A 57671-nucleotide genomic window follows, 5' to 3' on the forward strand; every position below is an offset into this window, starting at 1 on the left:
CCAAACCAATACTCAGCCCAGCAATGTTGATAAACGAAAACACCTTGTTGTGCAAGAGGTTTCGGATGGCGATTTTGACGTAGTTTTGAAACATGACTTTATGATTTATTCGTTACGAAGGCTTTTGATTGGGTTTGCTACTGCCGATTTAATAGCTTGATAACTCACCGTAACAAAAGCTAAAACAATACTTGTAATACTTGCCAATAAGAATACTTCCCAAGTAAGCGAGATTCTGAAAACGAAATCTTGCAACCACTTTTGCATAGCCCACCAAGCCAATGGAATAGCAATGAAATTGGCTAAAAACACCAAGCCTAAAAAGTCTTTTGAAAGTAAAAAAACGATGTTATTTACACTTGCTCCTAATACCTTGCGGATACCGATTTCTTTGTCTTTTTGTTCTGCCAAGAAAGTAATTAAGCCAAATAAACCCAAACAAGCGATGAGAATGGCGATGCTTGTAAAGCTGAAAAACATTTTAGACATTCTGATTTCGTCGCTGAAAGTTTTCTGAAAAGCTTCGTCTAAAAAGTAAAATTCAAAAGGCTTTTCGGTTGGATATTTTTCATACAGTTGTTGTACTTGTGCTACTTTGGCTTGTACATCTACTTTTGAGTCTAAACGTAAATAAATACTTCCATACAAAGTTTCAGTAGCCTTTGGTACAGAGACGGAAATCATCAAAGGTTCAATTTTCGACTTTACGCCTGTAAAATGAAAATCTTTCATAATACCACCCACAATACTGGGTTTGCTGCCTAAGAACACCGATTTCCCTACGGGATTTTTGCCCAATTCCAGTTGTTCGGCGGCTATTTCGTTAAGATATATTTTTGAATCAAGATTTTTGTTGTCAATAGGTGGTTTTTTCCATTTTAAATCAACTGTTTTAAAGAAATTTTCGTCGGCTGAGATAGCAAAAAGGGAAACCTCCTTTTTAGATATAATTGAATTCGTGAACCACATGTTCATGCCTTTGTATAAAGGAGTTGAAATGCTCGAAACACCTTTGATGCCTGCTATTTGATTAAATTCATTTTTAAGTGCGGTGATTTTTGAAGCAGGACTTTCTTCAATGGGAATTACCAAAACTTGGTCTTTGGTTAAGCCCAAATCCATATTTCGCATAAAATCCAATTGTTTCTGTACAACGATTGTACAGATTATCAACACCACAGAAACAGAAAACTGGAAAATCAAAAAGCCTTTGCGGATAACTGCACCATTTTGTTGGCTTGAAAACTTGCCTTTCAATACTTGTATCGGGCTGAATTTTGAGAGAAACAGAGAAGTATAACTACCTGATAATAAAATACTCAGGATGAAAATCATAGCAATAATGCCCATAAAAAGCGGACTTTTCATAAAAGCAGTATCGACTTGTAAGCCCAAAATATCATAGAAAGGCTGACGGAATAGCTCTAATAGCAAGAAAGCCAACACAAAAGAAAAAAAGCAATACACAAAGGCTTCGATGTAAAATTGCTTTACCAAACCAAGTCTTTCAGCACCAACTACTTTTCTTACACCTACTTCTTTGGCCCTAATTGTAGCTCGTGCCGTTGTCAGACTCATATAATTGAAAAGTGCCAAAAGGAGTATCAAGATGGCTACACCCGAAAAAATATAAGCAAACTTTGTATTCTGGTGGTCTGAAAAACTACTGCCATTATGAATTTTATCAAATTGTTCTAACGAATAGGTTGAAGTTTCATCAAAAAACCCCGTGAGTTTTCCAACTTTAGCAATCGACTTTTCTACTTTTGCCACAGAAGCTTGTTGATTGAGCAACACAAAGGTTTCAAATGACCCCGCTTTTTCCCAAATATGCTGGCGTTCTTCATCCAATTTTGGATAAGTAGCTATTGAAGTTATGATTTCAAACTGGAAAGTTGAATTGGAAGGCATTTGTGCAAACACACCTGTAACAATAAAAGGCTTTTTGCCTTCTAAAAGTAAGGTTTTACCAATCGGATTTTCGTTGCTAAAGTATTTTTTTGCTACCTTCTCAGAAATAACCAAGCTAAAAGGGTTTTTTAAGGCAGTCTTAAAATTTCCTTCTAAGGTTTTGAATGAAAAAATGTTAAAAAAAGCAGGGTCAGCAAAAGCGAGTTTTTCTTCTTTAAATTTAATGTCTGGATGACTACTGCTCTTGAAAGTAGGATTATCCATCTTATTAATGCGTACAAAATCTTCAATCTCAGGATTGCTCTGTTTCAGCATTTCGCCCAATTTGGCATTCATGGCGGTTGTCTGAACGGTTTGTTCGCCATACTTTGTTACGGATAAAATTCTATAAATTCTATCTGCTTTTTGATGGAATTGGTCGTAGCTAAATTCGTGAGAAACAAACAAAAAAATAAGCAACGCAGCTGCAAGTCCAGTAGCCAATCCGCCAATATTTAAAGTAGAATAGAGTTTGTTTCTCCACAAATTTCTGAGGGCAATTTTTAGATAGTTTTGCAGCATGATTATAAGGATTTAAAGATTTTAAGACTATAGGATTAATGGCTAAAAGACTAAAGATTTTTAGATTATCGTAAAAATTTCTCCTCACTCCGAATCCAAAACCCCTCACTCAAATCATTCCGTTCGTAAGCTCGTCACAGGATTGGCTAATGCCGCTTTGATGGCTTGGTAACTTATCGTCAGCAAAGCGATAAAAAGGGCTAAAATGCCAGCCAATACAAAAATCCAAGCACTGATTTCGATGCGATAGGCAAAGTCTTGTAGCCATTTATTCATCAGCCAATAGCCAATCGGAAAAGCAAAACCGCAGGCAATCATTACTAATTTTAGAAATTCCTTAGAAAGTAAAGTAACGATTTGGCTCACCGAAGCTCCCAATACTTTACGCACGCCAATTTCTTTCGTGCGTTGTTCGGCAGTAAAAGTTGCCAAACCAAACAAACCCAAGCAAGCGACGAAAATGGTAAGTCCAGAAAAAATGCTTAGAATCACACTAATTTTCTGTTCGCTTTGGTACGTTTTTTCAAATAATTCATCCATAAAAGCATAAGAAAAAGGCTCTTCTACATTAAACTTTTGCCATTGATTTTTCAAGGAAGCCAACAAACCTTCTACATCTTTTCCTTTTACTTTGATGGTTAAACCATAAGTTTTTTCAGAAACCATCAACAAAGGCGTGATACTTTCATGAAGTGATTTGAAATGAAAATCCTTCACAACACCAATGATTCTGTAAGTAACCTTCAAGCCATCGTTATTTTTTAAGCGAGTAATGGTATGTCCAACGGCATTTTTACCCCATCCGAAAGCTTTTGCTGCCGTTTCGTTGATAATCATGGCGGTAGAATCCGTGGCAAAATCTTTAGCGAAATTTCGTCCAGCAATGATTTTCATGCCCATCGTTGGAATATACTGCTCGTCGATTTTGTACTCCAGCGTTCGCATTATTTGCGAATCGTCGCCGTCGGGATAGCCCAAAGAATTATTTGAATCGCTCGGACCAGCAGGCAAATAGCCAGCACTACTTACGCTTAATACTCTTGGGTCTTGTAAAATTTGCTGACGAAATACTTCTTCATTTTTTCCCAGCGACCAAGTATTTCGCATGATGAGTAATTGGTCTTTGGCATAGCCCAAATCTTTACTTTGAATAAACTTGATTTGCTGATACACCACCGTTGTACCGATGATTAAAGCAATAGAAATAAAGAATTGAAAAACCACCAAACCACTTCTCAAACTGATACTTTTGCCTGCCAATTTGAATTTGCCTTTTAGTACTTCCACAGGATTGAAAGAAGAAAGGAAAAAGGCTGGATAACTGCCTGCCAAAACGCCAACCAACAAACCAAAAACTAAGAAAGCAATCAGTAGAAGCGGATTTTTGAGAAAATCTAATTGTAAATCTTTCTCGGCTAAATCGTTGAAAACGGGCAAAGACAATTGTACCAACATCAATGAAAGTATCAGTGCAACGACACTTAGAAGGATGGATTCAAACAAAAATTGGTTAATTAAATCTTGTTTTACAGAACCCAATACTTTACGAACGCCCACTTCTTTGGCACGTTTGGAAGCTCCAGCCGTTGAAAGATTCATAAAATTGATACAAGCAATAAGCAACATAAACACGGCAATTGCCCCGAAAATATACACATACTGAATGTTGCCACTTGACTCAAGCGTGCCAGTATAACCTTCGTCGAAGTGAATACTGGTAAGTGGTTGCAAGAAAAGTCCAAGCTTATTGCCTTTCTGTAAAAACTGCGGAAGGCTCATGCCCATTGCCGTTTGTATTTGCGGCCCCATGTACTTTTTAATGACTTGTGGCAATTTGGCTTCTAATACTTTGTAGTCGAAACCTTCGGGCAGAACCAAATAAGTAAAATAGCCCGACGACATCCAGGAGGCTGCTTGGGCATCTTTTACGCCAGCCAATGAGCCAAAAATATCAAAATGAAAATGGGAATTATGCGGTACTTTGTCGATAAGTCCTGTTACTTTATAGCTTTCATTCCAACTTTTGATGAATAATACTTTCCCGATTGGGTCTTCGTCGCCAAAGTATTTTTTGGCAAAATCTTGTGTAATAACGGCGGTGTTGGGTTCACGCAGAGCCGTTTTAGCATCGCCTTTCAACAATGGCAACGTAAAAACATCAAAGAAATTGGCATCGACAGAAGCGAACGAATATTCTTTGAATTTCTTGTTTTGGTAAACAATTTCAGGCGAACCACTGGTACGCAAACGAGTAGCGGCTAACACTTCTGGATAATCATTTTTCAAAACCTGAGCCGTTGGTGGCATCACGTTGGCTTCGTTGATTTTTCCATCGTTGATAGAAGCTTTAAATACTACCCTAAAAATTCTATCTGCTTTTTCGTTGAATCTATCATAGCTTAATTCATCATATACAAAAAGCATAATGACAAGGCAAGTGGCAATTCCCAAAGCCAAACCAACGATATTAATTGCCGAGAAGACCTTGTTTCTGAGCAAATTACGAATAGCGATTTTTAAATAATTTTGTATCATGATTTTACTTTTTGATTATATTTGAAATAAACAAAAGTGATTATGGAACTATTAGCCGAAAACATAGCCGAAACCCTACTTTCAGATTACGAAATAGAAAGGAATAAACCTATGCCAACACTTTTACATGGTGCAATTCAAGCTAATTTGATTTTTGAAATCAAATTCAATTACAGAGATAAATTTAGAGTAGCCAGCGAAGTTTCCTTAGCTACTCCCAACTCATTTACTCCCGATGTGGTATTATATCCTTTTGAAAATTTAGACTTTCAAAACGACCCTTCTCGTCGCCAAGATGCCCCTTTGTTGTCTATTGAAATACAGTCAGCATCACAAAGTAGTAAAGACATGACTTCAAAGCTTGAGCCTTATTTCAATTTTGGTATCAAATCTTGCTGGATTGTTGTTCCAGATTTTCAAGGAGTTTTTGTTTACGATAGTCCAAACCATTACGAATTTTTCCATGAAGACCAAATCGTACAAGATAGAGTAATGAATATTGAGATACCTATTTCAAAAATCTTTGCTTGATTTTTATCTTCATTTTTGGATTTCGGTAAAAAATACTCATCACTCCCCACTCAAAATTCCTAACTCAACTCATTCCGTTCTTAAACTCTTCACTGGATTTGCGGAGGCGGCTTTGATGGCTTGATAACTTACGGTTAATAGAGTAATCAATAAAGCTCCCAAACCTGACGCTACAAAAATCCACCAAGAAATATCCGAACGGTATTCGTATTTTTTCAACCAACTGTTCATAAAAAAGTAAGCAATTGGTGCAGCGAGTAAAAAGGAAAGCATCACTAAAAAGACAAAATCTTTAGAAAGTAATTGCCATAAATTCAAGACCGTTGCTCCTAATACTTTTCTTACTCCAATCTCTTTGGTGCGTTGTTCTGCTACAAATGAGGCTAAACCAAATAAACCCAAACATGAAATAAATATGGCAAGAACGGCGAAGATGCTGGCTAATTTACTTATTTGGACTTCATCCCCGAATTTTTTGGCATACTCCTCATCTACAAAATTGTAGTCAAATGGTTGAGAGGGATTATATTTATCAAAGACAGTTTTTATTTTACTCAAAGCCATACTTGCACTCATTTCTGGATTGATTTTAGCAAGAATATAAGCGACATCCTCTTTGTTGAAACTATATATTGTAGGTTTTACTTGTTCATAAGGAGATTGCATAATTACATTTTTTACCACACCAATCACTGTAATGGGTTGTTTGTACCATGTAATTGTTTTGCCAATAGGGTTTTTCAAACCCATTAATTTTACAGCTGATTCATTTAAAATGACTGATGATGAATCTGTTGCAAAAGCTTTCGAGAAGTCTCGTCCTTCTTTCATTTGCCAGCCTATCGTTTTTCCATAATCGTAAGAAGTGCCAACAATTGGAATTTCTGCCAATAAATTGGGGTCTTTTCCAGGCCATTCAAATTCGTTACTACTTAACCAACTTTCGGTAGTCGGTCCAGACGTTTCGCAAATACTAACAATTGCCCCTGTTTTATATAACTCATCTTTTACTACATCGAAGTGCTTATGAATTTCATTAATGGCTTGTGGCAAGGACACTAATCCGTTGGTTTCATAACCAATAGGGCGATTTTTAGCGTATTGTATTTGACGAAAAATAACAATTGTGCCAATTATTAAAGTAATAGAAACCGTAAATTGCATTACTACTAAAGCTTTGCGTGGAATAGAAGCAAAACGACCAATGCTAAAAGTACCTTTCAATACTTTCACGGGTTGAAAAGACGAAAGATAAAGTGCTGGGTAAGTTCCTGCCATTAGTCCAGTAAATACGCTAAAACTTATTCCTGCCAGCCAAAACAGTGGATTTGACCATAAAATGACTATGTCTTTGCTTGCCAGCTCGTTGAAAAATGGTAAACATAACTGAACCAGACACAACGAAAATATAAAAGCAATAGTAACCACTAAAAAAGACTCACTATAAAATTGTGAAATCAACTGGCTACGAGCGGAACCAATTGCTTTGCGAACGCCAACTTCTTTTGCTCTTTTTGCACTTCGAGCTGTACTTAAATTCATGAAATTGATGCATGCCAAAAGCAAAATGAATGCTCCAATGATGCCGAATAGCCAAATATATTGAATTCGACCGCCAACGTTAAAGCCATCTTTAAAGTCTGAATACAGATGCCAATTTGCCATCGGTTGTAGAAATAGGGTAGGCTTCATTTTGGCTAATTCTTTATTAACCTTTTTTAATTTTACATCTTTTATTTTTAATGAAACCTTATCAAAATCAGCGTTATCAGCTACTTGAACATAAACTTGAAAAGCATTTACTTTCCAGGGGTCGTCTATTGATTTTACCCAACCGTATCTATTGTAAAATAATTGAAAAGGAGCAATGAATGTTACGGTATTGAAAGTAGATTTTTTTGGAAAATCTTCATAAACACCTGTAACTTTTACATTATATTGGTTATCCATTTTAATAATTTTATCTAATGGATTGGCTTTTCCAAAAAGGGCAATTGCTACTGATTCTGAAAGAATAATGGAGGATGGGTCATTTAAACAATTTCGAGTTCCTTTCAACATTTTTACCCCGAATACGTCTATTCCTTGTGGTTCAAAATAAGAACCTACTTTTAAAAACTTATTATTGCCATAACTTAACACATTCCAGACATCGTTCATTGACAGTGCTACTTGCTTAAAATCACTTCCGTAGTTTTTGCGGAGTTCTTCTGCTAAAGGATAAGGAACACTTTCTAGGGTTTGAACGTCTCCATTATTGGTTATGTGTTGCATAACCTTAGCAATTCGGGTATAGTCTTGGTGATATTTATTAAAACTCAATTCATCCCAAATCCAAAGTCCAATCAACATCGTTACTGCCATCCCAACAGCAAGACCGCCGATGTTGATGAAAGAATAAACCTTGTTTTTGAACAAAGTTCTTAGTGCGATTTTTAAATAATTTTGTATCATTTTTTGTGGACTTTAGGATTGATGAAAAAGACTTTGGGATTTTAGATTTCAGATTTCGGTAAAAAATACTCCGCACTCAAAATTTCCAACTCAACTCATTCTGTTCTCAAACTCTTTACAGGATTCATCAAGGCTGATTTTGTGGCTTGAAAACCAACGGTAAGTAATGCAATTGCCAAAGCCAAAACGCCCGCAACCACAAAGTACCACCATTCAATATTGATTCTACTGGCAAAATCTTGCAACCATTGGTGCATAAAATAATAGGCAAGCGGGCAAGCGATAAGAATGGCAATACTTACCAAAATCAAAAAGTCTTTTGATAGCAATTGTACAATGCTGAATACCGATGCACCCAAAATTTTACGAATACCAATTTCTTTGGTGCGAGATTCTACCGTGAAAGTAGCCAAACCGAAAAGTCCCATACAGGCAATAAAAATTGCCCAAACCGAAGCAGTTGTAAACAAAGTACTGTACTGACTTTCGGTTTCGTATTGTTTATTGAAATTTTCGCTCATAAAGAAAAACTCAAATGGATTGCCTGAAAAATGCTTTTTGAATACATTTTCCAAAGTTGCCACTTTGCTATTCATATTTTCGCCAGCGAGCTTTACTGTTAAGTATGAAGAACTATTGAAAGGATAAAAAATCATCGGGTCGATGGCGGTTTGTAAACCTTTGTGATGATAATCTTTCACTACGCCAATTACATCCAAATAACGTTCGTCCCATTTGATTTTAGTGTTTACGGCTTCGTTGGCTGACTTAAAACCGAGTTGCTCAAGAGCTTTTTCGTTCAAGAGTACTTTGCTGTTGTCGTTCCATTCCACGTCACATTCTTGTTCGGTAAAACTTCTTCCTGCCTTCAAAGGAATATCGTAGGTTTTTAGAAATTTATGTCCAATTGTTACGAAAGAGTAAGGTTTTTGTTCGTCGCCAGTTTTTGATTTGGCAGAAGTAAAACCAACCGTCGTAAAATTATACCAATTGCTAGGCACACTTCCGCTGGTACAGTAATCATTCACGAAATTGAGGTTGGCAATATCGTTTTCAAAAGCATTTACTCGGTTTTTGAAAGTACTGTCTTTCCCAATTTCTGGGCCTTTAATTACCAACAATTGTTTGATATTCATGCCCAAATCTTGGTTTTGCATGTGTTTCAATTGACTGAAAATAATCAACGTAACTATAATCAATACAATTGAAATACTGAATTGGGTAATCACCAGCGATTTACGCAAGAAAATCCCTTTGGCAGATTTGTGTAATTTTCCTTTTAAGGTTTCTATTAATTTAAAATTCGCCAAGCCCCAAGCGGTATAAATACCCGAAGCGACAGACCCAACAATTAACAAACCCAAACCAATCACCCACAAAGTGGAAGAAAGTAAAGTACTTAGTGAAAGGTTTTTATGAATGATTTCATTGAAAAATGGTTGTAATAAAGTCACAAGAAGGATTGCTCCGACAAAGGCAAAAAAGTTTACCAAAATAGATTCTCCTAAAAACTGCATCACCAAATTGTTGCGTGTTGCACCAATTACTTTTCTTACGCCTACTTCATTGGCTCGTTTTAGGGCGTTGGCGGTACTTAGGTTGATATAATTGAACCATGCAATCAGCAAAATCAAGAAGGCGATTCCACTTAGAATAAATACATATTTGATATTACCATTGTGTAAATACGTATCTGAAAAACTACTTGCTAAATGGATTTCTGAAAAGTGCTGTAATCGGAAAGTAATATCGTCATTTTCTTTGCTGAGTTCCCTTCGAAGCATGTTGAGCTTCCCTTCAAGTGACAGATAATCAACACTTTGTCTTAACTGAAAATAGGTATCAATATACTGAGAATCCAGATTAGTAAGATTTGCCCAAGCGTTATCATTGAGGTTGGCTGGGTTTTTTAGGGTTTCTAATGAAAAAACAAAGTCGAGTTGAATGTCGGAAAGGTCGCCCATATTGGCAAAAACGCCTTCTACTAAATAATCTTTTTTCCCAAATTGGTTGTATAAAGTAAGCGTTTTACCGATAGGGTTTTCTGCGTCAAAATACTTTTTTGCAACCGATTCTGCTACAAAAACTACATCAGGTTTTTGTAGTGCCGAAGCCGAACCTTTGATGATTGGAAAGCTAAAAAATGAAAAGAAATTACCTTCTGAATAGGCTACTTTTTTTTCACGGAAAGAGATATTTTTTGCTTCATATTTCACTACGCCTTGCCCAATGCTCTCGGCCACACGACAGTAACTTTTGATTTCTGGAAAGCGTTCTTGTGCTTTCGTAGCCCAGCCCGGTTCTACTTGAGCCCACGATTCTCCTTTAGGGTTTTGGTTCAAAAGTCGGAACATCGTAGGTAAATTGGCGTGAAATTGATTCACGCTTTTTTCCAAACTTACATATTCCAAAATCAACAAAAAGGCAGCAATCCCCAAAGCTAAGCCTGCAATGTTGATAAATGAGTAAACCTTGTTTCTGAACAAGATTCTCAAGGCGATTTTTAAATGATTTTTGAACATTTTCTTGACTTTAGGATTTTGGAATTCAGATTTCGGATTGCAAGTTAGTTTTGTCCGAAGGATTTTATTGTGTTCAAAATAGTTCTTATTTTCAGTATTTTTTGTGTAGAGGCAACCCTCGCGGTTGCCTGTGAATACGGTAACCGCAAGAGGTAACTGCAAGAGTTACTGCTACTTTAATCTTATTTGAAAGACTATGATAAGCCTTCGCTTGCCCTTTTGAATGCAGTAACTGCAAGAGGTAACTGCAAGAGTTACTACTACATTAATCTTATTTGAAAGACTATGATAAGCCTTCGCTTGCCCTTTTGAATGCAGTAACTGCAAGAGTTACTGCTACTTTAATCTTATTTGAAAGGCTATGATAAGCCTTCGCTTGCCCTTTTGAATGCAGTAACTGCAAGAGTTACTGCTACTTTAATCTTATTTGAAAGGCTATGATAAGCCTTCGCTTGCCCTTTTGAATACAGTAACTGCAAGAGTTACTGCTACTTTAATCTTATTTGAAAGACTATGATAAGCCTTCGCTTGCCCTTTTGAATACAGTAACTGCAAGAGTTACTGCTACTTTAATATTAATTTGAAAGACTATGATAAGCCTTCGTACATTACTAATTTCAAGTTTAGGATTGATGACTAAAAGGCTTTGGAGTTTTGGTGAAAAAATACGCCTTACTCAGCACTCAAAATTCACAACTCAACTCATTCTGTTCGTAAACTCTTCACTGGATTCATCAAAGCGGCTTTTACTGATTGATAACTCACCGAAATCAAAGCAATGATGATAGAGGCAATGCCTCCCAAAGCGAAAATCCACCAACTAATAGTAATCCGATAAGCGAAATCTTGTAACCATTGATTCATCGCCCAATACGCAATGGGCGTAGCAATGAAGATTCCTAAAATGACTAATTTCAAAAAGTCTTTCGACAGCAATTGCATGATTTGCATCACCGAAGCTCCTAATACTTTGCGGATGCCAATTTCTTTGGTGCGTTGTTGGGTTGTAAAAGCCACCAAGCCAAATAAACCCATGCAAGAAATCAAGATAGCAACGCCCGTAGCAGTATTAAGAATTTTGGCAAAGCGTTCTTCTTTTTCATAGAATTTGGCAATACTTTCATCAAAAAATTGCGGACTAAATTCTTCATAACTATTAGGATAAATTTCCTTACAGGCTTTTTCGATTTTGGCTAAAACACCTTTGAAATCAGCAGAAGATTGTCCTTTGCTATGAATTTTTACATTGATGGCTGTTTCATATTTAGTTTCCGACATCATATACAAAGGTTGAATGGCTTTGTGTAATGACTGTAAATGAAAGTCCGCCACAACGCCTACGATGGGCAATTTGTAATCTCCTTTTCCGCCAGAATACACTAAAAAATGTCCAACAGCTTGTTCAGGTTTTTTGAAGCCCAATGCTTTTGCGTAAGTTTCGTTAATGATAAATTCTTTGGCGGTATCGCTATTGGTGATATTTCTGCCTGCCAAAATCTTGATACCAAACATCGGTAGATAATTTTCATCAATCGTTCTTCTATGAACGTCCGTTTTAATTTCTTTTCCGCCTTCCTTATAAGTTACCCTGTTGGTAGAATAGCCACTTCTTGCAGGAGTTTCTCCAAGACTAACGATTTCTATTTCAGGCATTTGCTTGAGTTTTTGAATCAATACAAATTTTTTGTTATTGTCTGGGTCGTTCCAATCTGTGTAAAAATGCACGATAGCATCTTTTTTAAAACCAAGGTCTTTACTAAGCATATACTTCGACTGCGTAGCCACAATGATTGTTCCCAAAATAAATACTTGTGAAGCCGTAAATTGAAAAGTAATCAAAGCTTTACGAAGTAGAGCAGTACGAGTTTGTCCGCCAGATGATATTTGATTTTTCAAAGACGAAACGGGCTGATAAGCCGAAATTATCCAAGCAGGGTACAAGCCAGACAATACACAAGTGCCAAGTGTAATGATGCCTAAAAAGCCTAAAATATTTGGATTTAAAATATTAAAAGATAATTCTTTCGGAATAAATTCTTTGAAAACCCAAAGAATGGGTTCTACTAAAAGAACAGAAAAAAAGACGGCTAAAGTGGTGATAATAAATGTTTCACATAAAAACTGGATTATTAATGTTTTTCTATTACTTCCCAAAACTTTACGAACACCGATTTCTTTCACACGAGTAATAGACTGAGCGGTTGATAAATTAACATAATTGATGGCGGCAATTAATAGCAAAAATCCAGCGATTCCTAAAAGAGTGTAAAGCGTTGGTAAATGTACTTGTCTTGAAAAATTGTCTTGTAATATATCACTAAAATGAATGTCTGATAAAGGCTGTAATGAAAGTGTTCTGCCAATATTCCACTCATCTTTTAGGTCGAGATGTTTTTTTAGAAAAGCAGGAAATTGTGCATTTACAGTACTTTCTTTGGTGTTTTGAGTAAGCTTTACAAAAGCCATTGAACTCGAATTGGTATTTGTCCATTGGTCTAATTGAAATTCTTTACGCCAATTTTGGGTTTCAATACTTTTGAAAGAAATAAAGTTTTTAAACTTAAAATCAGAATTAACAGGGAAGTCTTTCACAACGCCCGTTACGGTGGTAGCCAAAGAATCATTGAAGTATAATTGTTTGCCCAATACTTGTGCTAAAGGAATTTTGCCAAAATATTTTTCTGCTTCGCTTTGGCTTAAAACTACTTCGTTTGGTGTAGTAAGGGCTGTTTTTGGGCTACCTGCCAACCATTCGTAATTGAAAATTTTAAAATATGCTGGCTGACAAACCAATACTTCTGAATTGTCGTTTTTCCAGATTTTAGGTGGATTTTTACCGTCTTTTTTGTCGTTTGGTAAAGATGTTCTTGCACTCCAAACATGACAAGCTGCCAAATACTCTATACCCGAAATTTCTTGTGCAAGAGAAGCAGGCATTGGTGACGATAGACCCGAGTTATAAAAATGTTCTCCTTCTTGGTTTTTGAAACCAGAAGTTACTCGATAAATCCGTTCACGGTCGGGTTGAAAATCCTCAAAACTTAGTTCAAAGCTGACCAGTAAATAAATTACTAAGCAGGCACTTACGCCAATTGCCAAACCAAGTATATTAACGAAAGAATAAACCTTGTTTCTCAACAAGATTCTCAAAGCGATTTTTAAATGATTTTTGAACATTTTCTTGACTTTAGGATTTTGGAATTCAGATTTCGGATTTCAAGTTAGTTCTGTCTGAAGGATTTTATTGTGTTCAAAATAGTTCTTATTTTCAGTATTTTTTGTCTAGTGGCAACCCTCGCGGTTGCCTGTGAATACAGTAACCGCAAGAGGTAACTGCAAGAGTTACTGCTACATTAACATTAATTTTATTTGAAAGACTATGATAAGCTTTCGTACATTACTAATTTCAAGTTTAGGATTGATGACTAAAGGGCTTTGGAGTTTTGGTGAAAATGTACTCCTCACTCAAAACTCCTAATTCAAAAATTATTCTGTTCTTAAACTCTTCACTGGATTAGCCGAAGCTGCTTTTACGGCTTGATAGCTTACGGTTAGTAAAGTAATAATCAACGCACCTAAACCCGATATTCCGAAAATCCACCACGAAATTTCTGAGCGGTATTCATAGTTTTTCAACCAGCCATTCATAAAGTAATAAGCAATTGGCGTGGCTATTAAGAATGAAATCATCACTAAAACCACAAAATCTTTAGAAAGTAATTGCCATAAATTGAATACCGATGCACCCAGTACTTTTCGTACACCAATTTCTTTCGTGCGTTGTTCAGCCGTGAAAGATGCCAAACCAAAGATGCCCAAACAAGAAATAAAAATTGCCAAGCAAGCAAAGAATGTAGCCAATTTACCGATACGTTCTTCGCTATTGAATTTTAGAGCGTATTGTTCGTCGGCAAATTTATAGTCGAACGGACTGCCTGGGTTGTATCTTCTAAATACTTCGCCTACTTTTTCCAAAGAAGCGGAGGCACTCATGGCAGGGTTCAACTTAACATTGATAATATTTGCCCAACCATAATTGATAAAAAATATTGTTGGTTTAATGGGTTCATAAGGCGATTCCATCACCATATTTTTAATGACGCCGACAATTCGGTAATTTTTATCGTTCCAATTGATATTCTTCCCAACAGGGTTTTTCATACCGATAAACTTGGCAGCGGCTTCGTTTAATACCATTCCAGAAGTATCGGTTGAAAAGTTTCTTGAGAAATCTCTTCCTTCTACAAAATTCCAACCTACCGATTTGCCATAATCATGCGAAACAGCAATTACTCCAAAAAGTGCTTGTAGATTTGGGTCTTTGCCTTCCCAATTAAAACCGATTTGATTTGAATACACACCAGTAGTTGGGCTTGACGATTGCGACATTTCATAGACCGCTCCTGTTTTTAATAAATCACTTCTGAGGGCATCGTAATGACCCACCAATTCGGGAGTATTGATGGTGATAGCAATCAAGCCATCACGACTATAACCGATGGGTCTGTCTTTAGCGTGTTGAATTTGGCGGTAAACGATAATCGTTCCGATGATTAAAGTAACCGAAACTGTGAATTGAATCACTACCAGTACTTTACGTGGAACGGCGGCAAATCTTCCCACACGAAAAGTACCTTTGAGTACTCTGATTGGGTCGAAAGAAGACAAATAAAATGCTGGATAACTTCCAGAAATTAAACCTGTAATCAATGAAAACGAAATACTGAGTATCCAGAAATAGGGATTTGTCCAAAGAATGGACATTTTTTTATCTGATAATTCATTGAACCAAGGCAAAGTAAGCGTTACCAATACAAGCGTAAGCACAAAAGCAAACACTACAATGAGTAAAGATTCGCTTAAAAACTGAGTAATTAATTGTGAACGAACCGAGCCGATGGCTTTACGAACACCTACTTCCTTCGCACGCTTTTCTGAACGAGCAGTACTTAAATTCATGAAATTGATGCAAGCCAACAAAAGTACAAACACGCCAATAATGCCAAATAACCATACAAACTGAATACGTCCGCCAGAGATTTTACCGTCTTTAAATTCAGAATACAAATGCCATTTGCTCATCGGATGCAAGAAAACCATCGGTTTGGCAGCATCTTGTTTGTCGTGATTGAATTTTACTAATCTGATTTTTGCGGATACTTTATCAAAATCTGCATTTGGATTTAGCTCTGCAAAAGTTTGGAATGAGTTATTATTCCACTGATCTTGCGAGTTTTTCACCCAATTTTCGGTAGCCAAATACAGTTCCCAAGGCAATACGAATGATACTTCGTTGAGGGTAGTATTATGTGGTAAATCTTCATAAACGCCCGTTACTTTTACGTTGGTTTTGTTATCTACTTTTACGATTTTATTAATCGGGTCGGTATCTCCAAATAAAGCGGTTGCAACCGATTCTGAGATAAGAATAGAGTAAGGATCTTTCAATCCTTTTTGCGAACCCTTCAACATTTTGAAGGTAAACATTTCTGGAAATTTGGGCTCTACAAAGTTTCCTGTTTTGGTGAATTTTTTGTCGCCCACAGCCAAAATGTGTTCAAAAGTCCAAGAAGACAACACTACATTTTTGAAATCTCCTGAGTATTTCGCTCGTAGCTCGGGGGCTAAAGGCAAAGGCATTGCCGTTTGCGAACCTATAACGCCATTCCAAGTTTGGTTTTGCATTACTTGTGCCAGACGGTCGTATTTTTGATGATACTTATCGAAAGACATTTCATCGAAAATCCAAAGCCCAATGAGTATCGCAACGGCCATTCCTACCGAAAGACCAATAATATTAATTGCCGAGAAAGCTTTGTTTCTCAACAAGGTTCTAAGAGCAATTTTAAAATAATTTTTTAACATGTTTTTTTAGGTTTTTGGGTTGGAGGCTTCGGATTCTAGGTTTCAGTAAATTATTCTGTTCTCAAACTTTTCACTGGATTAGCCAAGGCCGCTTTGATGGCCTGATAACTCACTGTAAATAAGGTAATCGACAATGCCCCTAACCCTGCTACTACAAAAATCCACCACGAAATATCTGAACGGTATTCGTATTTTTTCAACCAATTATTCATAAAAAAATAAGCGATTGGCGTAGCAAGAAACAGGGAAGTCATCACCAAAAAGACAAAATCTTTAGAAAGTAATTGCCACAGATTCAAAACCGTTGCTCCCAATACTTTCCTGATGCCTATTTCTTTGGTGCGTTGTTCTGCTACAAATGATGCCAAACCAAATATGCCGAGACAACTAATGAAAATAGCAAGTGCAGCAAAGAAGGTAGCCAATTTACCCACTCGTTCTTCATTTCCGAATTTTTTAGCATATTCATCATCTACAAAAGTGTATTCAAAAGGTGCTGCTGGATTATATTTTCTGAAAACCGTTTCTATTTTACTCAATGCCACCCTTGAACTTATTTTAGGGTTCATTTTAATGATAAGAACATTTTCTTGGTCTTTAGAAATATGAAAAAGTGATGGCCTAACTGGCTTATAAGGCGATTGTACCACCATGTCTTTGATTACGCCAATTACTTTAAAAGGTCTGTTTTCCCATGTAATAGTAGCTCCGATTGGGTTTTTCAAGCCGATAAACTTTACCGCCGATTCGTTGAGTACAAACGCAAGTGAATCTGTGGCAAATTCTCTTGAGAAATCTCTTCCATTAGCAAATTGCCAACCTACGGTTTTGCCATATTCATAAGTAACACCATTGTTCGGAAAATCAACGGCCAAATTGGGGTCTTTCCCTTCCCATTGAAAGCCACCGTTGGTATTCCAAACTTCAGTAGTTGGGCTTCCAGACTCAGTCATTTCAACAATTGATCCTGAGCTTTTTAACTCTGTACGGATAGCCTCAAAATGATTATGAACATCAGGAGTTGCCATATACATGGTAATTAATCCATCACGATTATAGCCAATTGGGCGGTTTTTAGCATGCTCAATTTGGCGGAAAACAACAATCGTTCCGATGATTAAAGTAACAGAAACGGTAAATTGAAGAACTACCAAAACCTTGCGTGGAATAGCAGCAAAACGCCCTACCCTAAAAGTACCTTTTAATACTTTAACAGGTTGAAAAGATGATAAATACAAGGCTGGATAACTTCCAGCAATTAAACCCGTGAGCAAACTAAAACTAAGACCCAACAGCCAGAAGAATGGGTTTGTCCACAGAATCGTCATTTTTTTGTCAGCTACTTCATTGAAAAACGGCAATATAAGCTGAACCAATAGGATTGATAAAACGAAAGCAAACACTACAACGACTAATGATTCACTTAAAAATTGGATAATTAATTGACTACGAGCTGAACCAATGGCTTTACGAACACCTACTTCTTTTGCTCGTTTTTCAGAACGAGCCGTACTCAAATTCATGAAATTAATACAAGCCAATAACAAAACGAAAATTCCGATAATACCGAAAAGCCATACAAATTCAATTCTTCCTCCTACATTGATGCCATCTTTAAATTCGCCATACAAATGCCATTTACTCATTGGTTGTAAGAAAACTTCGGGTTTATATCTTTTTGCTTCACTGCCGACTTTATTTAATTTAACATTGATAATTTTTTGAGAAACCTTGTCCATATCAGCGTTGTCGGCTAATTGAGCAAAAGTTTGGGTAAAATTACTTCCCCAAGGATTCTCCATTTTTTTAATCCAAGGATTGGTAATCAAGTATAACTCCCAAGGCAAAATATACTCCATTTCTTTAAAACTAGAATTGTAAGGTAAATCTTCGTAAACTCCAGTAATTTTTACTACCTCTTTGTTATCAACTTTTATGAGCTTATTCATGGGGTCAGTATCCCCAAAATATGCTTTTGCTACTGATTCAGATAATAAAATCGAATTGGGTTCTTTCAATCCTTCTCTTGTACCTTTTAGCATCTTTAAGCTTAACATATCGGTGACTTGTGGCTCAAAGTAATTTCCAGATTTAGTAAATTTCTTTTCACCATAAGTCAAAATATGGGTTGATGTCCATGAAGACTGTAACACATATTTAAAATCGCTGGCATAATGACTCTTAATTTCTTCTGCCATTACCGCAGGATTAGATACCTGTGTCGATTTTTGGCCATTGAAAATATTATGCTGTGATACTTGAGCAATACGATCATAATTTTGATGATACTTGTTGTAAGAGGTTTCATCATAAATCCAAAGCCCTATTAGCATAGCCACAGCCATACCCGTAGCCAATCCTGCAATATTAATGAAGGAATAAACCTTATTTCGGAGTAAAGCCCTTAGTGCGATTTTTAAATAATTTTGTATCATAGTCTTTGCATTTTGTGGGATGTATGTAAAGCCGTTTCAATTCAGCGTTTCTACCTATTATTATTCTGTTCTCAAACTTTTCACTGGATTGGCCAAGGCCGCTTTGATGGCCTGATAACTTACTGTAAATAAGGTAATCGACAATGCCCCTAACCCTGCCACTACAAAAATCCACCACGAAATATCTGAACGGTATTCGTACGTAAGCAACCAATTGTTCATATAATAATAAGCAATTGGACTAGCAATCATAAACGAAATAAGTACCAATACCACAAAGTCTTTCGACAATAATTGCCATAGATTAAATACCGAAGCACCCAATACTTTTCTTACACCTATTTCTTTGGTGCGTTGCTCGGCCGTAAACGAAGCCAAACCAAAAATGCCTAAACAACTAATAAAAATAGCGAGTACAGCAAAAAATGTTGCTAATTTACCAACGCGTTCCTCGCTGTTGAATTTACGAGCATATTGCTCATCGGCAAAATGATAAATAAATGGACTTCCTGGATCGTGCTGTTTGAATACCGTTTCGATTTTGGGAAGAGCATCGCTTGCACTCATTTGTGGATTAATTTTGATAGTAATAGTACTTGCCCAACCATAATCTATAAAAAACACCGTAGGCTTTATAGGATTAAATGGCGACTCCATCACTATATCTTTGATAACTCCAATGATTTTATAGTTCTTATTATTCCAATTTAGATTTTTACCAACAGGGTCTTTAAAACCAATAAACTTGGCACAAGTTTCATTCAAAATCATACTTGCTGTATCGGTAGAATAGTTTCGAGAAAAATCTCTACCACTGACAAACTGCCAGCCCGCTGTGTGGCCAAAGTCATGTGTAACAGCTACTATACCAAACAAGGCTTGTAAATTAGGGTCTTTCTTCTCCCAATCAAATCCTATTTGTGTTGAATACAAATCGGTAGTTGGACTCAGCGATTCTGCCATGTCATACACAGCTCCTGTTTTTAGTAAATCGGCACGAAGTGCATCATAATGCCCTCTTAATTCAGGTGTTTTTATATCAATACTTATCAAACCATCTCTTGAATACCCAATAGGTCGATTTTTGGCATGCAAAATCTGACGATACACAATAATTGTACCGATGATCAATGTCACCGAAACCGTAAATTGAATTATTACCAGTACTTTTCGAGGTACAGAAGCATAACGTCCTACTCTAAACGTTCCCTTTAGTACCTTGATAGGCTCAAAAGAAGACAGGTAAAAAGCTGGATAACTTCCCGAAACTACCCCTGTTATCAACGAAAATGACAGACTCAATAACCAGAAATAAGGATTTGCCCATAACATAACCATCTTCTTGTCGGAAAGGCTATTGAATAAAGGTAATGCAAGCTGTACCAATACAATCGACAATACAAACGCTAATAAAACAATCAGTAAAGATTCGCTCAAAAATTGTCCTATTAATTGGCTTCTCACAGAACCGATGGCTTTTCTCACTCCAACTTCCATAGCTCTTTTTTCAGAACGGGCAGTACTCAAGTTCATGAAGTTGATACAAGCCAACAAGAGTACAAATAAACCGATAATGCCAAATAGCCACACAAACTGAATACGTCCACCCGAAATTTTGCCACCTTTAAATTCTGAATACAAATGCCATTTTTTCATAGGATGTACAAACATTTCGGCTTTTGCAGGGTCATCTTTCATGTGTACAAACTTTGAGAACCTGATTTTAGCAGACACTTTCTCAAAATCGGCCTGAGGTATTAATTGTACAAACAATTGGAATGAGTTGTTATTCCATTCGCTCTCAGCCACTTTTACCCATTTTTGTTCAGAAGCATATAAATCCCAAGGCAACATCAACCTTACCTCGTTGAAGGTTGTATTATGAGGTAAATCTTCATAAATACCCGTTACTTTTACATTAGTTTGGTTATTGAGTTTTAGCATTTGATTGATAGGGTCTTTGTCGCCAAACAAAGCCCTAGCAAGCGATTCTGAAAGTAGTATCGAATGCGGGTCTGTCAATCCTTTGATTGTACCCTTGAGCATTTTCAAACTTAACATTTCAGGAAAACTTGGCTCTACGTAATTACCTTTATCGCTGATTTTCTTGTCGCCTAGCGATAATATATGATCGAACGTCCACGATGACAGACTCATTGCTTGAAAATCGCTACCAAATTTATTTTTTAACTCTGCCCTTAAAGGCAATGGAATAGCATCTTGTGTACCAATACGACCATTCCAAATTTGGTTTTGTTTGATTCGCCCTAAACGTTCATAATTTTGATGGTATTGGTCATACGAAAGTTCGTCCCATATCCATAGACCAATAAGCATTGCTACCGCCATGCCAACAGCTAGCCCAATAATATTAATGCCCGAAAAAACGAGGTTTCTTTGCAAATTACGAATAGCTATTTTTAGATAATTCTTCAGCATGACAGAATTGAACGTTTAGTTAATAGTTTAATCAAGAGATACTTAATTATTTTATACACAAGATTGTGCCAATCACATAAACACCTAACAATCAAATAATTATACATGTATCATTTATTTAAAAGTGTTCGATATTGATACACTTTTCGTTCGGAAGTGAACGTAGAGCTAGCTTATTCAAACAGAAAAGTGTAATATATCACTGGTCAAAAGAGTAAAAAAAGGTCATTATTTTCTTTCTCCAAAAACTCCCTCTTACTTATTTTACTTGTCATGTATACAAAAAAAAACTTAGGATTTGTCTTTGTATTTTTGTTCTGCTCATATTTATTGCAAGGACAAAATAGTATCAACAGGAAAGCCGTAGTAGAAAGGCATATTGTAAAAGTGCAACAAATGGACACATTGGCATCCTTGTCGGTTGGCAATGGCAAATTTGCATTTACCGTTGATGCCACTGGCTTACAAACTTTTCCAGAACACTATGCCCAAGGAATTCCGCTGGGTACGCAGTCGGAATGGGGCTGGCATACTTTTCCCAATACCAACAACTACCGTTTTGAAGAAAGCCTAAAAGAATATACCCTAAATGGCAAAAAAGTCTCTTATGGTGTACAAATCAACTCGCCAGAACATGCCAAACAGGCTGTTAATTATTTTAGGCAAAATCCGCATCGTTTACAATTGGGCAATTTGGGATTTATCCTCCTCAAATCAGATGGCACCGAAGCAAAAGTATCTGATATTTTGGCCATTGACCAAAGCCTTAATCCTTGGACGGGCGAAATTCAAAGTCAATTTGTTTTTGACAATCAACCCGTAAAAGTCCAAACACTCTGCTCATCGTCACAAGATTTAATTGCCTTGAAAGTAGAATCTCCCCTTTTACAAACTGGCCAGCTAAAAATCCAATTACGTTTTCCTTTTCCAAGCAACGAATTCCTAGACAGCGGAGTAAACCGAAAACATCCCGACCAACATCAATCGGCCCTTGTTCAGCAAGTAGGTAATAGTGCTACTATTTTGCATCAACTCGACAATGACTCCTATTTTGTTCAATTGCAGTGGCAACAAAAAGCAACAATTAGCCAAGGCGAAGCTCACCAGTTTGTCATTAGTCCCGAAAAAGGACAAAGTACCCTTGAGTTAAGCACCTTATTTTCAGCCAAAAAGCCCACATTTAAGCTAGCAAACTTTATGGCTATCAAAGTGCAAAGCATGATTCATTGGCAAAATTTTTGGAAACGTGGAGGAGCTATTGATTTTGCAGGAAGTACCGACCCTAGGGCAAATGAGCTAGAAAGAAGAATTGTTTTGTCGCAATATTTAACCAAAATACAATGCACCAGTGCCGAACCTCCTCAAGAAACAGGACTAACCTACAATAGTTGGTATGGAAAGCCACACCTCGAAATGCACTGGTGGCATGGTATTCATTTTGCCCTTTGGGGACGTATAGATTTATTAGAAAAAAGCCTTGGCTGGTATGCCAAGGTATATCCAGAAGCAAAAAAAATTGCTCAACGACAAGGATATGATGGGGTTCGGTGGCAAAAAATGACCGACCCCGCAGGCCAAGAATCCCCGTCGTCGGTAGGAGCTTTTTTGATTTGGCAACAGCCCCATTTTATTTACTTTGCCGAGCTAGTCCGCCGACAAAAACCTCAAAAGGCTACTTTACTCAAATACAAAGACTTAGTATTTGCTACAGCCGATTTTATGGCATCGTATCCACATTGGGATACCCAAACACAACGGTATATTTTAGGAAAAGGCTTAATTCCAGCACAAGAACGGTTTAATCCAGAAGAAACCTTTAATCCTACTTATGAGCTAGTATATTGGCATTGGGCTTTAACCACTGCCCAAGCATGGCGAAAGGCCCTAGGGCTTGCTCCTAACCCCAAATACAGCGATGTCCTGAACAAACTTTCGCCCCTTCCTATACAAGACGGCGTATATTTGGCTACTGAAAGTGCCAAGGATTCTTATACCAACCCAAAGTTTTTGACCGACCACCCTGCTGTATTAGGGGCATTGGGTATGTTGCCTCAAAGCAGCCAATTGGACATTACTACTATGCAACGAACATTTGATAAAGTATGGGAAATTTGGCAATGGCACGACACTTGGGGCTGGGACTTCCCAATGGTAGGCATGACAGCCGCGCGGCTCGGCAATCCAGAAAAGGCTATTGATGGCCTAATGATGAATATAAAAACCAATACTTATTTAGTAAATGGCCATAACTTTCAGGACGAACGCCTAAGGCTGTATCTGCCTGGCAATGGAGGGCTTTTGGCTACAATAGCGATGATGTGTACCCGTGATGATCTACAAAAAGGAGAAACGTCATTTCCCAAAAATGGAAAATGGCAAGTAAAATGGGAAGGCTTACAGCCAATGCCTTAAAGCCCAAATATAAGTCGTCCCGAATTTTAGATAACATTAAAAGAAACCTCCAATTTGTGTTTGTTGGGATTCAGTCAAATGAACATTGAAAAGGCTTATCGATTAAATTTAGGGATTAATATACAAAAGGCGTTCGAAATTAGTTTTTCGAACGCCTTTTGTATATTAAATTTCAAAGCATTGCATCTCAACTGCTGAAAATCATATTCAAAAATAACCACTAAATTTAGGGTGACTCATTTTTCCTCAGCATCTGCTTCAACGTATGTACTTAATCCAACCCAAAAATCTTATCCATCAAAAGCCATTTTTCACCTTCTTTGGCCATAGGCAGGGCTTGTTGGTATTTCCACATCAGCAATTCCCATTCTTGTACCTTTGGGTTTTCTGCATCACTTTTGGCTTTGGCCTCAAAAGAAAACGTTTCGTTTACCTCCATTATCATAAAAAGGCGATTGCCTAAACGGTATATCTCCATATTGCTGATACCAGCCCCTTTAATACTATCAATAATTTCAGGCCAAACGGCTTTATGATAGCTTTCATACTCTGCAATCAACTGCGGGTCGTCTTTCAAATCAAGACATAATGCGTACTTTTTCATATATTTTTGGTTATGATACTTTCCAAATTATTAATGCCCCCCCGAAATAGTAGCTCCTTTCTCTGATTTTGATTTTATAGCAAAAAACAATACAACAAAGAAACATACCAATGGCACAATATAGGCCGTTTGGATACTACTAACATCCGAAATACGCCCCATTACTACAGGAAAAATTGCCCCTCCAACTATCGACATAATTACCAATGAAGACCCCAACTTGGTTTGCGAACCCAAACCTTGGATACTCAAAGAGAAAATGGTTGGAAACATAATCGACATAAAAAACTCAACACCAATCAATGCGTAAATAGAAGGCATACCTCCTACCGTAATAGCCACCGCCAACAACACAATATTAAAGACACTATACACGGCCAACAAACGATTGGGAGCAATATATTTCATTAAAAATGTACCTAAAAATCGCCCTAACATAAAGCACAACAAAGCAAATGATAAATAACCTGCGGCTTCTTTTTCTGAAATACTAGCTGTTTTTCCTAAAAAGCGAATAAAGAAACTCGATACACATACCTGAGCCCCAACATAAAAAAACTGTGCAATAACACCCAATATCAAATTCTTTTGTTGGAAAATACTACCAGTATTGCCACTTTCTGTCGAAGCGTCGCTATCTTCTTTTATATCTGGCAAATGCGTTTTCCACAAAACTAATGCTACCGAAAGCACCACCAAACCAATCACGATATAAGGGATTTGTACACTTTCTGCTTCGTGTGTTAATAGGGTATTAACCTCTTCGGGCGACAAACTTTTGATTTGCTCTTCTGAAATAGTGGTATCGGTTAAAATAAAAAACTTGCCTGCCAATGGTGCCAACGATGCCGCTAGGCCATTAAACGACTGTGAAAGATTAAGGCGTTGGGTAGAAGTGGCACTATCGCCCAGTACCGTTACATAAGGATTAGCGGCTGTTTCGAGAAACGTTAAACCACTGGCAATAATAAAAAGAGCCATCAAAAATAATCCATAAGTACGGGTAGCGGCCGCAGGATAAAACAAAAATGCCCCGCCCGCAAAAATCAATAATCCTACAATAATACCTGATTTATAACCATATCGGTTCATGACCAACCCTGCAGGTATAGCCATAACAAAATACCCAACAAAAAAGGCCGAATCAATAAAAGCAGACTGTAAATCAGTAAGTTGACAAGCTTTTTTGAGATGTGGAATCAATATTGGATTGAGGTTGTGAGCAAAACCCCACAGAAAAAACAAAACCGTTATCAAAACAAAGGGTATCAAATAGGGATTACGAGTATTAGACTGATTGGACAATGCCATAAGGTTAAATTTTAGTATTATTGGGATAAAATGAATAAATTACTTTTCAAAATAAAGGTAATTCACCCATATTATACTCAATAATTTATCAATATTGTCCAAAATCCTTTAAATTATGATTTTACCCAGTTATCCCATTCGCTATCCGCTTAAACAATTTAGGTTACTGATTTTATTTTTAGAACGCTTTATAATTAACTTTGGGAAACTTTAAACAGACAACATGGATTTTTTAAGAGAAATATTAGGAAACGATTTAGGAAAAGCATTTTTAATTATTGGTAATTTAGTTCTAATAGAAAGCCTTCTTTCAGTAGATAATGCCGCAGTACTTGCTACAATGGTAATGGACTTGCCCAAAGAAAAACGAGAAAAAGCCTTAAAATATGGTATTATTGGTGCTTATATTTTCCGCGGTATTTGTCTTTTGTTTGCAGCCATGTTAGTAAAAGTTTGGTGGCTCAAACCTCTCGGCGGGCTTTATTTGCTTTATTTATGCTACGATTATTTCAAAACAGAAAGTACTCCTAGCCACGAAGATGATATTCTGAACAAAAAAGAAAATTGGATTTATAAACATACAATTGGGCGTTTTGGCATTTTTTGGTCTACTGTTATTATGGTAGAAATCATGGATTTGGCCTTCTCTATCGACAATGTTTTTGCGGCTGTTGCTTTTACCGACAATATTTACTTGATTTGGATTGGTGTATTTATTGGTATTTTGGCCATGCGTTTTGTAGCTCAGGCTTTTGTAAGGCTTATGGAAAAATACCCTTTTCTCGAAACTTCGGCTTTTGTGGTTATTGGGGTATTGGGCTTAAAACTAACGTTTTCGGCCGCATGCCATTTGTTCCCACAAATTAGTATCTGCGAATTTTTGGAAGGCGAAACAGCCGATTCTTATATCTCAATTTTGACAGTAGCTATTTTTGTCGTTCCAATTCTAACATCAACATTCCTGAATTTCCCCAAACACGAAAAATAGTATTTGGGTGATTCACAAAAAACATAAATCATCCCAATTTTTTTAATCAAACAAGGCGGTCGAAAAACTAATTTCGGCCGCCTTGTTTGATTAATAGTCAATAAATATCTAACATTTGTGTGCTTTTTTTCCAATAAACACCAACAAGGGGGTCTCTATTTTAAATTATCACACAATTCGGGATGACTCATGCTTTTTTTCTAGGAAATATTGATAACATCTTGTTCTTTTTTACAGATTTATCAATATTTTTATGTACTCGATAAACCTTTCAATAGCAATACGACAAAGTAGTTTTAAACTTTTATCACTTCAATCTATTTTTCAAGAAATTATCCTATTTTCAACTTTAATCTATAAAATTATGGAAATTTTTACCACTATTATTTTGGGCTTATTGGCTCTTATTGCTTTACTACTTCTTATTGCCCTATTTCTCAAAACAGAATATGCAGTTGAACGAAGTATTATTATTCACCAACCCAAACAGGTTGTTTTTGACTTCATCAAACTTCTCAAAAACCAAGATACTTTTAGTAAATGGGCTACCCTAGACCCCAATATGAAAAAGGAATATCGAGGAATAGATGGCACTGTGGGCTTTATTGCAGCTTGGGATAGCTCAAACCAAAAGGTAGGAAAAGGGGAACAAGAAATCACAGCGGTATTGGACGGTGAATACCTAACTACCGACTTGCGTTTTTTTAAGCCTTTTGATGGAATAGCCAAAGCCAAAATGGAAACAATTAGTATATCGACCACACAAACCAAAGTTCAATGGCATTTTGATAGCCAAATCAAATATCCATTCAACTTGCTGTTGCCTTTGATGAAAATGGATAAAATGATTGGCCACGAACTTTCGATAGGGCTAAAAAACCTTAAACATATTCTTGAACATAATTAGGCATTTATACAAAATCAGTTTGTGTGAGCTGTTTAATGTCAGAACATATTGAAAAAACTATTTCAATATGTTTGGAATAATTTTGGAATTAGACGAAAGAATCTAATTTTAAGCACTTTGTTTGGCTTTCTCTTAGTCATCAGAATCACAAACTTAGTACATTTTTACTTCGTCGTTTATCTGCCAACGTGCCTGTGCAGAGAATGCTTAAAATACCATTCATAACTGAACTAAAAGAGCATTTACGCCTTCTTCGATAGTTCAAAATGTTTGATACCCCCTCCCCCACTAGTATCCGATACATTTTCAAAGCAAATTTGATTTTTTATGTAAGTCTGAGCATGCAAAAGGAAAAGCATAGATGCCTCTTGTAAAGTGTAAAGATGCTCAAGACATTAGAATTTGAAAGAAAAATCAAAACCATACAATTAGGATACAAACACGTGACACTCATGGCTTTTTGATGTCTTATTAGCATGATAATTATATATCTAGCTATTAAAGAACCTAAATCAAAACAAAATATGAAACACCTTTTTCTACTCATCTCCTTCTGGGGAGGATTAATTTGTTCTAGCTATGCACAATCCCCGTCAGAAAAAGTACCAAAGGACTCGTCTGCATTAAAGGATGCCAACATCAATCTTACTGAAGATCAGATAAAACAATACTTACCTCAAGTATCCCCTAAATCTCCTAATGTATCAGGATTAGAACGCTTTGGAGAAATACCAGTTTCGATGTACACAGGTTTAGCATCTATTGATATTCCTCTGTATGAAATTAAGGTTGGTAATATCGTCGTACCAATCAAATTGTCTTATCATTCAGCAGGAAATCGTGTAAATGACATTGCAAGTTGGGTTGGATTAGGCTGGAGTCTTGTAGGTAATTATACCATAAATCGCAATGTTCGTGGCAAAGTCGATGAAATTAATGGAGGGTTACTCAATAATAACTTACCCACCCTTGCTACCCCTATTACTTGCTTAACGACACAGCTGAAATCAGACCTTGACAATTATATTGGAGCAAATACTGACCTTGAGCGAGACGTCTTTACCTATAATACCCCTAAAAGAAGTAACTCTTTTGTATTATTACCCAATCAAGGATATGTGTTTCAAGAATCGGATAAAAGTATCATTACACATCCGACGAGTTCCTTAACAAACCTTCAAATAGTAGATGAAGAAGGGCTCACCTACCTTTACGCTCAACCAGAAAGTACTACTTCATCTAGCATAAGTGGCGGTTATACAAGTGCTTGGCATTTAACTCAGATTCAAGGCGTAAGTAAAAGAGATGTCATCAATTTTTCTTACCTTGATAATACCTCATTTAGCCACTCAGCAGATGTTATTGACACAGAAGTTTACACAACGGATGCTTCTGGACTGAATAATAGTACAATAACAGTAGGATGGCAGTCAGGTAGTACAACAACAGAATCCGCTACTATTTTTGGAAAACTGCTTCATGAAATAACGTTTCCAATGGGCAAGGTGGTATTTGTTACAAGTCCAACGACAAGGCAAGACGGCTATGGCAAATCATTAGATGCAATTGATATTTATGGTTATAATATAAATTCCAATACTTATTTTTTAATTAAAAAATATACGTTTAAATATGTTTATAAACAACGCTTAAACTCGTATAGTGGAGATATTGCGATGCTTTTAGAAAAAGTACAACTTCTTGATAATCAAGGTTACACCATAGGAGACTATAGTTTAACCTATAATAATCAAGCCTTGCCTGCTACTACTTCTAAAGCAAGGGATTATTGGGGTTATTATAACGGTCAGCTCAATAATACGACATTACTACCTGCACAAACTTATACTTATAATGGGAATGCTGCGGCAAAGATAACCTATACGATTGGAGGAGGTAATAGAACAGCTCATGAATCTTCGATGCAAGCATGGATGCTTACTTCAATTAGTTATCCAACGGGGGGATATAGCAATTTTACCTACGAAGCCAATAGATACTATGATGCGATTACTTCTACTCAAAAAATCATTGGTGGCTTACGAATTAAACAAATTGTTAGCAATGATGGGGAGGGCAATACCACAACAAAAACTTATAAGTATGGCCGTTTAGAGGATGGCAATGGCACACTCAGAAATACAGCCTCGAAAATCTATGAAGTAGCTCAAAAATACAAACACCCACAAGTTTTCCCAGGAGACCCTGATTACAACTATATTTCTAGGATTTATTCATCTAGCTTTACCTATTCTCTTAACCCAAATGAAGGTAGTACTGTTACTTATCCTGTCGTTACGGAATATCAAGAAGACTATAATGGTTTGAGTACGAGCAATGGGAAAACGGTTTATACTTTTAAAGATGATGCCTCGGACGATTTATACACAATTCCTTCTTCTGGCAAGCAAACGGTAATTAGTCGCCATTGGAATCGGGGGCAACTACTCAGTAAAGTAGTTTACGGTACAGATGGAAAGAAAAAATATGAACAAATCAATACGTACACCACCTTAGAAGCTGCAAGCACTGTAATACTTGGTTATCTGTTAGGAAAATCAGAAATACGCCTCAATGGTACTCCTCCAGAATCAAGTGGATGTTTAACCAATGATAATCGTTATGAACCTATTCGTAGTTTTGCTTGGAATTATGGTCTAGTAAAACAGACAGGCACGATTGAAAATGTCTATGACAATCAGGACGAAAGTCTTTTCACGACCAAAAAAGTAGAAACAAATTATAGTACTAGCCATTTTCAGCCGACACTCATTAAAGAGTATGTAGCCAATAGTATTTTACTTAACAAACTACGTTGGTATCCGCAAGATTTTACCAGCATTCCTTCCAATGCTCCTGTGTCTGCAGAAGTATATGCCCTCAAACGAATGCAAGAGCGAAATATGCTTACAACGGTTATTGAAGAGGTCGATTATCGACAAGATTTACTAGCTCCGACTTCTCCTCTTATCATTACTGGTGGACATTTTAACACCTTTGCCGTAACGAGTACCGCCAGTGGAACAGCCAACGAAACAGCGATTGTCCCCAAATCAACGGATTTATTAGAATGTGTCTGGAATACGTTTCTAGGGCCTAATAATTCCATTACTTATATGGCTTCAAGGGACTTATTTAATCCATCTGTGAATACCACAAGCATTCCTAGAAATGCCAATTATAAAACGAGAGTATTCTTTGACCAATACGATAATCAGGGCTATTTACTGCGTTTTCATCAAAGCGATGGTGCAAATACTTCGTATAGTTATCAGTATGCGGCAAACGACAATATCCCCTTTGCTTATCCCACAAGCCAAACCCAAAATAGTGCAGGCTCTAAACAGCTCACTAGCTATTTTGGCTTCAATATACCACTTTTAGGACTGTCTTATAGCATTGATCCGGCAGGAATAAAAACAAGCTTTGAATACGATACTTTTGGTCGGTTACTACACCTGAAAGACCATTATGGAAATATTTTGAAAAAATACCAATATAAATACTAAGCTAAACCCACATGAAACATTCTACTTTCTATTCTCGCTTGTGGTCGCTAGTCTTATTACTAGTGTTCTCACAATTACCACTTTGGGCTCAAGTAACTCCAAGTAGTACTAAAAGTTATGTATTAGAACAAGTGCCACGAGTTCCCTTAACAAGCCTAAGCAATGCAACTCCCTATTCACAGGTGCAAACGAGTATCAGCTATGTGGATGGCTTGGGAAGACCCTTGCAGACGGTCATTGTTAGGGGGTCAGCCGATGGGCAACAGGATATTGTGACTAATACGGCTGTTTACGATAATTTTGGCAGACAGGTGAAAACTTTTTTACCTACACCCAATTCAAGTACTGGAGGAGCATACCTACCCAATCCTCAAGCATTGGCGAGTGCCTTCTATAACGACAATGCTCCATTTTCTAGCGTAAATTCCTTTGACAATAGCCCTCTGAATCGTCCTGTAGAACAGTATGGTGTAGGGCAAGCATGGCGAACGGCTACTAAATCGGTTAGCGTACAATACAAAGTTGCTCCTGCCAATTCGGTGATTTATTTCCAAGCAGGGTTGTATGGTGTAGGGGCGAGTAGTAGCAATTTTGCTGCGAACAATTTAGCTACTTCTAAAAGTTATGAGTTTGCAGGAATTACGGCTGCAAATGGCTTGAGTATTAATCCGTCTTTACGCTATTATGAGTCGCATGACCTAAGTATGACCATTACCACGAACGAACGAGGTAAAAAACTAACTGAATACAAAGACCCTCAAAATAGATTGATTCGCAAAGATGTAGAGGTAAGTGCGGATACCATCCTCACGACGCATTATGTCTATGATATTTTTGAGCGTTTGGCTTACGTCATTCCTCCTGAAACCTACTTGCTCTTTAGTAATAGTAAATTAAGTTTATCAGAAAGTGAGACGGCTTTTACAGAGGGGATGTACGCTTATCGGTACGACGAACGGGGACGCCTAATTCGTAAGCATATTCCTGGCATGGGTTGGACTTCTATCGTTTATGATAAACTCGATAGGCCTGTTATGACACAAGACCCACAGGAAGCAGCACAAAGCCCTAAGCAATGGCAATTTACCAAGTATGATGCACTGGGAAGAACCATTATGGCAGGAATTACCACAAGCTACAATAGTAGTGATAGAGATGTTCTTCAAACGGCATTTAATGCCATAACTACGCCTTATGAAGAACGAGGAACTGCTCAATTAGCCTACACAAAGCAGAGCTTTCCCTCAAGTGCCAATCCAAGCGATGCCGAAGTGATGAAAGTGCAGTATTATGATACCTACGATTGGATTCCTACAGGATTGGGTAATCAGTTAAGCACCGACGACGACCCTGCCTTTAGTACTACTCAAATGGATGGACAACTAACGGGTGGAAAGGAACGAAATCTAAGTACGAACGATTGGTATGCAAGTACCCTGTATTATGACTATCGTTTACGCCTAGTCAATCAAAATAGTGATAACCATTTAGGAGGAAAAGAACACCTCAATATGCACTATAATTTTGTAGGGGAAGTCCTTCGGGTTCGTAAAAGCCATGATACAGGAACGTCGGCAAGTTTGATTACAGAAACCTCAGAATACAGTTATGACCATATAGGACGTAAGAAAAGCTACATTCACGGAATTAATGGAGCAAAACAACAATTAGCAACCTATCAATACGATGCCATTGGAAGATTGATTCAGAAACAGCTCCGTCCTAGCAATAATCTTGTAAGCCAACAATCAGGTAATTGGTCAGATGCTTCGACGTGGTCAGGTAATTTGCCCACCCTCTCTGATTTTGTGACCATCAATACAGGGCATCATGTCGCTATCCCTAGCAACACGATAGTAAATGCAGGTAGCTTACTGAACAAAGGAACATTAGATATGGCTACTACTTCCCAACTAAATTTGGGAATATTAGTGCCTAGTGGCAACGCCACAGCCTTACAAAGTGTGGACTATACCTACCACATTAGAGGGGGATTAAAGGGAATTAACTTGGATGCTTCGGGTAATGTAGCTCTCAGTAATGGCGATTTGTTTGCCATGAAACTGGGCTACGAAGAAGATGGCACATATTATGATGGAAATATCCGAAAACAAGAATGGAAAACCTCACTTGATAACCTGAGCCGTTCCTTTACCTATCGTTACGATGGAGCAAATCGAATTAAAGCAGGGGTATATCAGGGTGGCAAAACGGGCGAAGATTATAGTTTGAAAAATGTTACCTACGACAATAATGGAAACATTAAAAACCTTGTTCGTAATGGATTAAAGACCAACAACAACTTTGGAGTTATTGATAATTTGGCTTATACTTACCTAGCAAATTCCAATAAGGTTCAAGCAGTAACGGACAATTCCAATGAAACAGCGAGCTTTAGTGCGGGAGGCGTACCTCATGCCGCTGGCACAACGGATTATACCTACTCTTCGGACGGCTCTTTAATCAGCGATGCCAATAAAGGAATTTCACTGATTGAATACAATTATTTGAAATTGCCCAAGAGAATTGTTAAAGGAAGTACGACAATTGTATATCAATACAGTGCTAGTGGCAAAAAGCTAAAAGAGACCATTGGTACTAACGTGACTGATTACGTAGGGAATTTGATATACAGAAATAGTGTAGTCTATCAACTTGCAAACGATGAAGGGCGTGTGGTCAATGGTACGTATGAGTACGATATAAAAGACCATTTAGGCAGCCTTAGGGTAAGTTTCAAAGATTCTGTAGGAATAGCCAAAACAACCCAAGAAAGCCATACAGGAGTGTGGGGAGAAGAATTGCCAAGCCTAAGCTACAAGAATACACCCAATTTAGATAACTTTAAGTTTACAGGTAAAGAAAATCTACCCGAAACTGGCTACACCGATTTTGGAGCAAGATGGTATGATAATATTGTGCCTAGATTTATTTCTATTGACCCTTTAGCCGAAATCTCAAGAAGGTGGTCGCCTTATGCCTATGCCTTTGTTAATCCATTAAGATTTATCGACCCTGATGGAATGGCAACCAGAGATGTTTTTGGAAACACTACTTTTGATGGCTATGTCGGCGATGATGGGAATGGTAATTATCACGGAGAAACTGAGCCTGTCAAGGGGAAAACAACTGTAAATAATAACAAAGGGAAAGGTACTAAAGCCAAAGCCGTAAGTGCTACCGTTGTTGCTGGTACTGCAATTATGGCTGGTAGAACAGGGATAGGTTGGTCATTAGGAGAAGGTGCTGTTGCATTAGGGGAAGGAGCTGTTGGTGTTTCTGGATGGGGATTGGTAGCCCTAGGAGTGGGTTATCTGATGTCGATTACTCCTAGTATAGATGCTGCAGGTGATATAGCTGATGCTGGAACGAAAACAGAAAAAAAGGAAACAATAACATTATTTAGGGGAGTAAATAGGAGTTATATGGCTCAATATATATTGGCAAGACAAGGAATTGCAATCCCAAGAGGTGGACATGACTCTCCAAGACAACACAGTGTAGGCAATACTGATAGTATTTTTACATCTTGGTCTACTGAACCGAATGTTGCGGCATGGAGGGCAAAAGCAGATGGTGTTATACTGAAAATACAAATGCAAATTGGAGATCCTAGATTATTACCTAATATTTTTGCTAAATATCCTGGTGAACAGGAATTTTTGATTATGGGTATAATTAGAGGAGCTCAGGTACTAAAATCATGGGATACAGGAACATGGAATCCAACACAAATCAAATAACAAATGACAACAGAAGAATTAATCAAAACAGTTACAGGAACAAACTTTGACCTTATTTCATTTAATGAAATAGAGTTAGGGGAAATACTTTTTAAGTTTGTAAAGAATAGAGTCGAATTACACGACATATACCAAACACGTAGTGACATGTTTGCTGATGAAAATTATCGTTACTATTCTAATGATAAGACTGTTTATGAAGGGCTTAATGAATCTGCATTTGCTTTAAAAGAAAGTAAATCGGAGAAGGTTTTATTTATTGAAGTAAAAACTAAAGATAACGATGAAATAAGTCTTTTTTTTGAAGATGATAGCAAACGATTTTTAGGATATATTTATATACATGAATAATGAATGTAAATAGTTTTATATTCAGAGAGAGTATTGACAGCATATAGGTAAAAAGTCTAATATTAAAATAACGTGAAACTTAAAATAACACAATCTTTTGATTTAAAAACAGAGAGAAAAGCATTTTTAATAGAGCAATTCACATATTCTATCGAAAATATTATTAACGATAAAAACTATGGAGAGAGCATAGAATTTTTATTTATAGAATTTAATTGTATCTCATTAAACAAGTCGTTTGCGACTGGTTTAGTCGTAGGATATGATTATTTTAAAAAATCAAAAACGCTGGAAATTAGTGTAAAGATAAACGATAAAGAACTCCGTAAATCTGATAGCAATAATTTTCATATAATCGGTATAAAAGCCTTGAGTAGCGTTTTAGACTATATAAAGATCAATCCTATTAAAAATTTTAATGTGAACGAATTTATAAGTGATTTCAATCATGAACTAGGGAAAATAGATTTTTTTACAAAAAAAGTAGAAGAACTATTTATAAGTCCTATGCCATTACCTACCAATTATACTTATTACAAATCAGAAGAAATAAAAAAAATCTCAAGTGACCAAAGAAATATTCTACTTTCTATATTAGAAAATAAAGAGAATCGCTTCAAGTTCTTTGAAGAAAAACTCAAAAGGCTCGAGGAAAAACTCAATATACAACATAACGAAAAAATAAAAATAAGACTCCATTTTGAAGAGTTTATGTTTTTTTTCATTGAGAAGTTAAAGTCAGAAGAATCGTTTTCAGTTATTAAGGAACAGCTTGGAGAGTATATAGAAGAGGTGCAATTTATGAATTTAGACACAGAAGAAACTGAAATTCTTGAAGATATAATGAGTGATTACATAGAAATACTCAGCGAGTAAAAGTTGGACATTAACTAATCCATACTTGCTAAAAGAAAAGTTTCTACTTGACGAATATTTTTCGCAAATGGCAAATTACCTTCTGGTAATAAAATGTTCAAATAAAATAAAACATGAAATTTAACTTCACAATGGAAACCAGTTTAGGATTGGGTAAACTATCTTTTTTGGCAAATTCAATAGAAAAGTCTCTAAATGAATATCTGCAATTATCTTTTTTTAGCCAAGATGTAGGTCAACTCGTTCTATCAATAATATGTTTAGAGCCTCGTATTGAACCCTTTTTTAAAAGTCGAAAAGCAAAATTTCAGAAAGCTAAAGAAATGGATGAAAAAGGAGTTATTTACTGTGATTTGAAGCTTGATTATATGAAGGTTTTAAATGCTCCCGATAATGAATTACAAGAGTATTTAAAATCAGAAATCCTTAATACTTTACCTGTAATATCAAAGATTAAAATAGGCGATTTCGATATAGTTACATTTGAAGAGACACTTCGAACTTATCTAGAGAAAAATTAAATACTTAAAAATGGGTATCAGATGAAAGATACTAAATATTTAAAAGCTGCTGAAAACCTTGTGAAAGCAATTGATATAGCAATTGATGTTTTGCAAGTGGCTACATTAAACGATTTCAGAGAATAAGATAAGCAGCAATTTATTTTGGTTTATTCTGGGTGGAAAGATGAATTAATTAATCCACAGCCACAATATGCTAATATGGCGAGTCTAAAGTATTCTATTGACGAGGTTTTTACTTATTTCCAAGAAGGTAATGGGCAAACTGTGGAAAAGTTTTGGGAGAAAATAAAAGAGGCTGGATTACCTTATAAACGAGAGAATAAATTAGTGAAAATCTTGAAACGAAAGCGTATCAAAGATGATATTGAATATGATTTTGTTATTGATGTTATAGTTCCTTATCAAGAGGAAGGGCTTATTAGTGCGGACGAAGTAGCATTATTAAACCAATGGATTGGGGATTTTGAGGAAAAAAATAAAGGTAAGTTTAAGTCGATGTAGGTCTTCTCTTCGAGAAAAAGCCTCTTTGTGCCATTATGGCATATTTTTACCCACAATGTACATAAGCCAAACGCCAAGTCAGCTATGCTAAAATATGGTTGCCTTGGCATTTTTATTGAATCAGAATACACCCAATTTAGATAACTTTAAGTTTACAGGTAAAGAAAATCTACCCGAAACTGGCTACACCGATTTTGGAGCAAGATGGTATGATAATATTGTGCCTAGATTTATTTCTATTGACCCTTTAGCCGAAATCTCAAAAAGGTGGTCGCCTTATGCTTACACATACGATAATCCACTCCGCTTTATCGACCCTGATGGAATGGGAGTTAGAAATGTCTATGGAATAAACACCTACGATGGCTATGTCGGCGATGATGGGAATGGTAATTATCAGGGAACCGTTCCAAAAGCAAAAGGAGTTAATCTATCTAAAATCACGAATATTAAGAATGTGCTTTCTGGTAAAGAATTTAAAGATTTCTACGATAATAAAAAGTGGATATTTTTTCATAAGCAGTGTGCTGAACATAGTAGAGAACAAGTCAAGGAAGGAAATAATGGTGATTCTTTTACTCCTGCACAAGCAAAATTAAGAATAAATATGTACGAAGATAAAAAAAGACAACAGGAATTACAAAGCCCTGTAGATATTCAAAAAGGTGTCGATTTAATTATTGATAATTTGAAAAAAGGTAGAGCTGTAATGGCTGGAGTTATGTATAATAGTCAAAAAAATACAGGAAATGCTAATGCCGCCACAAACCATTTTATCACTATCGTAGGAGCAGGAATTGATGATACTCATAGACCGTATTTTAGCTATTATGACAATTATGGAGGTGATGATAGTATTACTCCTGCAATAAGAAAGGCTATCGGAACAAATCTTAATGAGAACCGCTTTTATTATGACTCCAATGCTAATCAATTTGTAGATTCAAAAACCGTATTGGGTAAATATGTAATGACAGAAGTCCGACCTAATATAGATGATGAGTAGCTTATTTTTCAAATGTTTATAAATTTTTCTATAATCTAAATTCAGATTACACAATGAAAATATCTTTCAACGAATTAATGTTTGTGGTATTTACCATTTTCACACTAATAGCTTGTAAAAACAAGTACTCTGATGAGCATGGAATAGAAACAGACCCAGATTTGGCTAACTACACATCCCATGCAGATTCAGCTACTTATATCAAGAGACTGAATACTACGACGTTTTTATTTTATCATAATGACACCAGAGAATACTTTAAGGCCACAAGAGTTTCTATCGAGCCTATCCTAGATTCTAAGATTATTCATTTAGAAATACAAGAAAAGACAGAAACGACCCTTATGAGTATAGCTATGTCCTCACAAGGAAATATTACCACATTTGGATTAAATGATTTCTTGTTTTCTGTAAGTAAAGATACTGTCATAGTAAAAGATCCTGATGGAACTTTAATAAAATACCGTAAATAAGTAAGACAAAAGCTCATGGTTTGCTAAAATAAGTCTACTTATAAGCATTCATTATTGAATTAGTCTTAGTAATTAGGGCGAATCCATGGAATTAATTAGAAAACCGCTGCCTCAAGAAGAACAGCTACTTGAAACACTTATTGGGCTTACAAATTTGAAATTCAACGAAATTTAGAAAACTAATTTACTAGTTGCTCCTATGAGTGATGGGAAGTTGGAAATTATATCCTAAAGGTATATTAGACAATCTTGTTTTTGGGGGTAAACAGGTTACTATCAATTCTTGGATGAAGATAATGTTCCTGTGATTGCATCACTAAATCTTGATAATCATAATGATTTATATGAACTTGATATTTGGAAAACAGATTTCTCACCCCTGATTAGGTTAAGTAATTTTCACTAACCTAATCAGCAAAAAATTGTTTCTGAGCTATTAATAGCTCAAATGAATATCATTTCATAAAAGCCAGACTTTCTAATTTTATAAGAAAGTCTGGCTTTTGTACTCACTGCCTAGTAATAACGAATTGGTAAGTTTCAAAGATTCTGTAGGAATAGCCAAGACAACCCAAGAAAGCCATACAGGAGTGTGGGGAGAAGAATTGCCAAGCCTAAGCTACAAGAATACACCCAATTTAGATAACTTTAAGTTTACAGGTAAAGAAAATCTACCCAAAACTGGCTGCACCGATTTTGGAGCAAGGCTATACGACAATCTAGTTCCTAGATTTATTTCTATTGACCCTTTAGCCGAAATCTCAAGAAGGTGGTCGCCTTATGCCTATGCCTTTGTCAATCCACTAAGATTTATCGACCCTGATGGAATGGCAACCAGAGATGTTTTTGGAAACACTACTTTTGATGGCTATGTCGGCGATGATGGGAATGGTAATTATCAGGGAGAAACTGAGCCTGTTAAGGGAAAAACAACTGTAAATAATAACAAAGGGAAAGGTACTAAAGCCAAAGCCGTAAGTGCTACCGTTGTTGTTGGTACTGCAATTATGGCTGGTAGGACTGGGATAACCACAGAAGAAAAAGGCACAGAAGCTGCAAGCTCATTAACAATCGGCTGGAGTATTGCTCTTGCAGAGCCATCTCCAGTTGGAGAAGCTGTTATGGGAGTAGCTACCATTGGTGTAGGTATCTTATACACTTGCAACATCAGGAATAGCTGAAAAAATGTCAAAAGAAATAGATAAAATAAAAGAGAAAACACTTTTGAGTAATGGTTACACTTATGAGCTTCGAGTTAATAATGCAGGAACTTACTTTGATGTGAGAGGTATTCCTGTAAAATTAAATGCAGGAGATATTTGGAAATATGGGGAAACGGCAGGGAATAGTCCAAGGTATTCACCTACGGAATTGAATAATATGATTCCAGGTGGAGTGAGATTAAACCCTATATTTTTTGGGAATCAAGTTGAAATTAAAGTTATGGAAAAATATTTAATTTATGGTTATTTCTTTAATCACGGTATCTTACCACCAGGAAATAAAATTTTTAGATAATGAAAGAATATATGAAAATTGGATATGCACAACTTGGAGGAGTTGGGGAAGAATTTAGCTCTTTATTAAATTCTTTAGCAGATAAAACGAATTTAATATTTAAAGATAAATTTTATGGAGAAGATTTGTATGAAATACATATAGGGGTAATTTGTGTTGCCCCTGAATTTGAACTTTTTTTTAAAAGAAGAAGACCTAGGTATCAAAAAGAACAAAAAGAATATGTAAAAGATGGTGTTAAATATGTTCTATTAAAAAACTTTGAGTATGATTTAAAGTTAGATTATTCTTTGTATAAATCTTTAAATGGTAATGAATTGAAAGAAAAAATGTTTTCAGAAATATTAGATTCATTTCAAATTCTTAAAAGTACTGAGATTATAAAAAAAATTAAACATTTTGATAGAGATTCGTTTTTTAAAGATTTAGAGCAATTAAGAAATTTATAATAATGGGAAATCAAGCTGGTCTCCGCTACTACTGGTCTTAGCTAAAAGAAAAGTTTCTACTTTACGGATATTTTTTCACACATGGCAAATTACCTTCTGGTAATAAAATGTTTAAATAAAACATGAAATTTAACTTCACAATGGAAACCAGTTATTGATGTTATAGTTCCTTATCAAGAGGAAGGGCTTATTAGTGCGGACGAAGTAGCATTATTAAACCAATGGATTGGGGATTTTGAGAAAAAATAAAGGTAAGTTTAAGTCGATGTAGATCTTCTCTTCGAGAAAAAGCCTTTTTGTGCCATTATGGCATATTTTTACCCACAATGTACATAAGCCAAACGCCAAGTCAGCTATGCTAAAATATGGTTGCCTTGGCATTTTTATTGAATCAGAATACACCCAATTTAGATAACTTTAAGTTTACAGGTAAAGAAAACATACCCGAAACTGGCTACACCGATTTTGGAGCAAGACTATACGACAATCTAGTTCCTAGATTTATTTCTATTGACCCTTTAGCCGAAATCTCAAAAAGGTGGTCACCTTATGCCTATGCCTTTGTTAATCCATTAAGATTTATCGACCCTGATGGAATGAAGAAGCGAATCACGAACTCCCTAATTACACTTTCTCCAATGGATATACCAATCAGACAAGTCAAAGCAACACAGGTGCATCAGGAATAAGCACTCAGATGGATCATAGGAACAATTTGCGTGGTCTTACATCTTTTACTACCAATCCACAAGTTTTCTATAATATGGCTATAAATGGTCAATTATGGATGCTATCCTCAGATAAAAAAGAATAATACCTTCAAGCTTATAATTCTACCTAAAATGAGAAAAATATTCTTATCTATTATTTTAATTTTCTTGTCTTCATGTGAAAATGAGAAAACAATTCAAATATCTTCTAATGAGAAGTTTAAACTACAAATTATCCGTTCATCCAAGTCAGACGATTATACAGGAGGGATATTGGAGTTTGACATAAAAGGCTTTGTTCAACAAATAGACACACTATTTTTGGAAATACATTATCCCAATGGAATGCCTTTAACTATTGAATTTCCGCTTGATTCAGGGATTGTAAAATCTCATCACATAGAAGATTGGTATTCTGATAAAGCGATTTTTTATATGAAATATAATCCTAATAAAAAAGGTGATATTATCTTATCATACAAGTATTATTAACTGAGGTAAAGAACATTAGCTTTGGGTAAATTTGGCACAGTGCACTCTGCACAACGTAGTGTTCAATAAAAGGTAAAACTGTTTTGTGTATATTAGCCGTGTCAGGAGTTATCTCCTGATACGGCTACACAACCTTCAAAAGTAGATTATTTATTTCAATATCAGTTATTTAGGATTCTCAAATAGGCGATTAAACCCCAATACATGGCAAGGAGGCAGTGTACCTAGTAGTGTATTTACGTTATCATCAAACGATGAGCTGGATACAGTCAATTTTAGCATTAAGTTTGATTAAAACAAAATATTTTATTTACAACCACTGTAACAAACTTAGTTGAAGAAGTTACAATTTTGTTATTCTTAATTATTGTAGGACTTTCTGTTAGTTATTGGGCAACGCCATTTTATAAAATGAAGTTATCTTGGCTTTTGATTTGTATTATGTAAAAATAAAAAAGGTTGATGATATTTGTTTTGCGAAGGCTTTATTGGCAAATTCAATTTAACATACTGTATATCAGCACTTAAAAATCTACAATAGCTTTTCACCTTGTCGTTTATCTGCTAAAGTGCCTGTGCAGAGAATGCTTAAAATACCATTCATTACTATACCTCTTTTAGAATGTAAACATGCTCTAATTTCAGGTTTCCTACTTTACTAGCATATAAAAGTGCTAATTTGTAAAAGTCTAAGCAGCTTCATTCTCACAAATCAGCACTTTTACTTAAATGTATCCCAGCGTTCTAAATGCCAAGCACTATGCCAGAATTGCCATTCTAAATGACAGGCTTTTTCAAAAGCTACTAGCATTTTATTTTGCTGTTGAGGTGTACACTGCTCGGCAACGGTGTCACAAATCCCTATAGCTTTGGCGACCAATATACCAAAGTCTTCGCCTGCATAGGTATCTATCCATGTTTGGTATGGATTATTTTGTACTTGCTTTTGCTGATAAATATAATCGCCAACTTTTTTATATATCCAAAAACAAGGTAACACTGCGGCCATAGCTACTTCTACCTGAGCCAACGAGGCGGTACTTAATAAAAAACTGGTATAGTGATGACAGGTTGGCGAAATAGAGGCTTTTCCTTCTATTTCAAATTGCTTGAAATATCCTGCATGCAAAGCATTTTCAACAACAATAGCTCCTTCGGCAAAACGAATAAAATCTAATACATGACCTGTATCGTTGGCACGGGCTGCAATCAATGATAAGGTTCGGCCAAAATGTGCCAGATAAATAGAATCTTGTTCAATATAAAACTGAAACCTATCTAGTGGCAAAGTGCCTTTAATCAACGATTCTATAAAAGGCATTTTGATGATTTCTTCATAAATATAGTTGGACTGTTCCCACGCTTTTTCACTCCATTTCATCGACAATAAGTTTTAAAGGGTTAAAAAAATGATTCAATGGCCCATGTCCTGCTCCTGTTTTTACCTCTTTCCCTGCCTCGATAGCCCGATGAATATACTCGCTAGCTGCCATAATAGCCTCTATAAGGCCAAAACCTTGTGCCAAAAATGCTGCAATCGCCGACGATAACGTACAGCCTGTGCCGTGTGTATTGGTGGTTGCGATAGCCTTACTTGTAATAATGTGTTCATGACCCGTTTTGTCGAGATATACGTCGTAAAGGGTTTCGCCAAGCAGATGTCCACCTTTTACCAAGACTGCTGATGAACCTTTGGCTAAAATAGCGGCCGCAGCTTTTTTCATTTCATCAATATTGGCAATAGGCATTTTGGCCAAAATAGTAGCTTCGTCCAAATTGGGCGTTATGAGTTTTGCTAGTGGAAATAGGTATTCTTCCAAAGCCAAAACGGTTTCATTTTCAATCAGTTTATCGCCACTGGTGGCTACCATTACAGGGTCAAAAACCACTGGCACTTCGGGGTAGTTTTTGAGAACATTAGCTATTTCAACGGCCAAATCGGCACGATGAATCATTCCTATTTTGATAGCACGTGGCCGAATATCGTCCATAACAGCCCTAATCTGCCCAGCCACAATATCGGTAGGAATACTATGGATAGCTCGTACTCCAAGGGTATTTTGAACGGTAATAGCCGTAATAGCCGACGTACCAAAACAACCCAAAGCCGAAAAGGTTTTTAAATCGGCCTGAATGCCTGCCCCTCCTCCACTGTCTGAACCTGCAATGGTTAATACTGGAATATATTTTTTCATATCAATGCTTTTTCTATCTGATTTCTGAGTGCTTCGGCAGCTAATGCAGGCTTGCTTGCCGAACAAATAGCCGATACTACCGCAAGGCAGTTGGCCCCCGCTTGTATTACACTAGTGGCATTTTGAAGATTGATAGCCCCAATAGCCACCAACGGTTTAGTAGTTAATTGTCTGATATGGCTCACTCCTTCTAGTTTCCATTCAGTAACGGTATCGTTCTTGGTTGGGGTAGCAAACACAGGACTTAAAGCTAGGTAGTCTGACAGCTCGGCATCGGGCAAAGCCAGTTGTTTTTCGTATTCAATCGAATACCCAAGAATACCAACGTCGTTCCAGCGATGCCTGATTTGATGAGGCGGCATATCATTATTACCAACATGAATCCCCTCGGCGTAGCATTGTTGGGCTACCCAAAGGTTATCATTGATAATCAAGGGTACATTGTACTGGTTGAGCATTTCTTTCAGTTGCAAAGCTTTTACTAAAAACTGCTTATCATCAAGATTTTTTTCACGAAGTTGTACCAAATCTACACCACCTTTTACGGCTTCTTCAGTTACTTTGACTAAGTCTCGGCCAAGGCAGGCTTCTTGGTTGGTCACCAAATACAAGCGATACGGAAATTCAAGCCTATTCATATTCGTCTACTTGGATATACTGTAAAAAGTCTTGTTGGGTTAATTGATACAAGGTATCTAAAAAATGAAGTTGTAAACTAGCCGGCCCTTTGGCAAGATTAGCGGCAATTTGGCCAGCCACACCCATCAAGGCCATTGCTGATACACTTGCCCAAAATTGGCCTTGGGGATTTACAGCCACAAACGCTCCTGTTAATGCTGTAGCAGTACAGCCCATTCCTGTTACTTTGGCCATTAGTGGATGCCCGTTTGACAGCTTGATGATTTTGCCTTGCCCTACAATAATATCAATTGCACCCGAAATACAGACCACACTACCAAACTCTTCGTTGAGTTGCTTGGCAGCCAATACAGCGTCGGTACTGGCATTGGTGCTATCTACGCCTTTGGTTTGGGTAGTATTTTTGTTGGCTAAGGCCAAAATCTCGGAGGCATTTCCACGTATAATACTTGGTTTTTGAACAAGAATCTGTTGCAAAACCTCGTCGCGGTACAACGTAGCTCCAGCCCCTACGGGGTCTAAAACCCAAGGTTTTCCTGATACATTGGCCTGCTCAATGGCCAGCATCATGCTTTTTACCCAGTATTCATCTAGTGTACCAATATTTATAACCAAAGCCCCCGCTATACTCACCATATCGGCCATCTCAGGATGAGCATGTGCCATAATAGGCGACGCCCCCACTGCCAATAGGGCATTAGCGGTATTATTCATCACTACATAATTGGTAATACTATGTACCAGAGGAGATTGCTGGCGAACAGCTTCGATTTGAGTCCAGATTTGCTCTTTCATTATTCCATTTTAGTTATACGATAAAATGGCCTCAGAGCTTCCCGATATAAATAGCAGAATGATTGAATACTTTTCCCTTCGCCAGCATTACCTGGGGCAGGTTCAAAGGGTATTTCTCAGTTCTTTGCAGAACACCCCTAAAGCCGTGGTAAAATTAGCTAGGAATAAGCTATAAACAAAGTTATTTTTGGCTTTGCCACTTATCCTTTTTTTGTTGAAGGAAAGGTGTCTTGTTTTAATTTTGCAAAAAATTTACTCGTTATTGTATTACAACTACCTCGTTTTTCTTAATCAATTTAAAGAATGCTTATTCCTCGTAAACTTATCGTTTTTATTGCTACCAGCCTCGATGGCTATATTGCCACCCACAACGACAACCTTGATTTCCTTTCGGTGGTTGAAAAAGAAGGAGAAGATTATGGCTATCAATCTTTTATCGAAACTGTTGATACGGTTATTTTGGGTCGAAAAACCTATAGTAAAGTGATGCAACTGGTAGATACTTTTCCACATGCCAACAAAGAGACGTATGTTATTACACGGCAATATCTTGAAAACAGACAAAACCTTACTTTTTATCAGGGAAATGTTACTGAACTAGTTCAAAAGCTAAAATCTCGGGAAGGAAAGCATATTTATTGCGATGGCGGTGCTACAATTGTTAACCTATTACTACAATCCAAAGTAGTTGATGAATTGATTATTTCGGTAATTCCTATATTACTGGGTGATGGTATTCGGCTTTTTCAGGGCAATATTCCTACTCAGGGCTTAGAATTGGTTGATACAAAGTCGTATGAAAAAGGTTTGGTTCAGCTCCATTATCGAATCCTAAATTCTTCTGTGTAAGGATAACTTCCATAATTACAATTTACTAAATACCAACATCATGTACTCATTTTTATTAGCATTACACTCCCTTGTTCGTTGGCTTGTACTTATCAGTTTGGTTATAGCTATTTTCAATGCTTTATGGGCTTGGAAGCAAGCCCGTCCTTTTCAAAAAAAGGATAATCTACTCCGTATTGTTACGCTGTCTATTGCTCATACACAAGCCACTTTAGGTTTGGTATTGTATGTAATTAGTCCTATTGTACAATATTTTTATCAAAACTTTGGCACAGCTATTCACCTGCGACAAATTCGCTTTTTTGGTATGGAGCATATCACCGTTATGCTAAGTGCTGTAGTAGTTATAACTATTGGAGCGGTCAAAAGCAAAAAACAACATAACGATACGGCTCGATTCAAAACACTGGCTATTTGGTTTGGTATTGCCTTACTTCTTATACTAAGTTCGATTCCTTGGGCTTTTTCGCCACTTATTAGCAGACCTTGGATTCGGGCTTTTTAATCTATAATTTTCCAAAATCATGAACCTATTTACTCGATTATTAGGGCTATACTTATTACTCTTGGGACTGCCATTGATGGCACAGCGTTCGCTACAACAGCGTATTGATTCGCTGTTGGCGGCTCCTACTACAAAGCCTTTTAATGGCATTGTACAGATTGCCCAAAATGGACGAACAATTTATAAAAAAAGCAAGGGATATGCTCACTATCTACAACAAACCCAGCTTTTGTCAAAACATCAGTTTGTGATTGGGTCTATTAGTAAGCAGTTTACGGCTGTAATTGTTTTGCGAGAATACGACAAAGGTCATATTAGGCTTCATACGCCGATTGGTCGGTATTTGCCCAATTTGAGCATGCCTTGGAAAGATACCGTTACGGTACATCAGCTACTAACTCATACGCATGGCATTGTAGCACTCGACAAGCCTCTGGCTTTTGTAGCTGGCACAAAATATGCGTATTCGCAGATTGGCTATGATTTGTTGGCTAAAATTGCAGAAAGTACTTCTCGAAAATCATTTGCAACGCTATCTAACGAGCTGTTTAAAGCTTGTAAAATGTATCAAACCTTTCATCCCGACAAGCTTCCTAGCTCAGAACGATTATTAAAAGGCTTTACAGAACAACCCGATGGGCGTTTGGTAGAAGAAACCGAAACTTTTGAAAATTATGTAGCAGCAGGAGCTTTTATTTCAACGGCACAGGATTTGATTATTTGGGATACCTACTTTTTTGGAGGAAAACTTTTGCAAAAAAATACCTATAAGCTATTGACTACCAAACAAAAAAATGCTCATAGGGCTCATCCTATTTTTGGGCCTACCGATTATGGCTATGGCATTACCGTAGACACCAAAGATCATATTCTTCAACTTGGACAAACGGGTTTTGCCCCTGGCTTTATATCGATGAACTTTTATTTTCCTGCTACCCAAACCAGTGTGGTGGTACTCGATAACGTGGTTTGGGATTCGCAGGATTTATTCAAAACTTTTTATTATCACCTCCAAATCTTAAAGGCTGTGCGACAGGCTATCGGTAATACAAATTAGGTTGTAATTGTTGGCTGTACGAAAACAATTCGGCAACTCTTACATGATTATAGGGCGGAATAGGGTCTTCCAGATGAAACCGCCAATGCAGTATATCAAGCATTGCTAAAAAAGCCTTATTATCTTGATAGGCACGACGCAAATTTCGGCGACTTAGCGGTATAAGCTCTGATGATACCGTTTTACTAAAAAAGTATAGCTCGGAGGTAGTCTGTGCCTCCACTATCAGGCGGTACACATAAATATCTTTGTTGGATACAATTTCGTACACATTTTGCTGATAAAAACGCCAGTCTTTGTTGGCATGTCGAAAACCATAGGCATTGTGGGCATCAAATACCTGTGTGCCTTTGTAGGAGTGTAATTTTAATGAATTTACCCGCTCTGTCCATCGAGTATGGGCTTCGGCTGCTGTGGGTGTATTGTTCAGATAAGTACTGGCATCCACAAATACGCCGTCTTGCCCCAATAATGAATATACCCAAAAGAAAGTAATAACAGTAAAAAAGTATCTCATAGCATGAATTTGTTGACAGTACAAAGTTCATCTTCTTTCTTCACTGAAATGTTACCATAATATTATCTTAAAATTAAGTAATCAATCTATTTGTTGTGAATAAGTGCGTTAGTGGTTTTGCAAAGTATAGATTGGAAAAAATAAAAGGCAATCCTTGCGATTGCCTTCTCTTGAGATTTGGGCAACTGCAAGGATTGCCCTTACAATTAATTATTGAATATTCATACCCAATAATTCTATTTCAATCCTGTTTGTAGGGTATGAAAGTAGAGTTTTATCCTTCATTGAGAAAAGTAGAATATACCTATGCTAAAATCAAATATCCGACATTTCTCCACCTTTCACACACTATTTTACTTATCCCACCACAACCTGTCGATTAATTTGGCCGTTTGTTGTGCCTGAGGGTTGGCAATCATTTCTACCTCTGGATACAAGAATCGTCTTGGTATTTCGCTCAACAAAGCATTTGGCACTTTTTGTAACACAGGGAAACCCGTTCTTCTCCAGTCAGAGAAGTTTTCGATAGATAGAAAATTGGCTGTATTTTTCTCTTCCATAATACGTTGTAAAGCATTGCTAGACGTTAGCGTACCTCTAGCAGCCAAATAGGTATTGAGCCCTGCAGTAGCCACGCCCAATTTTTGCATGTGCGATTTTACAGCATCTTGGTAAATAGGCTGAGCCGCCGCAACACCCGATTTTATTAAAGTAGCCTCCGCTTTCAAGAAAAGAGCTTCCGAATAGTTGATAATATAATTAAAAGCCGATGCACCCGCATAAAAATCACTCGGAATAGAATAGGATTCGAGGCTACCAATGTCGTTTGTACCAATAATACGTCCATTATAAATACCCAATGTAGGGTCGGGGCTAGCGGCAGCTTTTACCATCAAAGACAAACGTGGGTCGTTGCGTTGTTTGAGGCTTTCTACTGTGTACGACGACAGCACTAAAGTAGAACCAGGCAAGAAAGTTTGATTCCAAGGGTTTTCGTTGCTGGCAGCACCAGAATAATTCATTTTCATATCATCGTCATTCGACTCCATCCCTTTTTGTAAGGCCGTCAGAGCAAGGTCGGCTTGTGTGGCGGCGGTATAATTAGGAGCTTTTGACAAGTGCATATAATACCTTGCTTTAAGCGTATAGGCCAGTTTCCTCCATTTGTTCATATCGCCATGATAAAAGTAATCATCGCCACTAGGAAAACGAGTATGTTGTTTAGCAATATCGCTAATACCGTTGTCTAGCAATGTTTGAATACTTTTATAAATATCTTCCTGTTTGTCGTAGCTTGGAGTTAGCTTGTTAGTACCTTGCAAAGCCTGCGAATAAGGAATATCGCCCCAAAGGTCTGTTCCGATTCCTAAGCAATAAGCCGTTAAAATTTTTGAAATAGCTGCATAATTGCTATTACCATTTTTTTCGGCTTTTTCATTGAGAATTTTTAGGTTATTGATACAAGTTACGTACAAATTACTCCATTCGCCATTCATTTGTGAGTTGACCAAAAAGTAAGTTCCATCGTTGGGCAACGTTTGGTTCAAAGCCACTGCTTGGGTATAATGCAACGACAAAATTGCGGCATACCCCCCGTGTACCGAATGCGAAATAGCTACTTCGACAGGAGCTAAAATCAATGATTCTTGTACATCTGTAGGGTTATTGGGGTTCTGGTTTACATCTATAAACTGCTCGCAACCAGTGCTAGCTAGCAAAATCAATGTACTTATATAGAGAATAATCTTTTTCATTATTAAGTCAAATTAAAGTTTAAGAACAAAACGACTCCAACCTTGGCTATAAAACTATAGCGTAAACTTCAACGTAAAATTGATAGAACGTGAAGTAGGTGCCGAAAACGAATAAATACCCTGCGAGCCATTAGAAGACCCAAATGAACTTACTTCGGGGTCTGCTCCTGTAAAATGAGGGCTATAAATCCATAGATTTCTGCCACTTACAATAATAGAGGCCGTTTTGAATGGGGTCTTTTTCAACAATTTTGGATGAACATCATAATTTACGCTTACACTACGCAATTTGATGTACGTTCCATCTTGAATAATACTTTCGAGCATTCCACCAAAATTTTGGTAGTACGTTTGCATATCGGCAGGTACAGTATTAGGCTTATTATCGACAATACTAATGCCTTTTAGGACACGTGGGGCACGGTCTTCACTGGCTTTGGTAGTACCATAAAATGCTCCGTAGCCATCTACGTTGTTTTCGATATCACCCCCTTTTTTCATATCGAAAAAGAAACTCAAGCCAAACTGCTTATAACGTAGGGTGTTGTTCATACCAGCCAACCAATCTGGCGAAATATTTCCAACAATACCGTCTTGTTCGTCACGAATCGGCAAGCCATTGGCATCAATCAAAAGTTCGCCATTTTCTGTTCTTTTAAACCTTGCTCCGTATTTTACACCATACGATTCGCCCACAATAATTTGTGAGAAGCCATTACCTAGCTGCTTGGTGTCGCCATAAAGTGACAATACTTTGTTGCGAATACGAGTAAAGTTGAAGGCTATATCCCATTTGAGTTTATCGGTTTTTATAGGAGTCAAATTCAACAATACTTCAATCCCTTTATTTTCTAAGCTAGCACTATTGACAGTTGTACCTGTATAGCCCGTTGATGGTGCAATAGCCACCCCAGGAATAATCCCATCGGTAGTTTTACGATTGAAATACGATGCCTCTAAGCCAATTCTATTTTGGAATAATTTTGTTTCTAAGCCGATTTCATATTCATTGAGGGTTTCGTTTTTGAGGTTAGAGTTACCCAATGTCGAGCTTAACAAAAATCCTGTTTGCCCCTGAAATGGAAAGGTTATATTGCCAATAGAAGCCGAATTATAAGGCGTAGTAAGCGAATATGGGCCTACGCCATCGTTACCAACAGTTGCATACGAAAGACGAAGTTTACCAAAACTAATAACACTGCTCAATGAACTAGGCAATAGCTCTGAGAAAATAAAACTTGTTGCAATAGAACTATATGGATAAAAGCTTTTCTCTTTGCTCAGTACCGAACTACCGTCGTATCGGCCTGTAAGCGATAACGCCAAGAAATGCTTGTATTCGATATTGGCCTGTGCATAAAAACCAACTTTTCGTTGTAAATAATTAGTTTCGGATGCTGTGATAGTGGAAGCCGAACCAATGTTATCAAAACCATTGATGTTTAAGCCTGTACCTCGCATATAATGGTATTGGCTATAAATAGACGTTACGTTATTTCCCAATAATCCGTTTATCTCAAAATCGCCAAAGGTTTTGTTGGCACTAATAATCAAGTCATGGTTAAAACGGCGGAAAGTAGTATTTTGCTCAATGATACGTCCTAAAGTAGCCAAAGTCGAGCTTGGTGCTTCTTTGTATTTATCTTGTTGGCCATAAATATCAGCCCCTAATCTTTCGGTTACTGTAAGCCAACTTGTTGGCGTATAAGCAAACGTCATGATAGGAATAAATCTGTTTACAGTGGATTTATTATAAACGTTGTCTAATACCCAAAAAGGGTTGTTTCGAGAATAACGAAATACTCTTTGTGTTCCGTCTGGATTCAAATAAGGGAAAGGATTCCAAGACACAGGCCCCGCCAAAACTGTCCAAATAGGGTTTTCTAAAGCATATCCTTCGGGCATTCTATCGTTAGAGGTATTGCTGTAGTTAAACTGAAAAGTACTTGTCAAGTCTTTGGTTATTTTGTTGGTATATTTAGTAAATACCGCATGACGACCAAACGAGGTATTCGGTACGCTTCCTTCTTGATTGAAGTTTGAATAAGATATATAATAGTTGGAAGTACTACTACCGCCACTAATACCTACTGTGTAGTTTTTGGTAATACCTGTTTTGAAAAACAACTTTTGCAAATCATATCTTTTGGCAGGCACTCCGTTTATTTTGAGGGTATCCATAAGTGGCCCCCACGAAAGGCTGGTTTTGTTGGCCTCTCCGTCAAAATACTGCCCTCTTGACCCCTGAGCATATTTGGTTTGGGTTTGGGGTAACAAAGGATTTTCAAACGAATAATCAGCACTAAATGATACTGTAGGCTTTTTTTCGCCCGAACCATTCTTGGTTGTAATCATCAATACACCTCTTGCACCAGCCGAACCATACAAAGAAGTAGCGGCGGCTCCTTTCAATACGTTGACACTTTCAATAATAGAAGGGTCTATATCAACCAAACGGTTGCTGCCAGGACCAGAGTTGAGGTTTCCAGTTTCATCGTTGTTGATGGGTACGCCATCTACCACTACCAAAGCCTGGTTGTCGCCAAATACAGAGGTTGCACCACGAATTACAATCCTTGAAGAGCTACCCGGTGCACCCGACGAACTGGTAATTTGTACACCCGACACTTTGCCCGCTAGCCCATTAACGATATTGGGTTCTTTGGCCTTTATCAACTCATCGCCTTTTACATCCTGCGAACTGTAGGTTAGGGTGCGTTTGTCACGCTTTACCCCTAGGGCTGTAACTACTACTTCGCTGAGGGTTTCTGTGTCTTGCTGAAGTTGTACTGCAATAGCATCATTTGAGCCCTCAAATGCTACCTCCGTTGCTTTGAATCCAACATATCTGAATACCAATATTCCTTTTGACGCTGAGGCAAGTTCAAAAGCTCCACCTTGCGAAGTTACAGTACCTTTGGATGTACCTTTTATTACTACTGAAACGCCTTGCAGTGGTACGCCGTCACTGTCTGTTACTTTTCCTTTTAAGGTAATTTTTTGTGCATACGATGTCATACACAAAAACAAAAAACCCCATAGTAATGTAAGTTTTTTTGATACTTGTTTTTTCATAATGTCAATTTTAGGTAAAATGATGGGGACACTTATTTAATAAATCATTAAAGATTGCTTAACAAAAATACCGAGATGCCGAGCAAAAGGCTTGATGATAATTGTCCAACACTGAACCATTATTACCCAATATAATATTTTGGGTATCGCTATAACGATTTGGCCATTCAAAAGTATCACTTCTATGATATTGGGGCTTTATATTGCTTTTTTAGATAATATTCCTGCCAAAACATGAGAAAGAAGCTAATATTTATTTGTAGATTACAATCAAATATCCTGCTTGATAATCTATCCAAAAGCCTACGTAATGTTTTCTTATAAGTAGAGTAGCTCAAAAAATAGCTATTCAACATACTATTGCTTGCTGTAGCCACCAAGATGGCTATGCCTAAAAATAGCCACCCCCTACACAACATATTCATAATCATACAATTGTATAGCTTCGCACATTTTTATTATATAAGCTTATGGTTAATTTATTGTTGTCCAAATAATAGTCCTTTATTTTATGCGTCAAAAACGATTAACAAATACCTATTTTTATGTAGCATGCTTGATAATTCTTTTACTTGTTTTTAATCAGGTAGTAGTACAATATTGGCTTTATCAGAAAAATAATGACTCTAAAGTCATTAATCTTTCGGGTAGGCAGCGCATGCTATCTCAGAAAATCAACCTGTTGTTTTATAAAATCTATGAAGGCGATACCGCTCAACGACAGTTATTGCTACAAACCTTTTATTCTTTACAAAAAACCCACAAAGGTTTATTACAAAATGATAAGGATTTGTCGTTGAAGGCACAAACAGACCTAGAAGTAATAAGGCTTCTCCAACAGCTTACACCTTATATCAATTATATTCAAAAGGAATTGATATACCCTTCGCATTTAGATAAAAAACGCCTCGCTCAAATTTCGAGAAATCAAGACTTATTTTTGTTGAAAATGGAGTGTATCGTCAACAAGCTCGAAAAGCTATCCGACCAAAAACTTTTTACGATTGTTCTTGCCGAGATTATGCTGGCGATTTTGAGTATTTTGGTAATTGTATTAGAAATTATTTTCTTGGTAAAACCTATTACCCAAGATTTGGAGAAACAATGGCTCAAAATCCAAGAAGATAGTATTCGCTATAAAGAAACCCGCAATAAGCTCAAAGCTATTTTGAACAGCTCGTCAGACAGTAATATGCTTATTAGTAAATCGTACCAACTATTGTCGCTCAATAGTATTGCCAAAAGAAATATTATATCGCTTTGGAATAGTACCCCCAATATTGGCGACGATATATTTAAGTATATTACAGCAGGAACTAGGGAGGCTTTTACTCAAGATTTGAACAAGGCACTCAATGGCGAGTTTGTCAAAGTAGAACGAGAAGTTCATTATTCCGATAATCGTAAAATTTGGTTTGAAGACACTTTTTACCCTGTTTTCGATGATGACAGCCAGCTTGTGGGGGCTTCATTCAATTCTACCGATATTAGCGAAAGGAAAATGTTTGAAGAAAAAATCCTGTTACAAAATGCCACCTTACGAGCCATTGCTTGGCAACAGTCGCACGAGGTAAGAAGTCCTGTTTCTAATATTATTGGCTTGTCTAAATTACTCAAAAGTGCCAATATGCTGGTAAAGGGCAGCGAACAAAGTAAATATATTGATTTGATTTTGAGCGAAACCGAGCGGCTCGACCATCTGATTCATCAAATTATCTATAAAACCAAGGAGCTTTCATCTTAATGGTTTAGCTTTGGGTAATTTTCCTATTAGCTCATCAATACATTTGTTAGCTAATAGGAAAATATGATTTTGTTGAGTAGCCTTATTTTCTAAAAATATCTCCTATTCGTTTTTGGGCATAGCCTGGCGATGTGGTCATCCCTTTACCCCCAATACCTGTGGCTATAAAAATCTTGTCGTCGATTTCGTATTCAAATACGCCACCATCTTCGGTTTGTGAGTAATACCCTGCCCAATAATTTTGGATACCCCAGTTGGGTAAATTCAATATTCGCTTGGCTTCTTTCAAAATCAAGTCATTGATAGACATATTGATCCCAAAATCTAAACTTGCAGACTCCAACACACCTGCATATTCGTGCGAATCGCCAATAATAATAGAGCCATTGAGGGCTTGTTTAAATAATAAATGAATACCCCATTGATTATAAGGCTTTTGCCATTCGGGTTGCGAAATAGTAGTATATGAGCTACACGACTTAAAGCTATCGTAACGACGAATAGACAGCCCAGATAGAATATTACCTTTTAGGGTAACTTCTTTTATTGGATAAGTCGACATCATATTGAGCTTACTAACTTTCATGCCGCTTTCTTCAAAAACACTTGGATACAATGCCTTGAAATCTCGCCCATTACAGATAGCCACTTTGTCGCTCCAAAAAGTTGTTCCTTTCGAGGTTTTTACTTCGCAAAGGCCATTTTTTACCCAACAATCTACTACCGTTGTATTATTGACAAAGTCAAGGTGGTAATCGCTCTCCAATAATTGTCGAACACGATGTACCATTGTGCGGGGTTCTACCGAAAACTCTTCAGGAAAAAACAAGCCTTGTTTGTAATAGGAGTTATTCAAGGCAGGTACACGTTCAAAACAGCTTTTTCTATTCAATAGCTCACTTGGGTAATCTCGCATTTTGAATAAGGCACGGGCTTCTTCCAGCAATTTGGCTTCATCGTCGTCGGAGGCAAAATAGTACGAACCATTTTGGCGAGCACTAATGTCAAATTTGTCTTGAATACTTTTATATATCTTTAGTGACTTCCTGCCGTATTCAAACCACGTATCAAGGGCTTGTCCCGAAGGTACAACTTGCCCAAAGTTACGTACTGTGGCTTCCATAGGTTCTGAATCTTTTTCCAGCATCAGTACCGACTTACCCATTTGTAAGGCATGAAAAGCGTGGAATGTTCCTAGATTGCCCGCTCCTACTACTATTAAATCATATTTTTTCATGAGCTACGAAATGTGCTATTTTATCAAATTGTAATTTTTGTGTGAAAAGTGATTCAAATCAAGGTTATTTATCAAGTTTTGAAGATTGGCAAAGGGGTATCTCTATTATCCATTTCCTTGAATAATTCTTTTATTTTACTCATTGTAAATATAGGAAATCAAAAACAGCTTTACCCTGATAATCAGACAAATACAATACCATTTGGTTTTATTTTGTAAAGGTATATAAGCCTAGTTGTGCCAACATCACTTTTAACCTTGCCCAATATGTTGTTTTAGAAAGTAACTGAACTAACAACTTTACTTTCAATAGCCTCTATCATAGGCTTCAGAGCCAGCACATTAGGTAACAGGCCATCGTTGCGATGAATAGTTAGTTGCTGACGTGTATGAGTACCGTTAGTAACCCCCAACGACAACCTACAGCCCGCACGCATACCCGACTTGAGGTCGGAAGGGGTATCGCCAATATTTATGACACGCTTGCTATCTTGTACTCCCAGCTTGTTCATTGCATACTGAATCATCAGTGGTTCGGGGCGGCCTCTTTCTACATCGTCGGAGGTTACAGATAGGTCAATAATACCCGCACCGATATTGAGATATTGTTCGTTGAGGTGCTGAAGCCAGCCCAATTTTTGTAAAATGATATTGGCTACTTTCCGATAGAATCCTGTGGTGAGAGCAATTTTGATTTGTTTACTTCTTAGGTAATCAAAGATTTCTAGGCAGCCTTCGGTAGGTACAACATCGTGTTCGATATAGTGATTTTCTAAAATTGAGCAAAATTCAATATACGATACATCTACAAAACCTTGTATATCGGGATGGTTTTCGCCCAATAACTCAGTCCATAACATTTCAAATACTTGTTTTTTGGCATAACCTTGTAATGCCAGCACTCGTTCGGGGGTTACGCTCAAACCTGTTCTTGCAGCGGCTTGCATAAAACAAACTTCAACTTCATGGCGGTCTTGTACAGTTGTACCAGCCATATCAAAAACAACCAATTCAATTGGATTCATAGAGGTATTGATTAAAGATTTAGTACTAATATTATTGAGCAAGGGTTGTTGGAAGTCCCAGTCCATTGGCCTTTGCTATTGAGCAATCAAAGGTATAAAGTCTATTTTTAACGGTATGTTAAATATCGATTAACTGTGCGTAACATTCTGAAAAACAAGGTATTTTATTTGTATTCTTGTCTAAATCTTTTTATCAAGGCCAACCATCATGGTAGTTCCAGCAGATTTGGCTGTTGTGTTTATTGTTATGATGTGGCTTTTACACAATACCCCAAAAGGTGTACTTAGGTACACTGTTTATTACTTAATACAATGGCTCATTCTTTGCGTAATTTTCTCCAAAAACAATCACGATTATTCACAGGCTTATTTTTGGGCTTGTCTGCTTTTAGCACCTATTTCTGTATGTATGCTTTCAGAAAGCCTTTTGCCGCGGGCCAATATCAAGATATATTCCTTTGGGGAGTTGACTATAAAATTATCTTGGTGGTAGCCCAAGTATTGGGCTATGCCACAGCCAAAGGGTTGGGTATCAAAATTGTTGCCGAGGTAAAACCCCAACAACGGATACTATATATAATAGGTATGATTGTCTATTCCGAAATCAATTTATTGATGTTTGCCCTTGTGCCTGCCCCCGACAACTGGATGT

The 57671-nt window shown here is 37.0% G+C and carries 42 protein-coding genes, 1 pseudogene and 1 riboswitch (2 of these 44 only partly in view); of the genes and pseudogenes, 23 read left to right on the plus strand and 20 right to left on the minus strand.

Features of this window, described 5'->3' with window-relative positions:
* The 3 genes from FLEMA_RS0111510 to FLEMA_RS0111525 form a co-directional block, all read right to left on the minus strand.
* On the minus strand, positions 1-94 hold the start of the coding sequence (locus FLEMA_RS0111510) for an ABC transporter permease (protein ID WP_026995523.1). It extends 2291 nt beyond the left edge of the window; 94 of the gene's 2385 nt are visible here — the first part of the coding sequence; the start codon lies at positions 92-94; its stop codon lies off the left edge, out of view.
* Positions 95-105: 11 nt separating this feature from the next.
* Positions 106-2472, minus strand: a complete 2367-nt coding sequence (locus FLEMA_RS0111520; RefSeq protein WP_026997699.1) for an ABC transporter permease — start codon at positions 2470-2472, stop codon at positions 106-108.
* 114 nt (positions 2473-2586) lie between these two features.
* The gene (locus tag FLEMA_RS0111525; protein ID WP_026997700.1) at positions 2587-5007 is read right to left on the minus strand and encodes an ABC transporter permease; all 2421 of its coding nucleotides are present in this window, start codon (positions 5005-5007) and stop codon (positions 2587-2589) included.
* A 42-nt stretch (positions 5008-5049) separates the two neighbouring features.
* Between FLEMA_RS0111525 and FLEMA_RS68295 the strand changes: the two genes are divergently transcribed.
* On the plus strand, positions 5050-5538 hold the full coding sequence (locus FLEMA_RS68295; RefSeq protein WP_081681303.1) for a Uma2 family endonuclease: 489 nt from the start codon (positions 5050-5052) through the stop codon (positions 5536-5538).
* Between the two features lie 69 nt (positions 5539-5607).
* Here FLEMA_RS68295 and FLEMA_RS0111560 read toward each other — a convergent pair whose 3' ends face one another.
* The 6 genes from FLEMA_RS0111560 to FLEMA_RS0111640 all read right to left on the minus strand — a co-directional run bounded on the left by FLEMA_RS0111560 (position 5608) and on the right by FLEMA_RS0111640 (position 21253).
* A complete protein-coding gene (locus tag FLEMA_RS0111560; RefSeq protein ID WP_026997701.1) occupies positions 5608-7992 on the minus strand; it encodes an ABC transporter permease in 2385 nt (794 codons plus the stop codon).
* Positions 7993-8087: 95 nt separating this feature from the next.
* Complete coding sequence (locus FLEMA_RS0111565; protein ID WP_026997702.1) at positions 8088-10514, minus strand: ABC transporter permease; 2427 nt, start codon at positions 10512-10514, stop codon at positions 8088-8090.
* Positions 10515-11216: 702 nt separating this feature from the next.
* Positions 11217-13691, minus strand: a complete 2475-nt coding sequence (locus tag FLEMA_RS0111605) for an ABC transporter permease (RefSeq protein WP_026997703.1) — start codon at positions 13689-13691, stop codon at positions 11217-11219.
* A 309-nt stretch (positions 13692-14000) separates the two neighbouring features.
* Entirely contained in the window at positions 14001-16379 is a 2379-nt protein-coding gene (locus FLEMA_RS0111620) for an ABC transporter permease (RefSeq protein WP_026997704.1), read from the minus strand.
* Positions 16380-16429: 50 nt separating this feature from the next.
* Positions 16430-18814 (minus strand): ABC transporter permease, encoded by a 2385-nt coding sequence (locus FLEMA_RS0111625; RefSeq protein WP_026997705.1) that lies wholly within the window; start codon positions 18812-18814, stop codon positions 16430-16432.
* 60 nt (positions 18815-18874) lie between these two features.
* The gene (locus tag FLEMA_RS0111640) at positions 18875-21253 is read right to left on the minus strand and encodes an ABC transporter permease (RefSeq protein ID WP_026997706.1); all 2379 of its coding nucleotides are present in this window, start codon (positions 21251-21253) and stop codon (positions 18875-18877) included.
* A 273-nt stretch (positions 21254-21526) separates the two neighbouring features.
* Here FLEMA_RS0111640 and FLEMA_RS68300 point away from each other — a divergent pair, with 273 nt between their 5' ends.
* On the plus strand, positions 21527-23665 hold the full coding sequence (locus tag FLEMA_RS68300) for a hypothetical protein (protein ID WP_052354064.1): 2139 nt from the start codon (positions 21527-21529) through the stop codon (positions 23663-23665).
* 271 nt (positions 23666-23936) lie between these two features.
* On the opposite strand, the gene FLEMA_RS0111745 is transcribed toward FLEMA_RS68300, so the two are convergent.
* Together FLEMA_RS0111745 and fucP are read right to left on the minus strand one after the other, a co-directional pair.
* Positions 23937-24269: an L-rhamnose mutarotase gene (locus FLEMA_RS0111745; protein ID WP_026995529.1), complete on the minus strand. Its 333-nt coding sequence runs from the start codon at positions 24267-24269 to the stop codon at positions 23937-23939.
* Between the two features lie 30 nt (positions 24270-24299).
* A complete protein-coding gene (gene fucP, locus FLEMA_RS0111750; protein ID WP_044171281.1) occupies positions 24300-25580 on the minus strand; it encodes an L-fucose:H+ symporter permease in 1281 nt (426 codons plus the stop codon).
* Positions 25581-25803: 223 nt separating this feature from the next.
* Between fucP and FLEMA_RS0111765 the strand changes: the two genes are divergently transcribed.
* The 16 genes and pseudogenes from FLEMA_RS0111765 (at position 25804) to FLEMA_RS68355 (ending at position 41627) form a co-directional block, all read left to right on the plus strand.
* Positions 25804-26568 (plus strand): MeeY/MeeF family manganese export membrane protein, encoded by a 765-nt coding sequence (locus tag FLEMA_RS0111765; protein ID WP_026997707.1) that lies wholly within the window; start codon positions 25804-25806, stop codon positions 26566-26568.
* A 364-nt stretch (positions 26569-26932) separates the two neighbouring features.
* Entirely contained in the window at positions 26933-27475 is a 543-nt protein-coding gene (locus FLEMA_RS0111790) for an SRPBCC family protein (RefSeq protein ID WP_026997708.1), read from the plus strand.
* Between the two features lie 524 nt (positions 27476-27999).
* On the plus strand, positions 28000-30984 hold the full coding sequence (locus FLEMA_RS68305; protein WP_144080083.1) for a hypothetical protein: 2985 nt from the start codon (positions 28000-28002) through the stop codon (positions 30982-30984).
* Between the two features lie 11 nt (positions 30985-30995).
* Positions 30996-34727, plus strand: coding sequence for a DUF6443 domain-containing protein (locus tag FLEMA_RS68310; RefSeq protein WP_044171285.1), 3732 nt, complete (start codon positions 30996-30998; stop codon positions 34725-34727).
* Positions 34728-34730: 3 nt separating this feature from the next.
* A complete protein-coding gene (locus FLEMA_RS0111975) occupies positions 34731-35078 on the plus strand; it encodes a hypothetical protein (protein ID WP_026995538.1) in 348 nt (115 codons plus the stop codon).
* Positions 35079-35150: 72 nt separating this feature from the next.
* On the plus strand, positions 35151-35954 hold the full coding sequence (locus FLEMA_RS68315) for an Imm44 family immunity protein (RefSeq protein WP_044171287.1): 804 nt from the start codon (positions 35151-35153) through the stop codon (positions 35952-35954).
* A 113-nt stretch (positions 35955-36067) separates the two neighbouring features.
* Positions 36068-36475 carry an Imm44 family immunity protein gene (locus FLEMA_RS68320; RefSeq protein ID WP_044171289.1) on the plus strand — a complete coding sequence of 136 codons (408 nt, stop codon included), beginning with the start codon at positions 36068-36070 and terminating at the stop codon, positions 36473-36475.
* Between the two features lie 201 nt (positions 36476-36676).
* On the plus strand, positions 36677-36979 hold the full coding sequence (locus FLEMA_RS68325) for a hypothetical protein (protein WP_218918533.1): 303 nt from the start codon (positions 36677-36679) through the stop codon (positions 36977-36979).
* Positions 36980-37082: 103 nt separating this feature from the next.
* Positions 37083-37985: an RHS repeat-associated core domain-containing protein gene (locus FLEMA_RS68330; RefSeq protein ID WP_218918534.1), complete on the plus strand. Its 903-nt coding sequence runs from the start codon at positions 37083-37085 to the stop codon at positions 37983-37985.
* Between the two features lie 53 nt (positions 37986-38038).
* On the plus strand, positions 38039-38458 hold the full coding sequence (locus tag FLEMA_RS68335) for a hypothetical protein (RefSeq protein ID WP_044171295.1): 420 nt from the start codon (positions 38039-38041) through the stop codon (positions 38456-38458).
* 85 nt (positions 38459-38543) lie between these two features.
* A pseudogene (locus FLEMA_RS77415) lies at positions 38544-38864 on the plus strand (DUF6984 family protein).
* A gap of 97 nt (positions 38865-38961) precedes the next feature.
* The gene (locus tag FLEMA_RS68340) at positions 38962-39639 is read left to right on the plus strand and encodes an RHS repeat-associated core domain-containing protein (RefSeq protein WP_044171297.1); all 678 of its coding nucleotides are present in this window, start codon (positions 38962-38964) and stop codon (positions 39637-39639) included.
* Between the two features lie 4 nt (positions 39640-39643).
* A complete protein-coding gene (locus FLEMA_RS68345) occupies positions 39644-39976 on the plus strand; it encodes a hypothetical protein (protein WP_044171299.1) in 333 nt (110 codons plus the stop codon).
* Positions 39976-40425 (plus strand): Imm44 family immunity protein, encoded by a 450-nt coding sequence (locus FLEMA_RS68350; RefSeq protein ID WP_044171301.1) that lies wholly within the window; start codon positions 39976-39978, stop codon positions 40423-40425. The genes FLEMA_RS68345 and FLEMA_RS68350 overlap by 1 nt, the downstream gene beginning before the upstream one ends.
* Positions 40426-40799: 374 nt before the next feature.
* Positions 40800-41114, plus strand: a complete 315-nt coding sequence (locus FLEMA_RS0112140; RefSeq protein ID WP_026995548.1) for an RHS repeat domain-containing protein — start codon at positions 40800-40802, stop codon at positions 41112-41114.
* Positions 41115-41267: 153 nt separating this feature from the next.
* The gene (locus tag FLEMA_RS68355) at positions 41268-41627 is read left to right on the plus strand and encodes a hypothetical protein (protein WP_144080085.1); all 360 of its coding nucleotides are present in this window, start codon (positions 41268-41270) and stop codon (positions 41625-41627) included.
* Between the two features lie 721 nt (positions 41628-42348).
* Here FLEMA_RS68355 and tenA read toward each other — a convergent pair.
* From tenA to thiM, 4 genes are read right to left on the minus strand one after another with little or no spacing between them, the layout of a single operon-like run.
* Positions 42349-43008, minus strand: coding sequence for a thiaminase II (tenA, locus tag FLEMA_RS0112185; RefSeq protein ID WP_026995550.1), 660 nt, complete (start codon positions 43006-43008; stop codon positions 42349-42351).
* Positions 42995-43822 carry a bifunctional hydroxymethylpyrimidine kinase/phosphomethylpyrimidine kinase gene (gene thiD, locus FLEMA_RS0112190; protein ID WP_026997709.1) on the minus strand — a complete coding sequence of 276 codons (828 nt, stop codon included), beginning with the start codon at positions 43820-43822 and terminating at the stop codon, positions 42995-42997. Before thiD ends, tenA begins: the two co-directional genes overlap by 14 nt.
* Positions 43819-44460, minus strand: coding sequence for a thiamine phosphate synthase (gene thiE / locus FLEMA_RS0112195; RefSeq protein ID WP_026995551.1), 642 nt, complete (start codon positions 44458-44460; stop codon positions 43819-43821). The genes thiD and thiE overlap by 4 nt, the downstream gene beginning before the upstream one ends.
* On the minus strand, positions 44453-45256 hold the full coding sequence (gene thiM, locus FLEMA_RS0112205) for a hydroxyethylthiazole kinase (protein ID WP_026997710.1): 804 nt from the start codon (positions 45254-45256) through the stop codon (positions 44453-44455). Before thiM ends, thiE begins: the two co-directional genes overlap by 8 nt.
* Positions 45257-45312: 56 nt before the next feature.
* Positions 45313-45405, minus strand: a riboswitch (TPP riboswitch).
* 154 nt (positions 45406-45559) lie between these two features.
* Here thiM and FLEMA_RS0112225 point away from each other — a divergent pair.
* Genes FLEMA_RS0112225 through FLEMA_RS68365 form a run of 3 tightly spaced genes read left to right on the plus strand, consistent with a single transcriptional unit; the run spans position 45560 to position 47667 of the window.
* On the plus strand, positions 45560-46105 hold the full coding sequence (locus FLEMA_RS0112225) for a dihydrofolate reductase family protein (protein ID WP_044171307.1): 546 nt from the start codon (positions 45560-45562) through the stop codon (positions 46103-46105).
* Between the two features lie 40 nt (positions 46106-46145).
* On the plus strand, positions 46146-46610 hold the full coding sequence (locus FLEMA_RS68360; protein WP_044171310.1) for a hypothetical protein: 465 nt from the start codon (positions 46146-46148) through the stop codon (positions 46608-46610).
* Between the two features lie 19 nt (positions 46611-46629).
* Positions 46630-47667: a serine hydrolase domain-containing protein gene (locus FLEMA_RS68365; RefSeq protein WP_052354065.1), complete on the plus strand. Its 1038-nt coding sequence runs from the start codon at positions 46630-46632 to the stop codon at positions 47665-47667.
* Here the strand turns inward: FLEMA_RS68365 and FLEMA_RS68370 are convergent.
* From FLEMA_RS68370 to FLEMA_RS0112350, 3 genes are all read right to left on the minus strand, one after another.
* Positions 47648-48184 carry a hypothetical protein gene (locus tag FLEMA_RS68370; protein WP_044171312.1) on the minus strand — a complete coding sequence of 179 codons (537 nt, stop codon included), beginning with the start codon at positions 48182-48184 and terminating at the stop codon, positions 47648-47650. The two genes, FLEMA_RS68365 and FLEMA_RS68370, sit on opposite strands and share 20 nt — an antisense overlap.
* A 353-nt stretch (positions 48185-48537) precedes the next feature.
* Positions 48538-49938 carry a SusD/RagB family nutrient-binding outer membrane lipoprotein gene (locus FLEMA_RS0112345; protein ID WP_026997711.1) on the minus strand — a complete coding sequence of 467 codons (1401 nt, stop codon included), beginning with the start codon at positions 49936-49938 and terminating at the stop codon, positions 48538-48540.
* 54 nt (positions 49939-49992) lie between these two features.
* Positions 49993-53013 (minus strand): SusC/RagA family TonB-linked outer membrane protein, encoded by a 3021-nt coding sequence (locus FLEMA_RS0112350; protein ID WP_026995556.1) that lies wholly within the window; start codon positions 53011-53013, stop codon positions 49993-49995.
* A gap of 511 nt (positions 53014-53524) precedes the next feature.
* Here FLEMA_RS0112350 and FLEMA_RS68375 point away from each other — a divergent pair.
* Positions 53525-54757, plus strand: coding sequence for a type IV pili methyl-accepting chemotaxis transducer N-terminal domain-containing protein (locus FLEMA_RS68375; RefSeq protein WP_044171314.1), 1233 nt, complete (start codon positions 53525-53527; stop codon positions 54755-54757).
* An 82-nt stretch (positions 54758-54839) separates the two neighbouring features.
* Here FLEMA_RS68375 and FLEMA_RS0112420 read toward each other — a convergent pair whose 3' ends face one another.
* Complete coding sequence (locus tag FLEMA_RS0112420; RefSeq protein WP_026995560.1) at positions 54840-55994, minus strand: TIGR03364 family FAD-dependent oxidoreductase; 1155 nt, start codon at positions 55992-55994, stop codon at positions 54840-54842.
* Positions 55995-56269: 275 nt separating this feature from the next.
* A complete protein-coding gene (locus FLEMA_RS0112435) occupies positions 56270-57085 on the minus strand; it encodes an HAD hydrolase-like protein (RefSeq protein WP_310587211.1) in 816 nt (271 codons plus the stop codon).
* A gap of 246 nt (positions 57086-57331) precedes the next feature.
* Here FLEMA_RS0112435 and FLEMA_RS68380 point away from each other — a divergent pair, with 246 nt between their 5' ends.
* Positions 57332-57671, plus strand: the 5' end (the start) of a protein-coding gene (locus FLEMA_RS68380; protein ID WP_052354066.1) for a DUF5690 family protein. 971 nt of this gene lie beyond the right edge of the window; only the first 340 of its 1311 coding nucleotides appear in the window; its start codon is at positions 57332-57334; its stop codon lies beyond the right edge, outside the window.

The organism is Flectobacillus major DSM 103 (assembly GCF_000427405.1).
GTDB classification, from domain to species: Bacteria; Bacteroidota; Bacteroidia; order Cytophagales; family Spirosomataceae; genus Flectobacillus; species Flectobacillus major.

Coding starts and splice junctions, on each gene's coding strand:
- FLEMA_RS0111520 (WP_026997699.1), bottom strand. CDS start 2,472: ATGCTGCAAAACTATCTAAAAATTGCCCTCAGAAATTTGTGGAGAAAC.
- FLEMA_RS0111525 (WP_026997700.1), bottom strand. CDS start 5,007: ATGATACAAAATTATTTAAAAATCGCTATTCGTAATTTGCTCAGAAAC.
- FLEMA_RS68295 (WP_081681303.1), top strand. CDS start 5,050: ATGGAACTATTAGCCGAAAACATAGCCGAAACCCTACTTTCAGATTAC.
- FLEMA_RS0111560 (WP_026997701.1), bottom strand. CDS start 7,992: ATGATACAAAATTATTTAAAAATCGCACTAAGAACTTTGTTCAAAAAC.
- FLEMA_RS0111565 (WP_026997702.1), bottom strand. CDS start 10,514: ATGTTCAAAAATCATTTAAAAATCGCCTTGAGAATCTTGTTCAGAAAC.
- FLEMA_RS0111605 (WP_026997703.1), bottom strand. CDS start 13,691: ATGTTCAAAAATCATTTAAAAATCGCTTTGAGAATCTTGTTGAGAAAC.
- FLEMA_RS0111620 (WP_026997704.1), bottom strand. CDS start 16,379: ATGTTAAAAAATTATTTTAAAATTGCTCTTAGAACCTTGTTGAGAAAC.
- FLEMA_RS0111625 (WP_026997705.1), bottom strand. CDS start 18,814: ATGATACAAAATTATTTAAAAATCGCACTAAGGGCTTTACTCCGAAAT.
- FLEMA_RS0111640 (WP_026997706.1), bottom strand. CDS start 21,253: ATGCTGAAGAATTATCTAAAAATAGCTATTCGTAATTTGCAAAGAAAC.
- FLEMA_RS68300 (WP_052354064.1), top strand. CDS start 21,527: ATGTATACAAAAAAAAACTTAGGATTTGTCTTTGTATTTTTGTTCTGC.
- FLEMA_RS0111745 (WP_026995529.1), bottom strand. CDS start 24,269: ATGAAAAAGTACGCATTATGTCTTGATTTGAAAGACGACCCGCAGTTG.
- fucP (WP_044171281.1), bottom strand. CDS start 25,580: ATGGCATTGTCCAATCAGTCTAATACTCGTAATCCCTATTTGATACCC.
- FLEMA_RS0111765 (WP_026997707.1), top strand. CDS start 25,804: ATGGATTTTTTAAGAGAAATATTAGGAAACGATTTAGGAAAAGCATTT.
- FLEMA_RS0111790 (WP_026997708.1), top strand. CDS start 26,933: ATGGAAATTTTTACCACTATTATTTTGGGCTTATTGGCTCTTATTGCT.
- FLEMA_RS68305 (WP_144080083.1), top strand. CDS start 28,000: ATGAAACACCTTTTTCTACTCATCTCCTTCTGGGGAGGATTAATTTGT.
- FLEMA_RS68310 (WP_044171285.1), top strand. CDS start 30,996: ATGAAACATTCTACTTTCTATTCTCGCTTGTGGTCGCTAGTCTTATTA.
- FLEMA_RS0111975 (WP_026995538.1), top strand. CDS start 34,731: ATGACAACAGAAGAATTAATCAAAACAGTTACAGGAACAAACTTTGAC.
- FLEMA_RS68320 (WP_044171289.1), top strand. CDS start 36,068: ATGAAATTTAACTTCACAATGGAAACCAGTTTAGGATTGGGTAAACTA.
- FLEMA_RS68325 (WP_218918533.1), top strand. CDS start 36,677: ATGGCGAGTCTAAAGTATTCTATTGACGAGGTTTTTACTTATTTCCAA.
- FLEMA_RS68335 (WP_044171295.1), top strand. CDS start 38,039: ATGAAAATATCTTTCAACGAATTAATGTTTGTGGTATTTACCATTTTC.
- FLEMA_RS68345 (WP_044171299.1), top strand. CDS start 39,644: ATGTCAAAAGAAATAGATAAAATAAAAGAGAAAACACTTTTGAGTAAT.
- FLEMA_RS68350 (WP_044171301.1), top strand. CDS start 39,976: ATGAAAGAATATATGAAAATTGGATATGCACAACTTGGAGGAGTTGGG.
- FLEMA_RS68355 (WP_144080085.1), top strand. CDS start 41,268: ATGAGAAAAATATTCTTATCTATTATTTTAATTTTCTTGTCTTCATGT.
- tenA (WP_026995550.1), bottom strand. CDS start 43,008: ATGAAATGGAGTGAAAAAGCGTGGGAACAGTCCAACTATATTTATGAA.
- thiD (WP_026997709.1), bottom strand. CDS start 43,822: ATGAAAAAATATATTCCAGTATTAACCATTGCAGGTTCAGACAGTGGA.
- thiE (WP_026995551.1), bottom strand. CDS start 44,460: ATGAATAGGCTTGAATTTCCGTATCGCTTGTATTTGGTGACCAACCAA.
- thiM (WP_026997710.1), bottom strand. CDS start 45,256: ATGAAAGAGCAAATCTGGACTCAAATCGAAGCTGTTCGCCAGCAATCT.
- FLEMA_RS0112225 (WP_044171307.1), top strand. CDS start 45,560: ATGCTTATTCCTCGTAAACTTATCGTTTTTATTGCTACCAGCCTCGAT.
- FLEMA_RS68360 (WP_044171310.1), top strand. CDS start 46,146: ATGTACTCATTTTTATTAGCATTACACTCCCTTGTTCGTTGGCTTGTA.
- FLEMA_RS68365 (WP_052354065.1), top strand. CDS start 46,630: ATGAACCTATTTACTCGATTATTAGGGCTATACTTATTACTCTTGGGA.
- FLEMA_RS68370 (WP_044171312.1), bottom strand. CDS start 48,184: ATGAGATACTTTTTTACTGTTATTACTTTCTTTTGGGTATATTCATTA.
- FLEMA_RS0112345 (WP_026997711.1), bottom strand. CDS start 49,938: ATGAAAAAGATTATTCTCTATATAAGTACATTGATTTTGCTAGCTAGC.
- FLEMA_RS0112350 (WP_026995556.1), bottom strand. CDS start 53,013: ATGAAAAAACAAGTATCAAAAAAACTTACATTACTATGGGGTTTTTTG.
- FLEMA_RS68375 (WP_044171314.1), top strand. CDS start 53,525: ATGCGTCAAAAACGATTAACAAATACCTATTTTTATGTAGCATGCTTG.
- FLEMA_RS0112420 (WP_026995560.1), bottom strand. CDS start 55,994: ATGAAAAAATATGATTTAATAGTAGTAGGAGCGGGCAATCTAGGAACA.
- FLEMA_RS0112435 (WP_310587211.1), bottom strand. CDS start 57,085: ATGGACTGGGACTTCCAACAACCCTTGCTCAATAATATTAGTACTAAA.